The following is a 57,671-nucleotide window of genomic DNA, read 5'->3' as shown; positions in this document are numbered from 1 at the left end:
AGGAGCAGACTCTCCGTATGCAAACATCATTGCAGTTCGTAAAGGTGATGAGAAGAAAAAAGAAATTAAAGAGCTAGTAGAAGTGCTACATTCAAAAGAAATTCAAGATTTTATTAATAAAGAATATAAAGGTGCTGTACTTCCGGTAAGTGAATAATTATAAGGAAAGGACTGGAAAATTACCAGTCCTTTTTTCTTTATATAAATAAGAAGAAAGGTGTATCATAGAAAGATGCAAAGGAAATACTTATATACATTTGTGAAAAAACGGTTACTTTTTTTCGTCGTTTGCGATATCATTTTATTTGATATAAAATTAGAATGAGAATAAAATGAGAATATGAACGTTTTAGGAATTTTTAAAATGTATATATAGGATTAATGGAGGTATTGAGATGGCTGGTTCTACATTAACGGTTAAAGACTTACACGTATCAATTGATGGCAAAGAAATTTTAAAGGGTGTAAACCTTGAAGTAAAAGGTGGAGAAATCCACGCAATTATGGGACCTAACGGAACAGGTAAATCAACTTTATCTTCTGCAATTATGGGTCACCCAAAGTATGAAGTAACAGAAGGTAGCATCATCATCGACGGTGAAGATGTATTAGAAATGGAAGTAGATGAGCGCGCACAAGCGGGTCTATTCCTAGCAATGCAATATCCAAGTGAAATTAGCGGAGTAACAAACGCTGACTTCTTACGTTCTGCAATTAATGCACGTCGTGAAGAAGGCGATGAAATTTCTCTTATGAAATTTATCCGTACATTAGATAAAAACATGGAATTCCTAGAAATGGATCCAGAAATGGCACAACGTTACTTAAACGAAGGTTTCTCTGGTGGAGAGAAAAAACGTAACGAAATTCTTCAATTAATGATGATTGAGCCAAAAATCGCAATCTTAGATGAAATCGACTCAGGTCTTGATATCGATGCATTAAAAGTTGTATCTAAAGGTATTAACGAAATGCGCGGCGAAGAGTTCGGTTGCCTAATGATTACGCATTACCAACGTTTATTAAACTACATCACTCCAGACTTCGTTCACGTTATGATGAACGGTCGTATCGTTAAATCTGGTGGTCCTGAGCTTGCACAACGTCTAGAAGCTGAAGGTTACGACTGGATTAAAAAAGAATTAGGTATTGAAGACGAAACAACAGAGCAAGAAGCGTAAGAGAGGAGCATAAACATGACAATTGGTACATTACCTTTCGATCAAGAAACAATCCGTCAACGCGCAAGCGAAGTAAACGAAGCTGCTTGGTTGACTGAGTTCCGCTTACAAGCTCTTGCACAAGCAACTGAACTTCCAATGCCAACGCCTGATAAAACGAAAATTGAAAAATGGGACTTTATCGGAAAAGGCGACGCTGCTAAGCAAGAGCCTGTAAGTTCTTTAACAGAGCTTCCAGAAGCAGTGAAAAACTTAATCGATGAAAACAACAGCGTATTAGTACAACGCACTGGTACAACAGCGTTCGTTTCTTTAGCAGACGAAGCAAAAGAAAAAGGTGTTATTTTTACAGACATCGTAACAGCTGCAACTGAGCACGCTGAGCTAGTACAAAAGTACTTAATGAAAGATGGCGTGAAGGTAGACGAGCATCGTTTAACTGCACTTCATGCTGCATTAATCAACGGCGGTGCATTCGTATATGTTCCGAAAAACGTTGTTCTTGAAACTCCACTTCAAGCTGTATTCTTAGTAGACGGCGAAGAAGCTAACGTATATAACCATGTATTATTCGTAGCTGATGCGAACAGTACTGCAACTTATGTAGAAAACTATGTTGCAAATGAAAATGCTAAAGGTATTGCAAATATCGTAGCAGAAGTAATCGTGGAACAAGGCGCACAAGTTAAATTTGGTGCGGTTGATCTATTAGCAAAAGACGTAACAACTTACGTTAACCGCCGCGGTGTTGTTGGACGCGACGGCCGCATTGATTGGGCTCTAGGCCTTATGAATGACGGAAACACAATTTCAGAGAACGTTACAAACTTAATGGGCGACGGTTCATATGCTGATACGAAAACAGTAACAATTGGCCGTGGTAACCAAACACAAAACTTTACAACTAAAGTTGTTCACTTCGGTAAACACTCTGAAGGTTGGATTTTAAAACACGGTGTACAAAAAGATAGTGCAACATCTATCTTTAACGGGATTGGTAAGATTGAACACGGTGCATCTAAATCAAACGCACAACAATCTTCTCGCGTTCTTATGTTAGATGAGAAAGCACGCGGTGATGCAAACCCAATTCTTTTAATCGACGAAGATGATGTAATGGCAGGTCACGCAGCTTCAGTAGGCCGCGTAGATCCGTACCAATTATACTACTTGATGAGCCGTGGTATTCCAAAACGCGAAGCAGAACGTTTAGTCATCCATGGATTCTTAGCACCTGTAGTAAATGAGCTTCCAATTGAAGGAGTAAAAGCACAGCTTGTTGAGGTAATTGAAAGGAAAGTTCGCTAATGAATATTCATGAAATACGCAAACAGTTTCCAATTCTTGATCAAAAAGTGAACGGCAAACAACTTGTATATTTCGATAGTGCAGCAACTTCTCAAAAACCAATTCAAGTCATTGAAACGTTAGAACGTTACTATAAAGAATATAATTCTAACGTGCATCGCGGTGTTCATACGCTCGGTACGAAAGCTACCGACGCGTATGAAGGTGCACGCGAGAAAGTTCGCAAGTTTATTAACGCGAAATCAATGGAAGAGATTATTTTCACGCGCGGAACGACAACTGCATTAAATACAGTAGCGGCTAGCTATGGTCTTGAAAATGTAAAAGAAGGCGATGAAATCGTTATTTCTTACATGGAGCACCATAGTAACATCATTCCGTGGCAACAAGTTGCGAAGAAAACTGGTGCAACTTTAAAATACCTTCCGCTTCAACCAGACGGTACAATTTCTTTAGAAGATGTTCGTCAAACAGTTACACCGAATACAAAAATCGTTTCTATTATGCAAGTTTCAAACGTGCTTGGAACGATTAACCCTGTAAAAGAAATCGGAGCGATCGCACACGAAAATGGCGCAATTATGGTCGTTGACGGTGCACAAAGTACACCTCACATGAAAGTAGATGTACAAGATTTAAACTGTGATTTCTACGCATTATCTGCTCATAAGATGTGCGGACCTACAGGCATCGGCGTATTATATGGTAAAAAAGAACTGCTGAACAATATGGAGCCAATTGAATTTGGCGGTGAAATGATTGATTTCGTAGATTTACAAGAATCTACTTGGAAAGAGCTTCCGTGGAAGTTTGAAGCAGGTACACCGATTATCGGTAATGCAATCGGACTTGGTGCGGCAATTGATTTCCTAGAAGAAATCGGTCTTGATAATATTGAAAAGCATGAGCATGAATTAGCGCAATACGCTTTAGAAAGACTATCAGAAGTAGATGGCGTTACAATTTATGGTCCAAAGCATCGCGCTGGTCTTGTTACATTTAATATTGAAGACGTACATCCTCACGATGTAGCGACTGTATTAGATGTAGAAGGCATTGCAGTTCGCGCAGGACATCACTGTGCACAACCGCTTATGAAGTGGCTAAAAGCTTCTTCAACAGCACGTGCGAGCTTCTATTTATATAATACAAAAGAAGAAATTGATACATTTGTTGAATCGCTAATCAAGACAAAGGAGTATTTCACAAATGTCATTTAATAATTTAGATACGTTATATCGTCAAGTTATTATGGATCATTATAAGAATCCTCGTAACCATGGCGTGTTAGAAGATAGTGTTACTGTTAACTTGAACAATCCAACTTGCGGCGATCGTATTCAACTTACGATGAAAGTAGAAGAAGGTATTGTGCAAGAGGCGAAGTTTGAAGGCGAAGGATGTTCAATCTCAATGTCTTCAGCTTCAATGATGACACAAGCAGTAAAAGGTAAGAAAATTGAAGAAGCACTTCAGCTTTCGAAAATTTTCTCTGACATGATGCTAGGAAAAGAGTACGATGACAGCATCGATTTAGGAGATATTGAAGCATTACAAGGCGTATGCAAGTTCCCTGCACGTATTAAATGTGCAACATTAGCGTGGAAAGCGTTAGAAAAGGGCTTAAACGAAGATAAGTAATGTTAAAGGTTCCTAAAAATGAGGTTATCTAAGGAGGGACACACCAACATGGCGAAGCAACTGCCAGATATCGGCGATTATAAATATGGTTTCAAAGACAAAGACGTTTCGATTTTCCGTGCTGGACGCGGTTTAACAAAAGAGATCGTTGAAGAGATTTCACGTATGAAAGAAGAACCACAGTGGATGTTAGACTTCCGTTTAAAATCACTGGATAAGTTCTATGAAATGCCAATGCCACAATGGGGCGGCGACTTAAATGACTTAGATTTCGATGAGATTACGTACTACGTAAAACCATCTGAGAAATCTGAGAAGTCTTGGGATGAAGTACCTGATGAAATTAAAGCAACATTTGATAAATTAGGTATTCCAGAAGCTGAGCAAAAATATTTAGCTGGTGTATCTGCACAGTACGAATCTGAAGTTGTATACCACAACATGAAAGAAGACCTAGAAGCTCTAGGAATCGTCTTCAAAGATACAGATAGCGCATTAAAAGAGAACGAAGATATTTTCCGTGAACATTTCGGAAAAGTAATTCCACCAACAGACAACAAATTCTCTGCATTAAACTCTGCAGTTTGGTCTGGTGGATCATTCATCTACGTTCCAAAAGGTGTTAAAGTTGATACACCACTTCAAGCGTATTTCCGTATTAACTCTGAAAATATGGGACAATTCGAGCGTACGCTTATCATCGTAGACGAAGGCGCACACGTACACTACGTAGAAGGTTGTACAGCACCTGTTTACACGACTAACTCACTTCACAGTGCGGTAGTAGAAATCATCATTAAAAAAGATGCTTATTGCCGTTATACAACAATCCAAAACTGGGCGAACAACGTATACAATCTAGTTACAAAACGTGCGGTTTGTGAAGAAAACGCAACGATGGAATGGATTGACGGTAACATCGGATCTAAATTAACAATGAAATATCCAGCAGTTATCTTAAAAGGCGAAGGCGCTCGTGGTTTAACATTATCTATCGCGATTGCTGGTAAAGGCCAACACCAAGATGCTGGTGCGAAAATGATTCACTTAGCACCAAACACGTCTTCAACAATCGTTTCTAAATCGATTGCGAAGCATGGTGGTAAAGTAACTTACCGTGGTATCGTACACTTCGGACCAAAAGCGAAAAACTCTCGCTCTAACATCGAGTGTGACACGTTAATCATGGATAACCAATCTACATCTGATACAATTCCTTACAACGAAATCAAAAACGATTACGTTTCACTTGAGCACGAAGCGAAAGTATCGAAAGTATCAGAAGAACAATTATTCTACCTAATGAGCCGCGGTATTTCTGAGCAAGAAGCTACAGAAATGATCGTAATGGGCTTCATCGAGCCATTCACTCGCGAACTTCCAATGGAATACGCAGTTGAAATGAACCGCCTAATCAAGTTTGAGATGGAAGGTTCTATCGGTTAATATAAGTATGAAGAAAGCGCCCTGCACAGCAGGGCGCTTTTTTTGTTTTGTTTATCTGAAATTGAGTGTGACCTGGATACCCAGGTAGGTTTCCAGCTAAATATATCAGCGATTTTTCAAATATATCGACCATAACTCCGAATATATCGGCGATTATTTCAATATATCGACGATTCGACAAGGGATATCGACTTATCGACAAATTACGACATAGTAGAGCTGGCATATACCCCCCTCAATATTTAGATGATATCCATAAGGTGGCCGAATGGAAGTAGTTGAGACTAAGATACTGACAAACCCACAGGAGAATCCACAAGGAAATCCACCAAAATACTCGTAAAACCACTTAACAAACTTTCTGACAAATCCCCGTTCTATCAAAGAATTCAACAACTAAAAAAAGAAAATTTCTCATATAAAAAAGGACAATCTTTTGCTTTTTCTCACAATGCGAGTACAATGTAAAATAGCAAGAAAAGACGAAAAGTATTTACAGGATTATTGCGTGCGCATAGCGTAAATGGCAGTAAGGAACTGAGAGGAGGTTTTTTCTCTGAATATAAATAAAGAAACAATCATCCATCTTTATCATACAAACGATATACATAGTCATTTTGAAAATTGGCCGCAAATTTCTCGGTTTGTACAAGAGGAGAAAAAGCGAAGACAGGAAGCGGGAGAGACTGTTTTGACGGTTGATATCGGCGATCATGTGGATCGTTTTCATAGTATTTCGGAAGCGACGAATGGACTTGGCAATACGAAGCTTTTGAATGAGGCGTTATATGATTATGTAACGATCGGAAATAATGAAGGAATTACGTTAGCGAAGGAGCATTTGAATCGTCTATATGATGATGCTGGATTTGAGGTGCTCGTCGCGAATTTATTTGAAAAAGAAGGGGTACGTCCGGAGTGGGCAAAGCCTTATAAATTACATACAACGACAGATGGGATTACGATTGCTTTTATCGGATTAACGGTAGCTTATCCGGAGTTTTATTATATGCTCGATTGGCATATTGAAGATCCGCTTATCCATTTAGAGTCAATTTTAGAAGAAGTGAAAGATGAGGCTCATATTACAGTTGTTCTTTCTCACCTTGGAAAAAGCATGGATGAGTATATGGCGGAGCATTATGATGTAGATGTTATTTTAGGGGCACATACGCATCATTTATTTGAGCGAGGCGTTCTTATGAATAATACGTTACTTTGTTGTTGTGAAAAGTGGGGACGTTACGTTGGGCACGTTCAGCTTACTGTGGATAAAGAGACGAAGAAGCTGTTGAAAAAGGACGGTAGAGCGATTAAGACAGAACGTTTAGGTGCTTACAGCAAACCGTTATCCACAATTGAATTGCTGCAGGAAGAAAGTAAACAGATTATGGCAGAGCCTGTCGTTCATGTAAAGGAATCATTGCCGGTCGATTGGTTTCAGGAAACAGCATTTTCGCACATGTTAGCAAATGCGCTGAAAATGTGGTGCGGTGCAGAGATTGGAATGGTGAACGCGGGTGTACTTCTTGAAGGATTAGAAGAAGGTGTTGTGACGCGCGGAGATATTCACAGAATTTGTCCACATCCAATTAATCCTTGTGCTTTGAAAGTTCCAGGAAAGATATTAAGAGAAGTTATTTTGAAAGCACGTAAACCGAATATGGAGAATCTTGAGGTAAAAGGATTCGGATTTCGGGGAAAAGTGATGGGGAAAATGATTTACGCTGGTGTAGAAGTCATTCCAGATACGATTCCCGGGAATAAAATTTTACTCGAAGATGTATTAATTAACGGGGAATCGCTGGAATTAGATCGTATATATACAGTAGGAACGATTGATATGTTTACATTTGGCTACTTATACCCAGAGCTATCCACACTTTCTGACAAACAATATTATATGCCAGAACTACTTAGAGATGTGTTAACAGATATGTTAATAACTTATACATCTTCCGTTAAACTATAGGCTAGTTAACTTGTAACACTCATTTTTCTCTTGTCATACAGATAAGAAAGAGAGGAGTGTGAACTATGGTTAATGTGGAGCCAATTATAATTGATAATTATACGTTTATTGCAGTTAGCGTGAAACTTCCAAAGACGAATTTGCTAGCTGTAATGAGCGATAAAGGATATATTATGTGTGGTGCATTAGATGTAGGTCTTTTAAATGAGAAATTAGGTGATCGAGGAATTATTGCTGGCCGTGCGGTTGGTGTAAGAACGATTGAACAACTTCTTGAAGCGCCACTAGAATCGGTAACGACTGGAGCTGAAGCATTAGGCATTCCAGCAGGAACGATTGGAAAAGAAGCATTATTAAAAATGAGATAAGCATATATCGTCCCTCCTTCTTGCATAGAAATGATATAAGAAGGAGGTTTTTTTATGAGTATATTTCGCTCGAAAAACTCGCGGTTTCGAAAGGGACCTATTGCCTTTCGGTATATACTGCTTATGTCGTTTATTCTTTTTGTTATATTACTTACGCAAGGGTTGTGGATTGTGAATAATAACATTCAGCCGACCTTAATTAAATATGGGGAAGTAGAGACACATAAAATGGCGACAGCAATTATGACGAAGGCAGTAAAGGATCGAATTAATGAAGGATTCGATGTCGATTCATTAATGAAAGTACAGAATGATAAAAACGGAAAAGTATCCACAATTAATTTAAATACGAAGCAAGTAAATGAAATCGTAACGTCAACGACCACGTACATAGAAAAATATTTGCAACAAGTAGAACAAGGGAAGTTGAAGGAGCTAGGTATTTCTGAAAAAAACGGGGCGACTATGGCAGTTCCTTTTGGGCGTGTAACAGATAATGCACTTCTTGGTAATATAGGACCAGATATTCCAATTAATTTCACGCCAATTGGTCATGTGAATACAGATATTAAACAAAAAATTGAGCCGCATGGGATTAATACTACAGCGATTCAAATTGTTATGGAAATGGAAGTAACATTGCAAGTAATTATTCCATTTCATACGAAAGAGATAACGGTGAAACAAAATGTTCCAATTGCGACGCGTATCGTTCAAGGGGAAGTGCCTACGTATTATGGAAGCGGAAGTGTTGCTGTACCTGATAAAAAGAAAACAGATAGTTAATTGCATATAAAGTGAAACTCGGCTGAGCCGGGCTTTTACTGGATAAAAAATAACCGTAGCAATGCGCTACGGTTATCGTTTTGTATTTGCTCGTTCTTTGCGTTCCCAAAGGCTTAAATGCATGTATGGATCGAAGGCCCATTCTGTATAGCCATTGTCTTTATACATGCCAAAATGTAAGTGGGGTGGAAATTTTCCGGCTGTACCAGGAGGTCCATAACCAGTGCTACCAACAAATCCGATTACTTTTCCTGGTTCAACAATTTGTCCAAGCTGTATTTCTTTTGAAAACCCGCCTAAATGGGCGTAATAATGGTAATTGTTATGAAGGTCACGAATACCAATGCGCCATCCACCAAGGCGGTTCCAACCTTTCGTTTCAATAATGCCATAGCAAGTCGATCTTACTGGCACGCCATATCCGGCGAAAATATCGGTTCCTTCATGAATCCTTCTGCCGCCAAAACTTCTTCCAGCGCCGAAAGTACTACGGTAGCTATGGTCACTACGAATCGGAAGAGGAAAAGCATTTCCTTCTAAATTAATACGTCCATAATGTTTATAAATTTGGGCGTATTCGCTAATTAAATCAACTGTTTTTGCACGTCTATAATATTCCCAAAGCATAATTTTAATACGGTCTTCTGACGTTCCTTGTTTCCTTAAAATAGTCGCTGCGGTATGCAGAAGATCACGGTCGCTATTTGCATTTGCAAATCCATCTTTGTCACCATCTAAACCTATTCCGCCAAATAGAGAAATTGTATGGGGGAGAGTATCGTTACTATTAATAGGCCCAGCCCATATTTCTGGTTTGAAATAAAGGGAAATGATGGCATCTGGTTTTTTCGGAATATCTTTTCTTACGCTCCGTATATTTCTTTCATATTGATCCATTGCAGCTAAGTAATACCATGGAATGCCTGAAGACTGCTCGGTTTCTTTATATAGTGCCATGCGCTTTTCGTATATGCTTTGCTGATTATCTTCACCGTAAGCGATGTTTTGGTGGAGAAGAAAACAAATAGAAAGCAAAAGAGAAATTTTTCGAAGCATGAAATAGACTCCTTTCACAACATCACTCTTTTTAGTGTGGGATATACGGAGTATTTCATTATAGGGAACGATTGGAAAAAATCTTAGAATCTTCATTTGAGCAAATCGCTTTCATACGTTAGAATAGATATGTTACATTGAAAGAAGCGAACACGGTAAACTATTTCATATTGTGCGGAGTTGATAACCATGACAAAACAAACAGAATATAAGCGCAAGCCCGAATGGTTGAAAATTAAGTTAAACACGAATGAAAACTATACAGGCTTAAAGAAAATGATGCGTTCTAAGAATCTTCATACCGTTTGTGAAGAGGCAAAATGTCCGAATATTCATGAATGCTGGGCTGTAAGAAAAACAGCAACATTTATGATTTTAGGTGCGGTTTGTACACGTGCTTGTCGTTTTTGTGCGGTTAAAACAGGCTTACCAACTGAGCTTGATTTACAAGAACCAGAACGCGTAGCAGATTCAGTAGTTCAAATGGGCTTAAAGCACGTTGTTATAACAGCGGTTGCACGTGATGATTTAAAGGACGGGGGAGCAGCTGTTTTTGCTGAAACAGTACGCGCAGTACGTCGTAAAAACCCATTCACGTCTATCGAAGTATTACCATCTGATATGGGTGGAGTAGAAGAAAACTTAAAAATGTTAATGGATGCAAAACCAGATATTCTAAACCATAACATTGAAACAGTACGTCGATTATCTGACCGAGTTCGCGCTAGAGCAAAATATGAACGTTCATTAGAGTTTTTACGTCGAGCGAAAGAAATGCAGCCTGATATTCCAACTAAATCGAGCATTATGGTGGGCTTAGGTGAAACGAGAGAAGATTTAATTGAAGCAATGGATGACTTACGTGCAAACAATGTGGATATTTTAACTCTTGGGCAATACCTACAACCATCTAAGAAGCATTTACCAGTTCTTAAATATTACCCACCAGCAGAATTTGCAGAGCTTAAAGAAATTGCACTTAGCAAAGGATTTAGCCACTGTGAAGCTGGCCCACTTGTGCGTTCTTCTTACCATGCGGACGAGCAAGTACGTTCTGCAAAAGAAAAAACAGCAGAAGCTAAATAATGAAAAAAGAGAGCTAGCGATTAGCTCTCTTTTTGTTTGTACTCTAAAACGGTATTTGTACATGTTAATAAAATCTTTTTTAATTCTTCTGTGGATAATTCAATTGTAAATTCAGGAACACCAGGTGTAATTAAAATTTTATCGTACGTATAAATAGCGTTATCCACAATAATTGTTACATCGTGTGAATATCCGAAAGGAGCTACACATCCCGGCGTACAACCAGTTTTGTCTCGCAGTTCATCAGGAGAACAGAGAGATAAGCGTTCTCCTGTTAGCTCTTTCATCTCTCCCCGGTTGAGCCTTGTGCCCTCTAACGTAAAAAATACGTAATAATCTCCAGACTTTGATTTTAAAAATAAGCTTTTACTTGGAGAGCCTTGTAAGCCAAGTCTCTCACGTACGATCCGATCCGTCTCATAATCGAGTACTGGTTCGTGTTCGAATTTTTCATAAGAAACATTTGTTTTATGTAGTAAAGCAAGTACGTCTTCGTACATATGAAATGATACCCCTTTCTATTGTTAGAACAGTCTCTTCTCGTGGCGTCAACTGAATGTTTTGGAAAGGGATATTACTTGGACGATGCTTCCCATAAGCGTTTTATGATACATTGTTCGTCGATTGTAATTTCGTAAATATCAGGATTGGTTAAAGTTCTCCATTCATTAAAGCCAATCGTATGATCAAAATGCTTTAAAATGAGCGTAAGTAAATTGCCATGTGTAACAAGTAGTGTTGTCGTATGGTTTAATTGTAAAACGTCTTGAATAAGCGAAATGGCACGGTCTGTTGCTTGTTTTGTTGACTCTCCGCCTGAAAAGGCAATATCTATGTTCGTAAAAGTGGATTCTAGTTTTTGCATCCAATCATCCATTGGAACGTTGCTCAATATGCGTTCAGTTAATCGTTCATCTTCTTGGATAGATAAGTTAGCTTGGAGCGCATAGGGCCGAATGGAATCGATAGCTCGGACAAATGGGCTTGAAACAATATGATCGATTTGTAGATGATTTTCTAAGAGGAATGTAGCAAGAGTATTTGCTTGGTCTTTTCCATCGGTCGTTAATTCATCATCACGTTTTTGCCCAGTTGCTGAACAATGTCGTATTACAATAATTTTCTTCATAATTCATCCCCATCTTTCAAGTTGACGCTATATACTTCGACAAATGTGGAAATAATTCCTTTTTCTTGGAAACGGCATATTGATTTAAATATGTGGATAATGAACATTTGAGGTGCAATCATGAATAAAATGATATGTATTGTATTTAGTCTTTGTTTTTTTATACACTTGTCCACAACTTATGCAGAGTCGAATCAAAAACTAAATTATCCAAGCAATCGAAATAAGTCATTTGTGAGTGAGGATGTTTTTTATAAACAGTTAGACAAGAAAATCTATAAAGAATACAATAATGCAGCATATAGTGTTCGGAAAAAAATCTTATTTAAAGAAGTGGCTGATGAAGAATTTTCTTTCCTACAAAAAACAGCCATGGGTTGTCGGAGTAGTGTGATGCTTCAAGATTTTTTTGTTCATCCTGATCGCCAAGTTTATTTTTTCGCTTCCTTTTCTCAAAATGAAGTAGAAGAGTTTCATAAATATATCGTTATAGATGCAGAAACAAAGAGGGAGCTGCAAGAAGGAAAAAGCTATCACCATTGCGACAATCCATAAAAAATACCCCACCAATCGGTGGGGTATTTTTTACTCCGGCACACTCATTAATTTCGCTTTCATCTTGCGAATAAGAACGACAGCCCCAATTGTGAAGAGAAGGGTAATTCCTTCGGCAACAAAGATATTGATTGTTTTTGTTTGGTAAAGTGCCGCGAAAAAGTCTACAAATGCGTGGAATAGTATAGCGTATACTAGGAAGATATATTTCTTCTGTTTGACTGCGTATAAAACAAGCATTGTAAAGGCGATTTGAAGCACGAGTGCCATAATTCTTTCTAAGCTACCAAGGAAGTATAAGTAGGCAGGTTGCTGAATTAACATGTCCTGTAAAATGCTAAGCTCGGGTTTTTGTTCAATCAGTCGAGCGAAGCTACCATCGTTAATAGAATTAGCAAAGATTAATGCTTGTAATGCAGAAAAGCCGCCAATTAAAATAGATTCAATTCCGCCGTGACCTATTCCATAAGCGAAGCCATCTTTATATTCTAGATATTTTTTTAGTAAGAAGAAGAAGGCAACGAAGCGTCCTAATTCTTCAAAAATACCAGCAGTCAATCCGCCATAAATTGCGAAGACAAACGGATTTTCTAAAAATGGAGCGATTGTTGGATTACCGCGCATAAATAGGTGGAATGGTGTTTCAAGAATTTGGGTAAATCCGATAAAGATAAGAACACCAATGCCGACCACTTTCCAATTAATATGATATTTTTTACGGAAATAAACGAGTACGATAATTGGGACCAGAATCGAGACAATGAGTTGAAAGATGATGCTGGCAATTACAGTATTTGAAACCATACTTTCACCGCTTTCTAATATATGTACATATCTATTATGCATGAAATAGGGGAGAGATGAAACTTTTAGAAAGAAAATGAATTTACTTATTGACTCTAACGTTGCGTCATACTTTATCGTATGTACTAAGGGGGGATACAAATGACAATGAGAGTAAAAGAAGTAGCTGATTTAGTTGGAATTAGTGTGCGCACACTGCATCATTACGATGAAATTGGGTTGTTAACCCCAGACGAGACGACAGAGTCTGGATATCGTCTGTATTCCAATGAAAATTTAGAGACGTTGCAGCAAATTTTGTTTTTTAAAGAACTAGGCTTCCCTTTGAAGAAAATTAAAGAAATTATCATGAGTCCATCATTTGATCGCGAAGAGGCACTACAGCTTCATAAGAAAATGCTTCTTGAAAAGCGTGCCAGATTAGATAAGGTGATTGCGACGATTGATAAAACAATTCAGCATACAAAAGGAGAGATTGAAATGACGAATAAAGAGAAATTTGAAGGATTCGATTTCAGCCATAACCCATATGAAGAAGAAGCACGTGAAAGATGGGGAGACGCAGCTGTAGATAAAGCGAATGAATATGCGAAAGGTATGTCAAAAGAGAAGCAAGAAGAGTTTAATGCTATTTACAGAAATTTAGTGGCACTTAGACACGGTGCACCTGATTCCAAAGAGGCGCAAGAAGCTATCAAAGTATGGTACGATTACTTGCAAAACTTTAGTCACTATTCATTAGATGCTTTTAAAGGACTCGGCCAAATGTACGTCGCTGATGAGCGCTTTACGAAAAATATCGATAAGTTTGGCGAAGGTTTAGCGCAGTTTATGTGTGATGCAATGGAAGTTTATGCGGATCGTAATAAAAAATAAAAAGTAAAACAGGTGGAGATTTTCTCCACCTGTTTTACTTTTTAATCATATCATTCAAGGTCTGATCTCCCGTATTGTTCAAATGAGGATTTTTACTCATTTCACGTTTTAGCATATCGAGGCTTTGCGTATATTCTGTATCATTTAATGCGCCAGATTGAAGGCCTTGAATTTGGGAAATCAACTTTTGGTCTGTTGATACATATGCTTTATAATAGCGAGGGACGATGGACAAAGCAGCTCTATATACTTGATCCGCTACAAGTTTTGGATCCGTTGTGTTTGCACGATATACAACAAATACTTCATCATCGGTAACGAGTGTAGCAGCGTTTGTAACGTCAGGAAGTTTGACGGTCATGCTTGTAATCATTTCAGCGACTTTCTCGCGATTAATGGCCCCTACTTGTTTGTTAGATACTTCATGCTTTTGTTTAGAAGAATAACCGACTCTTGTGAGTCTTGTATTTGTATTTTCCGTATGATACATGTCATTTTTATTGGAAACAAGAACACGGCTTCCTTCTTCACGTTCCATTTCGGCTTTATTTGCTGGCTGGCAGCCTGCAAATAAGGAAAGAGTGAGGAGAGAGAGCATAATTTGTTTTTTCACGATGTATCACCTCCTTCTCCATAGCATGCACTAATTTTCAATTTTTTGTATTTGAAATTGTTGGTTGGTATGCTTTGTGATACGATAAAAAGAAGAATGCTTAGAGAGGAAGTTAATGATGGAGCAAAAGCAAGAGCAAGAGATGCATGCTACGGTGAGCATTAATAATGTTCAGTACGAAGTAATTAAAAACTTTCGTGATGGTTTTAGTGAAGAAGCATTTAAAGAGCGTTATGCAGAAATTTTAAATAAATATGATTACATCGTTGGGGACTGGGGTTATGAGCAACTTAGATTGCGCGGTTTCTTTGATGATAGTAATCAACGTTCGACATATGATACGAAAATTAGTACGTTATCAGAGTATTTATACGAGTACTGTAACTTCGGTTGTGCACACTTCGTATTACGAAAAGTGAAGAAATAAAAAAATCCTCTTACAATTGTAAGAGGATTTTTTGCATATACTCGCTTACAAACAAATCGAGATATAATCGCCTTCAGAAAGTATTGTATTTGGCTTCATTTGTTGCCGGGAAACATGATCATACTACAGATGCATTACGTTCCTTTTTGAGACTCCCAGGATTAAAGTCGCAAGCCTGAATCTTTGCGGAATGAAGGATGGGATTCTTGAATGACTAAACGTTCGCAGTCCATTTCTGTTTTGAACAGTCTTCAAGATGAGGGCATCTCATTGCCCCTCCTAAACCAGACCATATAGGTGCTTAGGCTGATTGACTGTTACCATCAATCACAGTTGCGTAGCGAATGTTCATCGCCCCAACGATATCACGATGTGTCTTAAATCCACATCGACACTTGTATTTTCTATCTCGCGCCTTGTTCTTTTCGGCACATTGCGGACAACTTTGACTTGTATAAGATGGATTCACATATTCAACTTGAATACCAGCTAGCATTGCTTTATACGCAATAAATCGTGATAAACGATAGAATGACCAAGTGTGTAGGTTTTTTTCGTTTTTACGGCTTGTTCTTGCCGTCTGTCTTATATTCGTTAGTTTTTCTAATCGAATGACAGAAATATGATTATCAACCGCAAAATTAATAATTTTACGACTTATTTTATGATCTTTGTCCTGCATCCATCTTTGCTCTTTATTATCTAATTGCTGAATGGCATTCAATTTTTTGTCTTTTCCTAACTTCTTACGAACACTACGAAACTGACGCTTCTTATATTTGTTTTGTCTACCATTCCCAAAGAAACGAACCTTATCATCATCTGTGATTGCTACCGCAGGGACCTTGAGGCCTAGGTCTATCCCTAAAATTTTCGTTCCTACTCCTTCATTCGTAGGAAGTGTGACAGATATTTGGGCCATCCACTTATTCGATTTCTTTGTGATACGAAGTGTGCCTAACTTATGTTTTAACAAATTTAAATTGCGATTGTTTTTATCGACTAATAAAGCGCGTACCTTTAAACGAGTTGACTTTCCATTTATCATTAACGGGATAGAAATATGATTGTAATCGAAGGAATAATTTTGATTGTTCCATACGCAAATAGGCTTCTTTAGAATCGGAATAGTTTTATAATTGCTCTTCTTTACTTTTGTAGCAAACAAACTTTTCGCATCTTTAATCGCTTGATTCTTCACCGCGCTTGGGATATTCGCTTTAATATCTTTTGTGCTTTTCTTTGTACTTTTCTTTGCTTCAACCATTTCTGATACAAGTGTATTTATAACTTTGATATATTCATGGCTACTTTTTTCCAATAAACGAATTTGTACTTTTGTTGGAATCAATTTCACTTTCACTGTCAGGGTCTGTGACATATGTTTCATCCCCTTATTTTTGGATTTCCGGCATCGGTTATTCGATAAGTTTTTAGCAACATGTTGAAATGTTCTTCTATCAATTACTTATTTCCGGAAAACTACAACAGGAAAAAGACAGAAGAAACTACTTATACTTTGGCGTTCCTTCTATTTATTTTTAATTATAATACATCAAATTGAATATTAAAAATATTTATAATAGAAAAACACCAGCTAAAAACTGGTGTTTGAGATAAATTATATAAGTTCAAATAAAAATGAGCGTAATTCTTCTGCAATTTCTTCAGTCATAGAAAATGCGTGCTCTAAGTAGCCTGGTTCGTTTAAATCGTCAGCACCGATAATTGCAAATTTATTACTTTGCATATCAAGTACAATTGTTTTACCGTAATGACGATCGGAGTATAAAAGCGCTAAATCATGACGCTCATTTTCTCCCATAAAGCTAACGAAACGAGTTTTTGTAGCGACAGTATCGTCGTACAGAAAGAAACGTTCTTCCATACACATGGCTCCTTTATTAAATATCTAAGTTTAAGTGTGGTTTATGATCTAAATGGTGATGCGTTTTAATGAATCGTACTGTTCTTGTTTTGTAACGCATTACGATAGAGTATGTTTCAGCTAAATCTCCGCCAAGGAATTTAACACCGTCTAATAACTCACCAGCAGATACACCAGTTGCTGAGAAGATTGCATCATCCCCAGATACTAAGTCATCTAACATAAGAAGTTGACGAGGATCTTCTAATCCCATTTCACGACAACGAGCTTCTTCTTCTTCGTTCATTGGAACTAAGCGAGCTTGCATTTCACCTTCAAGACATTTTAATGCTGCTGCAGAAATAACACCTTCTGGAGCTCCGCCAATACCTACGAATAAGTCGATACCCGTTCCAGGTAGTGCTGTTGCGATTGACGCACCAACATCACCGTCACCAAATAATTTTACACGTGCACCTTTAGCACGAACACGATCGATAATATCTTGATGACGTTCACGTTCTTGAACGATAACTGTTAGATCGCGAATCTTTTTATTGTTAGCTTCTGCTACAATTTCAATTGTTTTTTCAATTGGATCATCTAAGCTAATTTTACCAGCTGCTTTTGGACCAACCGCGATTTTTTCCATGTACATATCAGGAGCATGAAGAAGGTTTCCTTTATCTGCGATTGCGATAACTGCCATTGCATTTGCAAGACCTTTTGCAACGATGTTTGTACCTTCTAGTGGGTCAACGGCGATGTCTACTTCTGGACCGTTACCTGTTCCTAGTTCTTCACCAATATACAGCATCGGTGCTTCATCAAGTTCTCCTTCACCAATTACAACTGTACCTGCCATGTTTACTGAATCAAACATATCACGCATTGCTGTAGTTGCTGCATCATCTGCTTCGTTCTTCTTTCCGCGGCCCATCCACTGTGCGGATGCTAATGCTGCTGCTTCTGTTACACGGACAATTTCTAGTGCGAGTTCACGTTCCAAGATTTCATTCCTCCAATTTCAAAAATCATACAAATATAACTATAACAAATAACAGAGAAAAGGTGAATTCGAAAAATTGTCGATTTTTTCAGAAGAAAGCGTTACAATTAAAATGTAAATGCTTTAATTTCCAGGTAGGTGACATTCATGTATTTTGTAGACAGAAAGAAAATAGAACAAATGCTAGTATGTTTAGAACGAGCAACAAGTACATTTCAAGAGAAAAAGATATATGAAACCGAGTTTGAATTTTATGCATTAGAGCGCATAGCCCATCTTATTATTGATACTGTATTAGATGTAGGAAATGCGATGATTGATGGATTTATTATGCGCGATCCAGGAAGTTATGAAGATATTATTGATATTTTAATGGATGAGCGAGTGATAAGTGAAGAAGATGGACAAGGGATGAAAGAAATTATCCTTCTTCGAAAAATGCTTATGCAAGATTATATTCAAATGAATCATGATGAATTATATAAGACGATTCAAAAACATATTGCAGTGGTAGAAAAATACCCAGCAAATATTCGCAGTTATTTAGAAAAGGAATTAGGACCTGTATCTGCATTTGTACCAGAATAATTATGCTTATAAGATCCCCAGAGAATGCCTTTTGGGGATCTTATATTGTATGTGAGAAAGAAAAGGGAGAAGGGTGAAGTATGGGGGAAGCACGTACTACGAAAGACGAGATTGTACAATTGTTGAAAGTAAAGGGAGAGCACACGGTAGCGGAACTAGCTGACGTTTTAGAGATTACAGAAATGGCAATCCGAAGACATTTAAGTAATCTTGAGAAAGACGGACTCATTTATTCTAAGATGGTAAGGCAACATGTCGGAAGACCAACTTATTTGTATGGATTAAGTGAAAAGGGAGAAGATACATTCCCGAAAGAGTATAAGCAATTTGCGATTGATATGCTAGAAGATTTAGCTCGAATGGGCGATGAAAAAATACTTCGTTATGTTTTAAAAGAGAGAACGAAGCGAATGGAAGAACAGTTACAAAAGCGAGTGAGTGATCAAAAGAATTTAGCATATAAAGTGCAAGAGATAGCAGCGATGCAAGAGAAAAATGGTTATATGGTTCAAATTAAGAGAGACGGAGAGAACTCTTTCGTAATTGAAAAACAAAACTGTCCGTTAAAGGAAATTGCAGAGAGATTTCCGCAAGTATGTGAAGATGAAAAAGAGATGTATAAGCGTTTATTTGCAGGGGCAGATGTAAAGACGTTAGCAAACATGTGCGAGGGCGATTGTAGTTGTTCTTACCAAGTAAAAGAGAAAAAATGAACGTTATGGGGCGCTTTAAGGTAAAGCGTTTTTTTCTTTGTAAAAAGCGGGTAATATAAGAATGGTATGATAAGGTGAGAACGTTAGCATAGAAGGAGAGACATAATCGATGTATAAAGGGTACTTAATTGACTTAGACGGTACGATGTATCGCGGAGAAGAACAAATTGAAGAAGCAAGCGACTTCGTAAAAGCATTAGAAGAGCGCGGCATTCCATATTTATTCGTTACGAATAACTCAACTCGTAAACCAGAACAGGTAGCAGAAAAACTTGTTCGTTTCGATATTCCAGCGAAAGCAGAGCAAGTATTCACAACGAGTATGGCGACTGCGAACTTCATTTATGAACGTAAACAAGACGCAACTGTATATATGATTGGTGAAGAAGGCTTACACGATGCACTTGTGGAAAAAGGATTTGAACTTGTGGATGAAAATCCTGATTTCGTTGTTGTTGGTTTAGATCGTGACATCACATATGAAAAATTAGCAAAAGCTTGTCTTGCTGTGCGTAACGGCGCAACGTTTATTTCTACAAATGGAGACATTGCCATTCCGACTGAGCGCGGATTGTTACCAGGTAACGGCTCATTAACATCAGTTGTAGCAGTATCAACAGGTGTGGATCCAATCTTTATCGGAAAACCAGAATCAATCATTATGGAACAAGCTTTAAAAGTGCTTGGCATAGAAAAAAATGAAGCATTAATGGTTGGGGATAACTATGATACAGACATTTTAGCAGGAATAAATGCTGGTATGCATACCCTTCTTGTCCACACTGGAGTCACAACTGTGGAGAAGTTAACAGAATATGAAGTACAACCAACACAAGTTGTGCATAACTTGACGGAGTGGATTGAGAAGATGTAGTGAAGAAAGCTGTTCCAAACTTTGGAACAGCTTTTTTTATTCCTGCTATTTGCAGGCAGCCCGATTGGTGTGGGCTAACATTCAGTTGTGACTAGTGTCGATTTTTGTTGGTAAGTCGATATATTTTAAAAATCGCCGATATAATCTGAGTTGCGCTGATTTAATTTTATTAAAAAGCACGATTCACAACGTCTTTAACCTCTGCAAGATATTGCTTACGCACACTGTCATCCACAGAAGGGACACTTGTATAGAATGTATGCTCAATTGTTTCAATGCCTGTAAATTCAAAAATACCAACATCCACTGTTTTCTTCATTGCATCAAACATGCCGCCTGCTGTGTATGCTTCTTTCGTATTGCCCATTGTAGATAATAATAACCCTTTTTTACCGCTTAATAACTTCTCGATGCCATTTTCACCGTAAGCATAAGCGAAGCCGTGGCTAAATACACGGTCAACGTATCCTTTTAAAATAGCAGGAAGTCCCGCCCACCAAACTGGATAAATAAATGTAATGCTGTCAGCCCAAGAGATATGCTCTTGCTCTTCTTTAATATCTGCTGGTGTGTTTCCTTGAGAAAATGAGATGAAATCGGAAGCGCCTAATACTGGATTGAAGTTTAATTCATATAGATCGCGAACGCGTACTTCATGGCCTTTTTCTTCTAATTTACTTTTTACCGTTTCTAAAATCGCATGGTTGAAGCTTTCTGTATTTGGGTGTGCATAAACGATTACATGTTTCATTGTTCTTCCTCCTATTTGTGGATATGTGAATAGTTATTTGTATATCTGTAACTATTATGGTTACTGCTTTTGTAGAAGTCAAGTAATACATATGTATGTATAAAAAGACGCCCGAAAATCGCCTTTTTATACCCCGCTCATACAAAGTACAAAAAAGACAAATAAAATAATGACAATACCAATGCCGAAGTTAAATACGAGAGTACTATCCATATATGTAGCCTCCTTGCTTGAAAGTAAAAAGCACTCTAGTTAAGAGTGCTTTTTTATTTTGAATCTACTTTATAATTTTTAGAAAGTGATTCATGCGTGTAATGATTTACATTATTTTATGTATTTATACTTTGAAATGAGTAAGTCCTTGTTGGATATAGAAAAAAAGACACTCGTTGGAGTGTCTTTTAAGATGACAAAATGTGCCAATTGCTTGAGGTTGATAAGACGCTAATTTCCGTGTTAACGCCTTTTCTCTAATCAAGAAGTGTAGCAACAGCGATTCAAATAAATTGTACCACTTGTTTAATGGCTGTGCGTATGTAATTCTGCATATTGCAATTAGAGGGAAATTTAATGTGAAAAATGAATGAGTAAATATATAGAATATTTGATAAGGAGTGAGAAGATTGGATATACATGTGTTAACAAAAGAAGAAGCGATGGAGATAAATACGTGGGCGTACGAGGAACCATATAATTTATATAGTTTTTCAGGCGAGAAAGAAGTAATGGAAGAGCTATTAGATGGAATGTATTATGGCTGTTGTGACGGTCAAGGAGAGTTCATCGGTTATTTTTGTTTTGGAGCAAATGCACAAGTACCAGGTGGAAGAGATGCTAATTTATATGGTGGAGAAGATGTGATTGATATCGGACTTGGCATGAAGCCGGCGTTAACTGGGAAAGGAATGGGGAAAGAATTCTTCCAAGCTGGAATAGCGTTCGCCACGAAAGAGTTTAATGCAAAAATGTTTCGATTAAGCGTAGCGACATTTAATACAAGAGCAATTACGTTATATAAAAATATCGGATTTAGACAAGGGACTATTTTTTTGAGTCGCGGAAGAGAATTTATGCTGATGGAATACGAAAGGCCGTCAGCATGAAACTGACGGCCTAGAAAACATTATTATTCTGAGTGCTCAGCTCGGTGCGCTAAACGGCTTGACGCAGCGGCAGCGATTCCGCCGACGATATCATCAAGGAATGTATGCACCTTTCCAGTTGATTTATCATTTAAGTATTCTAAAATACCAGGTTTTAATTTATCAATATATCCAAAGTTCGTGAAACCGATAGAGCCATACACATTCACGATAGAAAGTGCGATAACTTCATCAATTCCGTATAAGCCTTCATCACGTTTTACAATATCTTGTAACGGCTCACTTAGCATTCCCTTTTCAGCAAGGACATCAAGCTCGATACCAGTAATCAGTGCGTTTTGTACTTCACGTTTTGATAGTACACGTTCTACATTGTAACGGCATTCTGACATCTCTAAATTTGGATGATATTTTTTTTGAAGAAAATGAACAAGCTCAGCAATATCGTCAATTGTTACACCGCGCTCTTGTAATAGTTGTAATGCTCTTTCTTGTAGTTGATTTGATTCTTTCATGTTTATCACCTTTTTTTCTTTTTAGTATTTGTATACGTTTCGTTGCTTTATCATGTGCATAGGAATGAAAGGCGAGCACAAGCTCATATATATAAAGAAAAACCATAGGTGGCGACTGCGATGATTCATCATATTTATGAGCATTATCACATGCATGTTAAAGAATTAATCCCCCTTGGCCCCTATAAAAGCTTTTGGATTCGCAACAAAATTTATGTACTTGTTCCAATTGGAGACATGGAGGAAGAAGTACTTGTAGAGATGAAAAAGCTCAGTGACTATATGAACCAGCAAGGGGATATAACTGTAGCGACTTTCGTTCCGACTATACACGGCTACTATGTAAGTGAGATAGAAGAACAAAATTACTGCTTATTAAAAGGTATGCGTGCATTAGAACGACATGCTACATCATTAGGAAGTGAGCTTTCTATATTCCATAAACGAGGTGCTTTTTTTCCAGAAGAGATCGAGCAATTAAGCCGCATTGGTGAATGGAAAGCGTTATGGGAAAAAAGGCTCGATCAATTAGAAAAGTTTTGGCAATCACAAGTGATGAACCACCCTACAGACGTATTCGATCAATTGTTTATTGAATCCTTCCCGTATTACTTAGGAGTTGCAGAAAATGCAATTCAATATGTTGTCGATACAGAGATGGATGATACGCCCCAACTGACTGATGCAGCAACAATTTGCCAAGAACGATTTACACCTTTATTATGGCATCAAACGAAGCGTCTCAAACTCCCTTTTGATTGGGTGTATGATCACCCAACTCGAGATATAGCAGAATGGATTCGCTATATGATGATTGAAAAAAAGAAAGACTGGGATCAAACAATCGTTCAATTTGTTACAGATTATGAACGGAATTACTCGCTGTCCTCATTTGGTTGGCGCTTATTATTTGCAAGGCTCCTGTTCCCGCTTCACTATTTTGAAACGGTCGAACGATATTACCAAACTGGAAACGAAGAACAAAAAAGCATATATAGAGATCGCTTAGAAGCCATTTTACACGATGTGAACCGCTCAGAGCAATTTATGAAGCACTTTTATGGCTCACTTCGTTTACCAGTAGATAAGCTTGGGATTAGAAAATTAGATTGGTTATCTTAAAAATATAAAAAAGAGACCGAGTGAGGTCTCTTTTTTATATACCACAATTTTATGTAATACATTATGCCCCTACCTGCTGATCTGTACATATATTTAAAACGAATTGATGCTTTTCGAGCTTTTCATTTACTTTATCCAATAATTCTTGCTGGATTTCTTTAAATAAAAATTGGTAGCTCGCATTCCATGTTGGTATAACAGATGAAAGGTCTAATAAATACTCTTTTTTCTTTTCTAGTTCTTGAATTGTTAAAAAAGTGTTCCCCATTCTTGGCATGTGTCGTCCCCCTATGTTTTTTTCTATATATGTGTGAACGATTCTATATTATTAATTATCGCATTTTTTTGAGAAGGATTTCCAATTTTGTTTTATGATGTTAACGGATAAATGTAATTTGAATAAAAAAAGGAGACCAAATTTGGTCTCCTTTTAGAAGGCGATTCTGAACGAGCCGCTTCCGCTTTTAGTTATCCAGCTCCAGCGGCTAAAATGTTCGGTGGCTTCGCTTCTTCCGCCGAGGCCAAAAGCGCCTCTATGTCAGAAGCTCCATCCTCCTCACATTTTGAACGAGCCGCTTCTGCTTTTAGTTATCCAGCTCCAGCGGCTAAAACAGTCGGCCATTTCGCACCTTCCTGCGAGGCCAAAAGCGCCTCTTCGTCAGGAGCTCCAATGACCTCCTGTTCTGAACGAGCCGCTTCTGCTTTTAATTAAAATACTTGTTCTACTTCAATAACGCCTGGTACTTCTTCAAGTAATGCGCGTTCGATACCAGCTTTTAGTGTGATTGTAGAACTTGGGCAGCTTCCGCATGCACCCATAAGGCGTAATTTTACGATACCTTCTTCAATGTCTACTAATTCAACGTCTCCGCCATCGCGAAGTAAGAATGGACGTAATTTATCTAATACTTCTAGTACTTGTTCTTGCATATGTGGGTTTTCCATTTTTATCGACTCCTTTCATCAGTTTTATTATAATCAAGATAGAGGGGAAAATCTATTTTTTCTGTTCTTGTTTTAATGTTGAAATTTTTTATCATGTTTACAACGTGTTTTTTCAGTATAGGGGTATGGAATAAGTTTGTAAAATGATGTGCTTATGTAATAAGACATCTGAATATACTGTTGAAACAAGAAGTGGGGGAGAAGAAATGGTTAATGTGCAAGTGTATGGGACGAAAGTAATTTGTGCGAGCTGCGTTGGAATGCCATCTTCAACAGAAACGTTTGAGTGGTTACAAGCGGCGATTGGTCGTAAATATGAAGGACAAGAAAATAAATTTAATTTCGAGTATATTGATTTTCAAGAAGAACAAGAAGATGAAGATAAGAGAGCATTCGCTGAGCGCGTAGTGGAGGAAGATCTATTTTATCCGGTCGTTCTTGTAAATGGAGAAATTGTTGGAGAAGGAAATCCTCGTTTGAAGGATGTTTACGAAGAAATCGAGAAATATTTATAAAGCAGGAAGCCTTTGCGAATTTGCAAAGGCTCTTTTTTATTGGAGGGATAGATGTGAAAAATGGAGTGAAGCATGCGTTACCAACGGAAGTACGACAGTTAATGGAGCAGTACACAGTAGAATTAAAAGAAATTTTTTTAGATGAAAAAATAGTCGGCGTATATATTTACGGGTCCATCGCACTAGGCGCATTTCATAAGGAAACGAGCGATGTTGATTTTGTTACAGTGATAAATGATTCCGTGAATGAAGCTGAAAAACAGCAGCTTGTGGAACTACATAAGAAACTTAGTGATAATACGCTAGGTAAAAGAATGGACGGTATGTATATTCCGCTTGCTGATTTAGGGAAATACAATGATGAAATAAACGAGTATGTGTATTGTGCAGATAGTAAAGCTAATGTTGGTCATTGGGACATTAATGCGGTCACATGGTGGACGTTGAAAAATCAAGGCATTACAGTTACCGGAAAAGAAGCAGAGGATCTTCCGTTGCAAATACAATGGAGTGATGTAGTAAATACGATGAAATATAACGTAGAACAGTACTGGAGTGAAAAGGCGAAGAAGCCATATTTATTTTTTATAGAAGAGTGGGTAGAATCAGCTGTCGTTACGATGGGACGTATTTTATATACACTACATTATAAAACAATCGTTTCAAAAGATAGAGGATTGCAATACTTGTCAGAACGTTCAGCGGAAGAATGGGAGCTTTTATTAAAAGAAGTAGAGCGAATACGGCACAATCCAAAAGAAAAGCGAATGCTCTCAAGGTGGAGAAGGGCAGATATGACGAAGAGGTACTTACTGCATTTAATTGAAACATGTAAAGAGAAATGGTAGGGAAAAAACCGATGATACAGTAAATTGTATCGTCGGTTTTTGTGTTGGAAATGGTATATAATGGTTTAAAAGGTTTAATTATACTGGAGGGGATAGGATGAATATAGAATTAGCTACATATGAAGAAAAGAATGAACAAATGAGTATGCGCCATGGAATTGGTTTTTTGAACCTTTTATATGATTCTTCCTTATACCCATGGTATGTAGATCATCTTATTCCACCTTTCACGTTTTGTATGATTATCGTAATGTATGCACCGGCAAGAAATTGCTGCTTACATTTAATAAAATCATTACAATTCAATAATCTTAAACATTATGTAACGATAGTAATAACAACGATTGTAATGCTTATGTATCTTGCGGTATTAAATGTAGTTTTACCACATGGGCTTGGTGTGGATGAATCTAATATAGTAATAGAACCTACTACAAGTGAAATCATTCTATACGTAGTTGTGCTCACAACTTTTGCGCCTATTTGGGAGGAAATTGTATTTCGAGGTATGTTTTTTATGAAATTATCTCAGCGCTTCTCTACACTTAGTAGTGCTGCTATAAGTGCTTTCATATTTACTTTAGGGCACCCCCTTACAGTAGGTAGTATTTTATATATTTTTGGTATGGGTATATGTTTAGCATACACATATAAGAGAACGAAGAATTTACTCGTTCCAATTGGGATTCATTTATTAAATAATTCGTTTTATTTAGTAGTAAATTTTCAACTATAAAAAGACGTTTTTTAAAAAGGAAGTCTTTTTTATTTTGTAGTAGATAGAAAAGTATTTACAAGCATTGTGTAGAGGAAAGATAATAGAAAAAAATATGCGCATGGGGGAAGATGATGAGTAAATATAAATTACATATAGATAAAGAACAACTATGGAAAGGCTGCGTTTTAAATTCGATTGCCCATGCAATTAATGTAGCGCATTGTCCAGATTTCTCACATGAAAGTTCATGGGATGGATTTAACTATAGTATGCAAGATAGCCAAGGGGGACAAGGGACAATTACGTTTCATCCGAATTACACGATTGTATGTCTTCAAGATGTGAATAGCGAGAGAATTGATGAGTGGATTGATGCGAAAAATTATTTTGAAGGGGCACCTTCGGAAGTAATAGACATTGCGAAAGAAGAAGCTCTTCAATACGTATTAGAAGAAGTAGAAGGCGAAACAGTGCCTTTCATTACAGCAGCATTTTGGATTGAGGAGAGCGGTGCATATTCAATTGATTCATTTGAAGAGATAGAAGAGCATGGCGGATCCTTATTAGAAATCCCGCTACTTAATCTGCACTCAGCAATGGAAAGATTAGAAGAAGAATATGAGCTGACAGAAGAGCAAATAGAGTTTTTACAACTCGTGTATGAGAGAAAAATCAAAAATCCAAATGAGGAAATTATGTTGTCTAAAGAAGAAGTAGCGATGATTGGAACGGAAGATAGCGAAGGATTGGAAGTTAGTAAGGAGTCATTTGCAGAAATGAATATTACTTGGGAGTTGTAGGGGGGGATAAAATATTTCTGATTTAAAAAGTTACAAGAGGAATATAAAGTACTAGTAGAAAGCACAATGTGAAATTACATTGTGCTTTCTACTAGTTTTTTCATATACATATCAACTTCGTGAAAGAATATGGGCTCTTTTTCCTTGGTATTCAGATGCACGGCGCAATGTAAATATTGCTGTAAATAGCGATTAGCTTGTTCGTACTGTTTTAATTTGTAGAAAGAAAAACAGGTAAGAAGTAGAGATGCTTTTTCTTCTAATATTGGAACGACAGCTAGTACCGGAGTAATGGAATGTATATTTATTTCCACTAAATTTTCATAAGATGCCCACGTTTGAAACCAGTCGAAAATAGTAGAAAGGTAATTCAGAATGTTGATAGTTTCATGTGAAACATTATGCAATAGCTGGTTCTGTTTGATATGTATAGGCTCTATTCTCGTTTGTAGAATGCAATCGAATATTGAAATGTTTTCTTTTATTTGTAATTGGTTCGTAATAAGCTGCGGGAGACCGATAGGGTGGACTCCTATATTTATATAAAAATCATCTCCAAACTGGCTTTTTTGTATGTTAATGAGCTTATAAAATCCGTTTTCAGCTTTGAAAAATGTATGTCTTTTTTTCTTAAAGCCGATTGGTTTTAAAGTGGCGTGTAAATTTGTAATAAAATCTTGCTCCTTTTTAGAGCCAGGCTTATTCTTCGTCATATTCATAAGTAGTTAAGTTTTGTAAGAAACTTTCAAAGTTAGGTGCTAATTCAATAATTTCCTCAAACTCATTATCGATAAATATAACTGGAGGATTTTCAGCTACATTTCGATAGTCTAATGCAATCCATGTATGTCCATCACCAGATAAAAGTACGATATTCTCAGGCATTTCCCATTCTCGAATTAAATAGCGGCTCTCTAAAATACTAGATTCATTTTCATCAAAAGAAATACCATATAAACCAGATACATTAACGTGATCGTCTGCCCAAGAATTTGGCTTTGAAGTAGGGTGAACATCGAGACGAAGAGTTCCCCCATTTTGTTCTTTTAGAAGGTTTATATATGATTCTGGAAGCTTTACGTTCAGTACTTCTTCTGCTTTTTTGATTAGTTCATCGTTAATGGGTGCTAGTTTTAAATAGTCATCGTCTGCCCAAATTGTACTCTTCATATTCGGTCACCCCAAATAATAGTTTTAAGAATCTTATGTCATATATTATAGTTAGTTTAGATAACACGCAATAGAGGGAGGGACGGAGTATGGATGTGTATGAATACCTTGATCACGTAAATTCTAAAGAAGATTTATTAAAATTTCTTGTATACCTCCAAAAGGATTTTAAAGTGAATAAAGATGAATGGGAGAATGTAGAGGTAGAGACTTATTTAGAGGCATTAAATGGTTGGTTAGGTGATTATGAAGGTGTTTATATAAATCAAGGGGAGAAGCTTCCAGAAAATATTCCATGGAAGTTTATTGCTCAAATGTTACTTGCGGCAGCTCATTATGAGTAAAATTAGATTTTTAAAAGATAGAATGGAGAAGATATCATGATTAACCATAATAAAATTAAACAACTTTTAGCACATGTAGATCGTGCTGAGGATAATGAAATTGAGCTAGAGTATGAATCTGAACCTATGACGATAGAATTGTTTAATAGTGAAGAAATAGAAGAAGGGCAACTTGGTTATAGTTTTGATGAAGAAGGGCAAAGCTTAGCAGGGAATGAAGAAGGAGATTGGAAAGATGGATGGATTGTAATAGGGATAGATTCCTATCTTGGAGATCCGATTTTTGTAGATAGTAATGATGAGAACTGTCCAGTTTATACAGCTATGAACGGTGAGGGAGAATGGGAGCCGGAATGTATAGCGGAACGTATAGAAGATATTATTGAGAAAGTGAAGGGGAATGTGTGAGAAATAAAATAGTATTTCAATATGATTAAGAGGGAGGAAATGTAGTGAATATATAAAATAATTAACTTAGTGTATTAAAGGTATGATACACGATTATTTTAATATATTTAAAAGTAAAATGAAATAAGAAACGGATAATTGTCGGAATATATTCGATTTCCGTTCACTTTTATGAAATATGTGTACTTTTTGTTAGATTCCTTCATTTTGTACATATACAATAAATGTATATAGAAATAAGAAAAGGATGATGTACGTGAAGGACACTGTTTTACAAGAAACAATTTCTCAGCAAGAATTACATAAAGTTGTTCAAAAAAATACAGCTTATTATGATTTTAAGTGGGGTAAAGTAGAAAATCCTGCGCAAGGGAATACATGGAATTGGGTAGCCTTTTTCTTCCCAACCTTTTGGTTAGCTTATCGTAAAATGTATAAGTTATTTATTATATTTGCGTTATTGGTTATACCTAGTATAGTTATACCCCCTTTTATAGATATTCCAGATGGGATTTATGTAACATTTAGTTTAGCTCTTCAATTAGGAATGATGATATTTACTGGATGGCAAGGAAACCGTTTATATTATAAGCATGCTGTTCGTGTTTTTCGTAAGGGAGAAGATGCGTCTGATCATGAGAAGGCGTATTTCTTACAATCAAAGGGCGGCGTTAGTGTAGCTGGTATGATTGGTTTACAGATTATAGTCGGGATTGTGTTTGGTTTAGCTGCGTTCGGGCTGTCCTTTTTACCAACTGAGCCGAATATTAAAAACGTTGTTCGTTCAAGTGATGAAGGGGTTACTTTAGAAATTATGACAGATAACCCAACTTGGAAGTTTGTGAAGAAAGAAAAAGAGTATGACGTAGTAGAGTTTACTGGTTATGATTATACAGAGAAGAAAAACGTGAAAATAAAATTTGCTGTTTATTTCGATGAAGATTATTTCGAGTGGCAAGAGGTATACGAGAATAATAAGAAGTTAAGTGAAGAAGAGTTAGAAGAGTATCAATTTTATATTGAAGAAAATAGTTGGAGTTTCTAGAGCGAAACTCGTTCATTTTGGAAAGAAGGACCTTGTGAAGGTTCTTCTTTTTTTATTGGAAACACCATACAAATTGAAATTTTGTAAAATACAATAAAAAATGAGAATTTGAGGTAGGCTTGTCAATAACGTGAGACTATGGCACTATAAAGAAATGCTATACAAATTTTATTTATCGAGATGTAAACATCAATTTTGATTTTTACGTATAAATAATGAACGGAGGAAATGAATTTATGGCTACTTTACCAAATTGTCCAAAATGTAATTCAGAATATACGTATGAGGATGGCGTTCTTTTCGTATGTCCTGAGTGTGCTCATGAGTGGGGCCAAGAAGCAGAAGCTGAAAATAATGATGGTGCAAAAGTTGTAAAAGATGCGAACGGAAACGTTCTTCAAGACGGCGATGCTGTTACTGTTATTAAAGATTTAAAAGTAAAAGGAACTTCTTCAGTTGTGAAGATCGGTACGAAAGTAAAGAGTATCCGTCTAGTTGATGGCGATCACGATATTGATTGCAAAATCGACGGTTTCGGAGCTATGAAGTTAAAATCACAATTCGTTAAGAAGGCGTAATAAAAAAGAGGAGGCGGGTAGCCTCCTCTTTTTTATTGTCATTTTTTTTTCGGTAAGTCGATATGATTTCATTTACGATGAACAGAGCATGATTTACCGAGCAAGAAGTATCATTTACCGCGCACTATAGTCAACCTCTTTCAACTGACATCGCTTATTAAAGAACGTTTTATATCCAAGCTGTAAAAAGATAATGACAGCAAAGGCAGTACTTCCAGAAATACCGAGTATGATGGCAATTTGATATTGAATAGCTGTGAACGGTGATACACCAGATAAGATTTGTCCTGTCATCATGCCTGGTAGGCTTATAATCCCCATTCCGACCATAGAATTGATTGTAGGTAAAATGGCAGAGTCAAAAGCGTCGCGTATGAGCGGAGCAGCAGCTTCTTTCGGTGTTGCGCCCAGCATAAGTGCACCTTCAATTTGACCTCTTTGCGATTTCATATTGTTTAAGAACGTATTTGCACCAAGAGAAACACCAGTCATGGCATTCCCAACTAACATTCCTGTAATAGGGACGATATATTGCGGGGCATACCAAGGGTCATGACCGATAATAACAAAGATAAATAGTAGAAGTGGCCCAATTGATCCGGCGACCATGGAAAGGGCGGCTACTCGTTTTAATTCTTTAGACATTGGGATGCTAACTCGTTTATAAATATTAAAAATTGCAAAGGTAGTAATAGAAGTAATGAGAGCAATTGTATAAAATGGATTACTATTTTCAAATACGTATGTAAGGACATATGCAACAAGTACGAGTTGGATGGTCATACGGAATGTTGCGAGCGCGATTTGTTTTTCGCGAGGTATCCCTTTTAATTTCACAATCCCGATTAAAATAAGAATGAAAATATAGGCAGCCGCAAGTTGCCAAATTTGGAGTTCAATAACGCCCTTCAACAGAGAGCACTTCCTTTCTAGTTGCACCGTTTGCCTTACTAATTTCAATAATGTCGTCTGCAATTTCTTCTGGAAGTTGTTGCGAGTGTGTGATGAAGATAACTGTTTTTTTCTTTTTTCGTGCTAGTTCAGTAAATTGTTTCATTACGCGTCGTTCTGTATCACTGTCTAATGCTGAAGTAGGTTCATCTAATAAATAGACAGGTGGATCCATAAGTACAATACGAGCAAAGGCAAGCCTTTGTTTTTCACCGCCGGATAATGAGGAAGCACTATCTTCTAATTGCTTGTCTAAACTAATGGTTTTTAGTGCACTCCGCAGGGCATCATCATTTGGAAATGGTTTTTCAGAAAGACGAAGTCCCATTAATAGGTTGTCTTTAACGGTTCCATCAAAAATAGGTGGAGTTTGCCCAAGCATAACTACGTCACGACGTAATTGAATAGGCGGATAATTAGAAATTAACTTTCCGTTATATTCAATTGTACCGGATGTTGGAGATTGTAAATCGTTTAACATCCGAAGCAATGTACTTTTTCCGCTTCCGCTTTCACCGATAATGCAAGTAATCTTTTCTTTTTGAATCCGTAAATAAGGAATGTGTAGTATATCTTTATATATAACGTCTTTTAATATAAACATAAATCGCTCCTTTCTGATTCTAGTTATATCGTATCAAAAAAGAGGGGGAAATGGTTATAACGAACAACGTTTTTTCTTCATCTTGAGTTTTATTAATAAGTTAAGTAAACGATCTAATTCTTGGCTGAAAGAAATCACTTTATCATGAGTGAATCCGTATTGTTCAACGAGATAGATTAACTCTTTCTTTTTCGCTTCTATTCGATTGTTTAGTTTCGATAAGTTCATAAGTTGAATGTAATGCCTCCTACAAAAGTATTTATCACATAAAAAATAAGACCGAATGAATTCGGTCTTAAAGGAAATAATAAGACAACTTACAAATAGCATACACTTTTTATCAATAGTTTTTAATATGAAAATGAAAAATAAATCATTATACATATTGAAAAAGATGTGTCTGATAATTTTTAAAAACTGATGCAAAGAGGCTGCCTACATCGTAGACAGCCTGTAAAGTATTAACCTTTATGATATTTGTACATCCAAAGAAGACCAGATTTTAATAATCTCGGTACACGTCCCATTAATGGTTGGTTTGCTAGTAAACCAAAGCCGTGCTTCTTACCAAGAGATCCTAGAACACCTTTTAATTTAATAACAGGTAGTTCATCCGGGAGTGGTTCATTATTCCAACGTTTTAATAATATTTGGACAATTTGTTCTCCTTGACCTTCAGCCAGTTGGGCAGATGGTGCATGTGGAAGTGCTGCGCAATCTCCTACAACGTAAACATGATCGTTATTTGGAATATTATGATATTTAGTTAAGACAACCCGTCCGCTACCATCTTGTTCAACTGGAAGGTTTCGAACAACTTCATTCGCTTGAATACCAGCTGTCCAGACGATTGCATCACATTCAAGTGGTTCATCGTGGTTGTACACAATATTTGGTTCTACTTTTGTAATGTTAGAGTTTCGTATAATGTTAACTTTATGCTTTACAAACCATTCTTCTACGTATCTACTTAATTTCTCTGGATATGGGAATAAAATTCTATCTTTTCGATCAAATAAGTAGATTTTTAAATCAGAACGGCTTTCCCGAAGTTCACTTGCTACTTCAACACCACTTAAGCCAGCACCAACGACAGCTACTGTTGCATTTGGTTCTAGACTATTTAATTGTTCATATGTCTTACGTGTTTGTTCAATTGATTGTAGACTATGTGTATATTCCCTAGCCCCAGGAACGTTATGATATTTATCTTCACAGCCAAGTCCGATAATTAAATCATCATATTGGATCGCTTCGCCGCCATCGAGATGAACAGCTTTTTCTTCGAGGTCAATATTTGTTACTGTGCCGTATTGAATATTGAGGCGTGGGTGTTCAGGAAACGGTATACGAATATGCGTTTCTGAAATAGTACCCGCAACTAATGCATAATATTCAGTTTTGAAGCAATGGTATGGTACTTTGTCGATTAATGTCACTTGTACATCAGCTGGAAGTTGGTTGCTTGGAAGTAGCCTTTGCAGAATTCTCATTCCACCGTAGCCGCCACCTAGTATTACGAGGTGTTTCATGATGGATTACCCCTTTTCTGTTGAAATATCCCCTAATCATAAAATTTTATATTAATAAAATATTTTGACTTTACTCAATCAAATTATATCGAATTTGTGAACAAATAACAATGCATGAATGAATACTCTGTTGTACAATAAGAAGAAAAGTAAAGTAAACTGTTTTTCCTTTGTAGTTACTATTTCATTAGAAGTAGCATGTTATATAGAAGAAGTCATCTACTTTGAAGTGAAGTAATGAAGTAACTAAATAGTTTAGACTGTGTAACGAAAACAACAAGAAACAGCTTAGTTTTCTTCTTATAGATAAAGTCAGAAGGTAATTTGTTTTGTAGTACAGGGGGGAGAATTTTGATTAAACCATTAATTGAATTTTGTGTAGGTAACCTTGCAAGTGGTTCGCAAGCAGCTCTAGAAAAATTAGAAAAAGATCCGAATTTAGATGTAATGGAGTATGGTTGTTTAGGATATTGTGGTATTTGTTTTGAGGGACCGTTTGCACTTGTAAATGGTGAAGTTGTACAAGGTGCAACAGTAGAAGAGCTTGTTAATAATGTATATGAGTATTTGGATGAAAATCCAATGTTTTAAGGTGTTGCGAATCAGCAGCACCTTTTTCATTAGATAAAACTTTATTTCGTGGGGAAGGCTAATACTGATTATTAGCCTTCCCCCAATCGAAAATAGTGGGATAAATAAAAAAAGGCCCTTTTTAGAAGGGCTTTTTTCTTACACAAATTGTGTAAGAGTGGCTCATCGCCAAACGTTGTCAAATATGAGAAACGGGGGACATTCATATTGTGTTCTAAAAGCATGCATTTTATACTTAACATAACAAATTATTTTTGGAGTGAATATAAATGAGCCAATTTTCTTTTACAAAAATGCATGGTCTTGGCAATAGTTATATATATGTAAATATGTTTGAAGAGCAAATTCCTGAAGAAGATTTAGCCCTTGTGGCGGAAAAGGTTTCAAATATTAATACTGGTATTGGAGCAGATGGGATGATTTTAATTTGCCCTTCAGACGTAGCTCCGGTGAAAATGCGTATGTTTAATAATGATGGTTCTGAAGGAAAGAGCTGTGGTAACGGTTTACGCTGCGTAGCGAAATATGCGTATGAGCATAAACTAGTAGAAGAAACAGTTTTCACAATTGAAACGTTAGCTGGCATTGTAACGGCGGAAGTAACGGTAGAAGAAGGGAAAGTTACATTAGCGAAAATCGATATGGGGGCACCGCGTCTAACACGTGCAGAAATACCGATGCTTGGTGAAGATGAAACACCATTTATTCGTGAAAACTTCTTATATAATAATCATCGTTATGCATTTACAGCTGTTTCAATGGGAAATCCGCATGCGATTATTTTTGTTGATGATGTAGAAAAAGCACCTCTTACAACACTTGGACCCGTCCTTGAGACACATGAAATGTTTCCAGAGCGAGTAAATGTTGAGTTTATCGAAATTTTGAATGATGAAGAGATGAACTTCCGCGTTTGGGAACGTGGATCTGGTGTAACGCAAGCTTGCGGAACAGGGGCGTGTGCTGCAGTTGTAGCTGCTATTTTGAATGGAAAGATGGAACGTGGTAAGGAAATTACAGTTCATTTAGCTGGCGGCGATTTAATGATTGCGTGGACTGAAGAAGGAAGCGTGTTGATGAAAGGACCTGCGGAAGTAATTTGTCGCGGAGTGTATGAGTACAAGATAGAAGCGTAAAGATGTATAATGGACTAAGAACAGAAAGGAAGGTGTATTTCATGATTGAAGTAACAGAACAAGCAGCTTTTCAAATTAAAGATATGTTAAAAGATGCTGAAGATGGAGAGAAGTACGTGCGCCTTGCTGTCCACGGCGGCGGATGTAGCGGTCTTTCTTACGGCTTAGGATTTGAAGTAGAACCAAAAGAAGACGACACAGTTCTTGAGTTTTTCGGTGTTGAATTTGTTATCGATACAGAAAGTGCTCCAATTGTTAAAGGAGTAAAAATTGACTATAAACAATCTATGCTTGGCGGTGGATTCACAATCGACAATCCAAACGCAATCGCATCATGCGGATGTGGATCATCTTTCCGTACAGCATCGAATGCTGGTAAGCCAGAAGAGTGCTAAGTTTTTAGCAGAAATAGAGAAAGACCTTTTTAGCGATAGAATAAAATCGTTAGAAAGGTCTTTTCTTTTTGTGTTAAAACAGAAAATGCATGTAAAGTTACTTTGGATTTTAATTTAAATGTTATTATATATAGTATATATAATTTATACTGTGAATTCGAGATTCATATTATTCGTTTTAAGATAAGATTATGTAGATAAAATGTAAATAATTAGAAAAAATATACTATTTATTAGTTATATTTAATGTTAATATTTGTAACGAAGATGATTGGGAATTATGTTCGAACTAGTTGTAAATGCATCGGTTATTACTAATAGGTAGATTTATGCAGCACGGTTGGTTCAACTAATAATCAGTGAGGATGAAGAACCCCCCCACTGATTAAAGTTTCACTTTATACAAAAAAGGTGCATAAGGGAGAAGGTTATAGCCAATTGTATAGAACTGAATAGTTCCGTATTAATTAAAATACGTTGATTACTAGATATTAAAAATACCGGGGGGATTAGAGTGAAGTCATTTAAGAAAGTACTTATAGTAGGGATGGCGTTGATTACAGTATCGATTTTGGGAGCTTGTTCTAGCGATACAGACGTATTAACAAAAGTAGGAGCAAAGCAACCAGCGAAGGCGGAAGGTGAAGTACTAAAAGATCAGAAGAAAACACCTATGACTACGAGCAAACGTGAAAGTATTAAAAATGAGGATGCACCATCATCACAAAAGCGTTATATTTCTCATGATGAATCTCAAAAGATTGAGGAAGGTATGACGTATACGGATATTCTTAATACGATTGACTATGGTGGTGAGAACATAAAACATTATAATAACCATGAAAAACGCGTATTTTATACTGAAAAAGATACGGATGGTACATATGAAATTATGGTTGAATTAAATACATATGGTTATGTTGTAAATATTGAACGTACTGCTATAAAGAATAAAGATACAGATACAGATAAAGAGAATCAGGTATTTACGAAACGTAGTGAAGAGCCTGTAAAGGAATATGAAGAAAAAAACGATCGTGTACCGTGGTATAAAGATGTAAATAACAATTCGGTAGCAGTAAGTTACAATCACTATTTGAAAATCAAAAAAGGTATGGCCGCGAATCAAGTAAAAGCTGCAATTGGACAGCCACATGTGATTGAGAAATATAAATCATATTCAGTATATGACTATACTGGTTATGGTGGAGAAGGATCATTACGTGTAATTTTTGAACCGAATGGAACTGTTACGGATGTAGTGGAAAACGGTTTACCACGATAATAAATTAGTTACGGGAAGAATTGTAGTAAAGTTGTCTTTGATTTTATAAAGTTTTTGGGAGCATCTCTGAATATAGGTGAAAAAATAATTCTCTTAGCCATGTTAACTACATATTAGTATTTACCGAAGGTTCTTCCAAATTCAATAGCGTTATTGTGGATGTTGTTGTCGTATTATTTTTGTTGATATATACCGCAGTAGGGCAGCAATTGTAACTGGACGTAAAAGGACGCGGAGGAGTAGCAGCTTCCTTTTGAAAGAAGGAGGAAAATATGATGGAGGATATTCTTGAATTTATAGGGAGATACGTGATTAAACCTATTATTAGTTTAATAAGATATTTTGTAATAGAGATTATAATTGAGGGCATAATAGAAGGCGTAATAAACGGTATAAGGAAATTACGTGATAAGTGGCGAAATTGGCGTGAAAGACGTTATTGGCGGTAGTGTAGCTGATGAGCGTGCGAAACAAAAACGTTATACAGAAGCTTAATGGAATGACAATTTCTAAAGTGAAGAAATAATTATTATCTTACAAAAGTGTAATGTTCATGTCATGTTTTTGAATTTCTTCTTTAAAGTTTAGGCTTTAAGATAAGAATATAAGAAAAAACACATGAGGTGAAGGAAATGAAAAGATATATTGCACTTTTTAGTATTTTAGTTGTATTTGCAAGCCTATTAGTTGGCTGTGATTTAAATCGTATGGGTAAAGACGAGTATTACGTTCAAATTACAGTAGATGGAAAAGAATATAATGGTAAAGCTGATAACGGTGAGCCGTATAAAGATTACGAATATAAGCTGACTGGCTTTGATAAAGATGGTAAAGAGAAAGAATTAGAATTCACAGCTCAAAAAAACTTATGTAAAGATGCATTCTTACGCGTATACCACTCAGATAAAAAAGGTGTAACAGCTTGGGAAGAAGTGAAAAAAGACGAGCTTCCAGCGAAAGTGAAAGAAAAACTAAGTGTGAAATAAGACAGATAAAAAGGAATTGACGAACAGGGTCAATTCCTTTTTTTGTTTTCAAATTCTTCTTCTGAAATGACTGTAAATCCGTGTCTTTTAAATAAAGCAGTTGTCACTCCGAAACCAGTTTGCTTATTACCGTTAAATTCTCCAGTATAAATCGTAGAACTACCACAAGATGGACTGCGTTCTTTTAAAATAATATATTCTGGGTGTAAATTTTTGATTTGTTCTAATGCTTTATAAGCACCGTTTACGAAAGCTGCTGTGACATCTTCACCATCTTTTGTCATTACCTTTGCTTTTCCGTCTAAAACGTCATCGCCATTCCCGCCAATAATTTCGGCTGAGGGACGAGGTGTTGGTAATCCCCCTAATACTTCAGGACAAATGAGGACTGTATCTTCTTGTTGCAGAAGCTCCTCTATTTTTGAAAAGAGATTGTCATTTCCATCATACCGGCAAGCAATCCCACCTAAACAAGCGCTAATTACGATCATATTTTCATCTCCAATAAAAAATATTTAATGTCACGCCAATTTCTCTTCCTGCCTCTTATTTATAAGTGAGGTGATAAAAATGGGAAGTTTATATAACTTAATGAAACCATACAGTGAATTTCGAAGTAAAGAAGAGTTTAATACATATCAAAAGCAAGTTTTGAAATATTATCGATTTCAATTAAATAAAACGGATGCTACCATCATTCATTTTTTAGGAAAATATGCGGTAAATGAGAAACAAAAAACAGTAGGGGTCGCTTGTCCATTAATGGAGACGATTGCGACGAATGTTGGAAAGAGTATTCGTACAGTACGCCGGTCAATTGCAAAGTTAGAGGAACTAGGAATTATAAAGCGTGTTGCAACAAAAGAGAGACATAAGCGCGGCGGGTATAGTGCGAACCTATATGTATTTCTTACATCTGCGATTGACCGCATGGATGACCGTATGAAAATGTCCGCTTGTAAAAGTGAGGATAATGCAACTGGCTGTAGTAAAAATGAGCAAAAAAGCGCTGGGGAAACAATTCTTTCTAAAAACATTCCACAAATAAAAGAGAAAAGAAAAGGAACGTACGAGCTTGATGAGACGTATTGCCGTCATGATATACCGAAGCCTTTTATATACGCACTGGTGCCGATGACGAGTAATCCGAAGAAAATTAATATATTTTGGAGTAAGGTCGAGCTTGCATATAAAAAGAGCGGGTTACTAGAACAAGGTGTTTTACTGGAGCAAATATTAGCTGATGAAGAAGTGTACGGAAATTTCATTTGGCGAGTAAAGAGTGTTGTGAGAGCTTATAAATACGGAGAAATCCGTAAAAATGTGAAGGCTCTTTTATATAGTACAGTGCGGGATCTATTTTTAGAGGTTGGATTAGAATGGGGAGCAGCATTAAGGAGAAGTAAGGGAATATCACTATTTGATCCATTCAAAAAAGAGCCATGTGTATAATACATGACTCTAATTAGCTAATCGAACTTCCTTACAACTGGAACACGAATCGCTACAAATAGTACGAAGACAATAACAGCTATTGCACCACTTTTCATAACGGTTACGATTGGAATTCCTATTGCAAGTGCAATGGATGTGAATGCATAAGAGAGCGGGATAAAGCCCATTGATGATAGCATAAGTAAACTCATTACGCGTCCCATCATTTCTTCTTTTACTGTCGATTGAATCATCGCCATAAGCGGAACGATAGCCATTGCGATTGTAATACCGTAAAACATGCCGGCTAATAGTGCTTGCCAAAGTACGGTACTAAAGTTGATGGCTAAGAAGAAGACACCAGACAATAGCATCATGATAATACAAAATAGACCGCGTCTACGATTAATATTTCTTAAACCGACAATGACAGCACCGATTGCCATTCCGCCGCCTACAGATGCTTCTAAGTAACTAAACTGGAGCGAATCACCATGCAGCACATTTTTAACAAAAAGCGGGAAACCAACTTGCATCGGGCCGATTAAAAATAAGTTTAAAAAAGCGCTACAAATAAGGAAAGTTGAAAGGAATGGCGATTCCTTTACATATAAGATTCCTTCTTTAATGGAAGTGAACATACCTTTATCTGTATCTTTTTGTTCTGGCATCGTAAATTTTATTTTTTGAACGAGTATGGCCGCGACAATCAGTAATAAAATCGTAATAGAAAATATTGTCTCGTAATTCGTAAATTTAATGAGAATTCCGCCAAGTACAGGGCCTAAGATGACCGATGCTTGGTTCGTCATTTGTGTAAGTGAATTCGCTTGTGTTAACCGGCTTTTTTCTACCAATTCCGGTAAGATAGATCCATCTGCTGACCAGAAGAAAGCATCAGCAAGTCCAAAGAATAAAGCGAATAAAGCAAATGTATATAGCGTTACATCACCGACAATGAACCATGTGAGAATGGTTGCGACAAGAATCGCTCGAATGATATTGGAGTAAAACATAATATTTTTTTTCGGGAATTTATCAGCTACAGCGCCGCCGACAATCATAAAAATAAGCCTTGGAACACTAAGGGCTACGAAAACAACACCGAGTGAAGCTTCAAGGTTTAATGTTTTTGCTATGTACCACGTTTGTGAAAAAGTAAAAAAGGCTAAAGCAAAGCTTGAAAAAAGAGTAGCTGCCCAAAGAAAAAGGAAATTCGTATTTTTTAATAACGGTTTTCCGCTTCCTTCTAAAGCAGATTTATTTTGTTGTAGTTCCTCCATATTGCTTCCTTTCTATGTGACAAATTTAAACTAAAAAACCAGTAAACGCCCAATTGGTAAGGGCTAATACTCAATGGGAGATACCCACAGCTGAGTATAGTTTCACTTTATACAGTTTCTAATATTTCTATACTGCACTTTCTCATTGTAGACAATAATAATGGATTTGCCCAGTAGCTATTTAACGACAAAAAAAGATGCCGAATGGGCATCTTTTTTTAGGCTAACGCAATATAAATATCCAGTTGTGCCTGATTTGGGTCTAATGCTCTTTCGTCGTAAAGCTCAAAGTCTGTTGTGAAGGCACGTTTATTTTCTTTCGACCATTGCCAAATATATTCCCAAGCTTCACAAACGACTTCAGCAACTGGTCCCTTTCTTGTTGTAAATACCGCATATGTAGCGGTAGGTATTGTTAAAGTTGTCATATTTTCAGGAACGTCTTTTAGTGAAGAAACTGGCATACCGATTGTAAATGTATATGTACCAGTTTCATCTGACTCGTAGTTTGAGTAGAAAGCAAATGTTTCTTTCGTTTGTTGATTTGGGATGTGATGCATCAGTTGTTCTTGAAAGTAGCGGTTCCAAAGTTGTGGAATGTTTCCGTCAGTAGATGCCTCTTTTTCATTAGTCGTCGTAACCGAAACGCCGATTGCGTGGAAAGCTTCTTTTTTTACGATAATGGGTTCGTGTAGCATAAAAAATTCCTCCTATTAAATAAGAACGTTCGTTCTTGTTTAATATAACATATTTTTACATGTAACGGTTGTTATTTTTAGAAAATTTCAATCATAAAAAACAAACTGAAAATAACTAAAAAATGGTAAAATTTCTATTGTATGTATAAATAGGATAATGAGTATGTTAAAATTTTTAAGTATCCTTTAACTGTTATATAAACCTATACAGCACGGTGTTTTTACTATATTAAAAATATGGTAAAGGTTTGTATAAGTGTCCGATATATATGCTATTTTTGATAAATTAAAATAGTAATATTCTATGAGATTTATATTGTTGACATTGGGATTTCAACGATACATTTTCGTAGGTCGGATTGTTGCGAGTGGATATATATTGCTATGTATTCGGCTACTAAATGAAAGGATTACTGAAATTAAGTAGACGGATAGCAAGTATATAGAAAGGAGAAAGGTAGAAAATATGAAACAAGTATTGAAGTGTTTTAATGTCGTAACAATGATCACACTTCTTCTATCCATCATATTGCCTTCGCCCAGTGCTTTTGCTACAGAGATAAATAAAAAAAGCTGGGATGAGTTACAAGGAAATGATGTGAAAATTAAGGCAGAGCAAGTGAATGCTGAAATGTATAAGGGAGAAGTAGCGGAGAGGGAGCACGTATTTCAATATAAGATTGAAAATACGGGAGATACACCAATCCGAGAATTAGTAATTAATCAAAATAATGACAATGGAATTGAGTTTCTTTCGCAATCTGTGAAAGTAAACGGAGAGAAGTTACTTGAAAATAAGGTAGCGGATTTCTATGTAGAGGAAAAAGATAATGGAGGAAAGGTTCTTTCTTCTACTCTTAAAATTCAAGATTTAAAATCACATGAAAAAATGAATGTATTAATAAAAGCTCGTCGTGCGCAACATTTTAATAAAGAGTATAAGCAAAAAATTAGTGTGCAAAAGGATCAACTACAAATAGGAAACATGTCTGTAGATGTTGAAGGGCTTCCTTCTGAAGAGAAGTTAGAAGCTAATACCGATGATGAGGCTGACAGTAGTAAGAAAGCTATCGGATCAACAACTGATTCAAAAACTAAAGAAGTGGATGGAAAATTAAAAGTATCTGTAGAAGATAAAAATACATCTACACAAAAAACAGAAATAGAGAAGGTAAAACAACCTGAAGCTGAAAAGCAACTAGAAAAAGAGGAAAAGCAATCACCTCTAACAATAAAGCAGAGTGATGCAGAAGTACAAGCTGCATCAGAAAATGCTTCGAAGGTTCAAATCCAAACAGGAGATAAACAAGGATTTGGAGACCCGCTGTATTCTACAATTGCTCCTGGTAATTTAGTACAGACTGGTAATGTGACCCTTGGTTTGACAACTGATCATTATGGCAGACAAAGTATGGGTTATAAAACGAATAAAATGACTGTGGACGTTGATAACGATGATAGTACTTTTAATTCGTCAACAGGTGCATTTCCTAACATTCCTGCTGGAAGTAAAGTGAAAAAGGCGTATTTGTTTTGGACAGCTGCAATGGGAACTGTAACTAGTACAAATGTTAATCAAAGAGTTAGTGATAATGATGTACGACAACCAGTCAAAATGAAAATGGGAAATAAAGAATATGCAGAGGTACGTGCTGATAGCATACGAAAAGCTGATTATCTACCCTATATTTCTAATTACTCAGGTAGTGGTGCTGGTTATGTTGCGTATGCAGATGTAACAAATGTAATTGCACAGCAAGGTATTTCTCAAACGTTGACAGTTGCGAATGTGCCACAAATTAAAGATGTAACAGGTGGCGGCTATTACTGGGGTAACTGGAACCTTATATTAGTTTATGAAAACTATAAAGAAACAGTAAAAGATATGAAAATTTGGGAAGGGTTAGTTTCTCAAAAAAGTACAGCTTGGACGGATATTAGTGTTAATAAAATAAACACACCAAAAGAAGGTGCTTTTAAAGCAAAATTTAGTTATTTTTCATCGCAAGGTGATCCAGCTGATAATGATGGATATGCCTATGATTATGGAGAATATGATTTTGGGTTAGGGTATCAAAAGTTTAAAAATATTAAAGGTAAAGATAATGATGTTAATGACTCATCTATGACAGAAGTACAAGTAGATGGCACTAACGAGTTTGTTACAAAAAAATATCCAGGATATAAACCAGCTTGGACAAATTCATTCAGTACTGACATTCATACGTATCATCTTGAAGGACCGACTCAAGTAAAGAATGGTTTGAAAGAAGGGAAAATGCGTTTTAGAGCATATGGTGGTACTGGTGATATTTACGTATTAAATAACGCCACATTTGTTACAGAACATAATGCTCCAAACTTACAAGTTGATAAAAAGGCATTAGATAGTACCGGTAAAGAAGTTAAGGAAATTAAAGCCGGTGAAGAGTTTACGTATCAAATTGAAGTGAAAAATGATACGAAAAATAATCAAGCGCCGGTATCGAATGTAAAAGGTTTTGATAAATTAGATGATCGTTTAGAGTATGTTCCGGGATCTATACAATATATTTCTGGAAGTAATAAAGGAAATAAAACAGATGATGCAAGCGATGATGAAGCGGAGTTTGTAAATAATCAAATTGATTTCCGTGTTGGTGAAGGTGCTAATGCTAAAGACGGCGGTGTTTTAAAGCCGGGGGAAAGTGCCGTTATTACATTCAAAGTAAAAGTGAAACATTCTGTACAATCAGATACAACAGTAAAAAATATCGTTGTTGTAAAGGGACAAGATAGTGCCGAGATAAAGTATGAAACTGAGGACGATGCAGATATTACGGTTACGACTCCAAAAGAGATCCCTGGAGAAATAGAAGCTAAAAAAATAGCATCTAATAAAACACCGAAGTTAGGTGATGAAGTAGAGTATCGTATTACCTTTAAAAATACGGTAAAAGATGGACGTCTAGATGTATTGACGATTGAAGACGAATTACCAAGTAGTCTTGAATACGTAAAAGATAGTTTGAAAGCAGAAGGTGCAAAACCAGAGCCAGTAGAGCTGAAGTTTGAAAATGGCAAAGTAATGGCAAAGTATCCAGAAATTATGGATATGGAAGAAAGAAGTATCGTCTTTAAAACAAAAGTAAAAGAAACTGCAAAAATTGGTGAAGAAATTGTTAATAAAGCAACCGTTAGTGATAAAACAAATCCACCAAAGAATCTAGAAGAGAAGATTACACCACAGCATAAGGCTGGTAAAATTGTCGCAAAGAAAAAAGCGACAAATAAGAAGCCGAAGCTAGGAGAAGAATTTGAATATCAAATTAGCTTTAAAAATACGGTGGAAAACGGAAAACTAGATGCAGTTACAATAGAAGATGAAATTCCAGCTAACTTAGAATTTGTTCAAGGCAGTGAGAGAGCTGAAGGTACTGAACCAAATCCAGTAGAGTTAAAAGTAGAAAATGGTAAGGTAATCGCAAAATATCCAGAGATTACGGATACAAAAGAGCGAAGCATTGCCTTTAAAGTGAAAGTAAAAGAAGAGGCAAAAGCGGGAGAAACGATCGTTAATAAAGCGGTTGTGAGTGAGCCAAATGGACAGTCTGAGCATCCAGAAGAAAAGATTACGCCGGATTATAAATACGGTAAAGTGGATGTAGAAAAAAACGTAACGAATCAAACACCAAAACTAGGAGAAGAAGTGGAATACCGAATTACATTTTATAATACGGTAGAAAACGGAAAACTAGAAACGGTGCTAGTAGAAGATACACTACCTAAAGATGTTGAATACGTGAAAGATAGTTTGAAAGCAGAAGGTGCAAAACCAGAGCCAGTAGAACTAAAAGTGGAAGACGGCAAAGTAATGGCCAAGTATCCAGAAATTACGGATACAGAAAAAAGAAGTATTGTCTTTAAAGTGAAAGTAAAAGATTCGGCAAAAGTAGGGGAGGCAATTGTAAATAAAGCAATTGCAAAAGATCCGAAAAATGAGCCTGTTGAATCGAAGGTTGTTATTACACCGCAAAGTAAAAAAGGTGAAATTGCTGCTACAAAGGTAGTTAATAATAAGAAACCGAAGCTAGGCGAAGAAATCGAGTACCGCATTAGTTTTCATAATACGGTTGAGAACGGAAAACTAGAAGAGGTGCGAGTGGAAGATACAATTCCAAAAGGTCTTGAATATGTAGAAAATAGCATCAAGGCTGAAGGAGAAGCACCTGGACCAGTAGAATTAGCTGTTGAAAATGGGATAGTCAAAGCTAAGTATATCGATATTATGGATATGAAAGAAAGAAGTATCGTCTTTAAAGTAAAGGTAAAGGAAGAAGTAAGAGTAGATAAAGAGATTGTCAATAAAGCAATTGTTGATGATACGAAAAATCCACCGATTGAGCCGGAGGAAAGAATTACTCCGCAACATAAGGATGGAATAATTGATTCGAAGAAGACAGTAGATAATCCATCACCAAAACTAGGAGAAGAAGTAGAATACCGAATTAGCTTTAAGAATACGGTAGAAAACGGAAAACTAGAAAAGGTAATAATAGAGGATACAATTCCTAACGGTTTAGAGTATGTAAAAGGCAGTGAAAAGGCTGAAGGTGATAAACCAGCTCCATTAAAGTTAAGTGTGAAAGATGGAAAAGTTATTGCTGAATACGAAAATATTACGGATACGAAAGAAAGAAGTATTGTCTTTAAGGTAAAGGTGAAGGAAGAAGCGGAAGTGGGTAAGGAAATCATCAATAAGGCAATTGTTGATGATATGAAACATCCGAAAGAACCAGAAGCAAAAATTACACCATTACACAAAGATGGAAAAATTAAAGCGAAGAAAAGCGTAAATAATGAAACACCTAAGTTAGGAGAAGAAGTAGAATACCGAATTAGTATGAAAAATACGGTAAAGAACGGAAAGCTAACAGACGTGACAATAGAGGATACTTTACCAGAAGGTTTAGAGTATGTAGAAAATAGTTTGAAAGCAGAAGGTGCCGGAACAGATTCAGTAGAGCTGAAATTTGAAAATGGTAAGGTAATAGCAAAATATCCAGAAATTATGGATACAGAAGAAAGAAGTATCATTTTTAAAGTGAAAGTAAAAGAAGAAGTAAAAGTCGGTAAAAAAATCATTAATAAAGCAACTATTGATGATTCGCAAAACAAGCCAGTTAATCCGACAGCGGAAATTATTCCTCAGTATCAAGATGGAAAACTTGAAGCGAAAAAGACGGTAAATAATGAAACGCCGAAGTTAGGAGAAGAAGTGGAATACCGAATTAGCTTTAAAAATACGGTAGAACATGGAAAGCTAACAGAGGTAAAAATAGAAGATGATTTACCAAATGGATTAGAGTATGTGAAAGATAGTTTAAAAGCAGAAGGTTCTAAGCCAGATCCAGTGGAATTGAAATTTGAAAACGGTAAGGTAATGGCAAAGTATCCTGAGATTACAGATACAAAAGAGAGAAGTATTACCTTTAAAGTGAAAGTAAAAGGTAAAGTGAGCGATTCAATTGTTAATGAAGCGATTGTGAGCGATACGAAAAATCCGCCAGAAACACCGACAGCAGAAATTATTCCACAACATAAAGACGGAAAAATCAAAGCGAAGAAGACGGTAAATAATGAAACGCCGAAGTTAGGAGAAGAAGTAGAATACCGAATTAGCTTTAAAAATACGGTAGAAGACGGAAAACTAGCAGAGGTGAAAATAGAAGATACTTTACCAGAAGGTTTAGAGTATGTAGAAAATAGTGTAAAAGCAGAAGGTTCTAAGCCAGATCCAGTAGAATTGAAAGTGGAAAATGGTAAGGTAATGGCGAAGTATTCAGAGATTACGGATATAGAAGAAAGAAGTATCACTTTTAAAGTGAAAGTAAAAGATGAAGTGAAAGTCGGTAAAAAAATCGTCAATAAAGCAATTATTGATGATACGAAAAATCCGCCAGAAACACCGACGGCAGAAATTACTCCGCAGCATAAAGACGGAAAAGTGGAAGCGAAGAAAACGGTAAATAATGAAACGCCGAAGTTAGGAGAAGAAGTGGAATACCGAATTAGCTTTAAAAATACGGTAGAAAACGGAAAGCTAGCAGAGGTGAAAATAGAAGACGATTTACCAAATGGATTAGAGTATGTGAAAGATAGTGTAAAAGCAGAAGGTTCTAAGCCAGATCCGGTAGAACTGAAAGTGAAAGATGGAAAAGTAATCGCAAAATATCCAGAAATTACGGATACAGAAGAAAGAAGTATCGTCTTTAAAGCGAAAGTAAAAGAAGAATTTAAAGTTGGTGAAGGTATTGTCAATAAAGTAGTTGTTGATGATACAAAAGATCCAACAACTTCAGAAGTAACAATTACGCCAGAATATAAAGACGGTAAGCTTAAAGCAGAGAAATTTGTAAACAATAAAAAACCGAAATTAGGAGAAGAAATAGAATACCGAATTAGTTTTAAAAATACGGTAGAAAACGGAAAACTAGTAGAGGTTAAAGTAGAAGATGAAATTCCAGCTGGATTAGAGTATGTAGAGAACAGTTTACAAGCAGAAGGATCTAAGCCTAGTCCGGTAGAATTGAAATTTGAAAACGGTAAGGTAATGGCAAAGTATCTAGAAATTACGGATACAAAAGAAAGAAGTATTATCTTTAAAGTGAAAGTAAAAGAAGAGGCAGAAATAGGCAAGGAGATTGTTAATAAAGCAATCGTAGTAGATACAAAAAATGAGCCAGAAGAGCCTTATGTGGAAATTACTCCGCAATATAAAGATGGTAAAATTGCTGCGCAGAAAGTGGCCAATAATCATAAACCGAAACTAGGAGAAGAAGTAGAATACCGAATTAGTTTTAAAAATACGGTAGAAAACGGAAAACTAGCAGAGGTAAATATAAAGGATGCATTACCAAATGGTTTAGAGTATGTGGAAGGCAGTATCACGGCAGAAGGGTCTAAACCGAAACCAGCAGAGCTACATGTGAAAAATAATAAGATAATGGCAAAATATCCAGCTATTACAGATACAGAGGAAAGAACCATTGTCTTTAAAGCGAAGGTAAAAGAAAGCGCAAAAGTGGGAGAAGAAATCGTAAATGAGGCAATTGTAGATGATACAAAGAATCTGCCAGAAGAGCCTTATGTACCGATTACACCACAATATAAAGATGGGAAAATTGAGACAAGAAAAGAAGTAAGTAACCATGAACCGAAGTTAGGTGAGGAAATCGAATATCGAATTATTTTTAATAATACGGTGAAAGATGGAAAGCTAGCAGAGGTGAAGATAGAAGATGAAATTCCAGCTGGATTAGAGTATGTAGAGAACAGTTTACAAGCAGAGGGATCTAAGCCTAGTCCGGTAGAATTGAAATTTGAAAACGGCAAGGTAATGGCAAAGTATCTAGAAATTGCGGATACAAAAGAAAGAAGTATTGTCTTTAAAGTAAAGGTGAAAGACTCGGTTACAATAGGGAAGGACATTACAAATAAAGCGATTATTCATGTGGATGATCCGAACCATCCTATAATTGAACCAACCGCAAAAATTACACCGCAACATAAAGACGGTAAAATTGCTGCTCATAAAAAGGTGAATAATCATAAACCGAAGCTAGGGGAAGAAATCGAATACCGCATTTCATTTAATAATACGGTGAAAGATGGAAAACTGGCAGAGGTTAAAATTGAGGATGAAATTCCGTCTGGTTTAGAGTATGTGAAAGATAGTCTAAAAGCAGACGGTGATAAGCCAGCCCCAGTAGAGTTGAAAGAAGAAGCTGGTAAGGTTAGTGCGAAGTATGAAAATATCACTGACATGAAAGAAAGAAGCATTATCTTTAAAGTGAAGGTGAAAGATTCCGTTGAAGTGGACAAAGCAATTGTAAATAAAGCAATTGTTGATGATACAAAAAATCCACCAGAGCGACCGGAAGTAGATATTACACCGCAGCATAAAGCTGGTAAATTTAAAGCTAATAAAAAGGTAAGTAAAAAAGATCCAAAGCTAGGAGAAGAAGTAGAGTACCGAATTAGTTTTAAAAATACGGTAGAAAATGGAAAGCTAGCAGAAGTGAAAATTGAGGATCAACTACCAAATGGATTAGAGTATGTGAAGGATAGTTTAAAAGCAGAAGGTAATGAGCCAGCGCCAGTAGAGTTAAAAGAAGAAGCTGGGAAAATTATCGCGAAGTATGAGAATATCACTGATACAGCTGAGCGTAGTATTATCTTTAAAGTGAAAGTAACGGAAGTAGCAAAAGTCGGTAAGAAACTCGTGAATACGGCAGTTGTGGATGATGATAATCCGAAGAATCCTCCGCAAAAACCAGAAGCGATTATTACACCGGAGTATAAGAATGGAAAAATAAAAGCTGAGAAAACAGTAAATAACCCAGCTCCAAAATTAGGAGAAGAAGTAGAGTATCGAATTACGTTCCGTAACGTAGTTGAGCACGGAAAATTAGCGAAGGTGAAAATTAAGGATGAATTACCAAACAGTTTAGAGTTTGTAGAAGGTAGCGAAAGAGCTGAGGGGGATAATCCAAAACCGTTGCATGTAAAAGTGAAAAACGGCATAGTACTCGCAGAATATCCAGAAATTACGGATACGAAAGAAAGAAGTATCGTCTTTAAAGCGAAAGTGAAAGAAAAGGCTAAAATTGGCGAAGCGATTGTGAATACGGCGGTTGTGGAAGATACTATAAATCCACCAGAGAAACCGAATGTCGCGATACAGCCTCAACATAAAGAGGGTGTATTACAAGCTGAAAAGACAGTGAGTAACCATGAACCGAAGTTAGGAGAAGAAGTAGAATATCGAATTAGTTTTGAAAATACGGTAGAAAACGGCAAACTAACTGAGGTAAAAGTAGAGGACGAAATTCCAGCTGGTTTAGAATACGTACAGGATAGTATAAAGTCTGATGGGCCGGAACCAAATCCAGTAGAACTTAAAGTTGAGAATGGAAAAGTAACAGCAAAGTATCCAGAAATTACGGATACGAAAAAAAGAAGTATCATCTTTAAAGCGAAAGTAAAAGAAACGGTACAAGTAGGAAAAGAAATTATAAACAAGGCGGTTGTGGATGATAATAATCCAACCAATCCACCAGTTGATCCACTTATACCGATTACACCGCAATATAAAGATGGGAAACTAGAGGCAAGGAAAGAAGTAAGCAATCATGAACCAAAGCTAGGGGAAGAAATCGAATATCGAATTACTTTTAACGGCACGGTAGATGGCGGGAAGTTAGTTGATGTAAAGATTGAAGATAAAATTCCGTCTGGTTTAGAGTATGTGAAAGATAGTCTGGAGGCCGTAGGTGATAAGCCTGTACCAACAGAACTTAAAGTCGAGAATGGAAAAGTAACAGCGAAGTATCCAGAAATTATGGATACGAAAGAAAGAAGTGTCATCTTTAAAGTAAAGGTAAAAGAAACAGCAAAAGTTGGAGGAGAAATAACAAATAAAGCGATCATTCAAGTAGATGATCCAAATCATCCAGTTATGGAACCGACAGCGACAATAAAGCCAGAATATAAAGATGGTAAGTTAAAAGCAGCGAAGACAGTAAGTAATAAAGAACCGAAGCTAGGAGAAGAAATCGAATATCGAATTAGCTTTGAAAATACAGTAGAAAATGGAAAAATAGCTGAGGTAAAGGTAGAAGATGAAATTCCAGCCGGTTTAGAGTATGTGCAAGATAGCATTAGATTTGAAGGGGCTGAACCAAATCCAGTAGAGTTAAAAATGGAATTTGGAAAAGTAATAGCGAAGTATCTAGAAATTACAGATACGAAAGAACGTAGTATTATTTTTAAAGTGAAGGTAAAAGCAGCACCAAGTAAAGGGATAACAAATAGAGCGGTAGTGGACGATAAAATAAATCCACCACTTGAGCCTACAGTTACAATTTTACCGAAAACAAAAGAAGATTTTAAGATACCAGAAGAACCGAAGGAACCAGAAGTGAAGCCGGAAGAGCCGAAAGAACCGAAGGAACCAGAAGTGAAGCCGGAAGAGCCGAAGGAACCAGAAGTGAAACCGGAAGAGCCGAAAGAACCGAAGGAACCAGAAGTGAAACCGGAAGAGCCGAAAGAACCGAAGGAACCAGAAGTGAAACCGGAAGAACCAAAGGAACCAGAAGTGAAGCCGGAAGAGCCGAAAGAACCGAAGGAACCAGAAGTGAAACCGGAAGAACCAAAGGAACCAGAAGTGAAGCCGGAAGAGCCGAAAGAACCGAAGGAACCAGAAGTGAAACCGGAAGAGCCGAAAGAACCGAAGGAACCAGAAGTGAAACCGGAAGAGCCGAAAGAACCGAAGGAACCAGAAGTGAAGCCGGAAGAGCCGAAAGAGCCAGAAGTGAAGCCGGAAGAGCCGAAAGAACCGAAGGAACCAGAAATGAAACCGGAAGAGCCGAAAGAGCCAGAAGTGAAGCCGGAAGAGCCGAAGGAACCAGAAGTGAAACCGGAAGAGCCGAAAGAGCCGAAGGAACCAGAAGTGAAACCGGAAGAGCCGAAAGAACCGAAGGAACCAGAAATGAAGCCGAAAGATCTGGAGAAACCAGAAGTAAAACCGGAGAAACCGGAAGTAAGACTGGAAAAGTTAATTAAAGAACCGCAAGTAAAAGTAGAAAAAGAATTACCGAAAACAGGGGCAGCACATTCATGGATGATGTCAGTTAGTGCGGGAATTTCATTCTTAGTTGGCGGAGTATTATTCGTATTAGGTAGAAGAAGAAAACAATAATTTTTTAGACGAAAAGCACACTGAGTTCGATAGTTTATCGGACTCAGTGTGCTTTCATGTTATATAAAAGGAAAGCTCCTTCCACGTATGGAAGGAGCTTTATTTTTGCATATTAAAACATACTTGAGCTATGCATCGGTTGAAGTTTTGCATTTGGATCGAAGTAAGCTTTTGCATTGTTTACTGCTGTCGGTGCTTCGCCAAATCCACAAGCGATAAGTTTTACTTTTCCTTCATATGTACAAATGTCACCAGCAGCGTAAATGCCAGGAATATTTGTTTCCATTTTTGAATTCACAAGGATGCTGTTTTTTTGTATATCTAAGCCCCAGTTTTTAATTGGGCCAAGAGAAGAAACGAAGCCGTAGTTTACAATTACATCATCAACATCGATGATAACTTTTTCTTCAGTTTTTACGTGCTGAAGAACGACTTGTTCAATTTTGTCATCACCAATAAGTTCTACTGGAACGTACGGTGTACTTACTTCTGCACGAGAATTTATTAAGCTTTCTACGCTATGTTCATGCGCACGGAATTTATCACGACGATGAACGATTGTAACTTTTTCAGCGATCGGTTCTAACATCATTGTCCAGTCTACTGCTGAGTCGCCACCGCCAAATACTACGACGCGCTTACCAGCAAATTTATTCATATCATCAACGAAATAATGTAAGTTTTTCTTTTCGTATTTCGCTGTACCTTCTAATTCTAAGCGGCGTGGTTGGAAAGCACCATTGCCAGCAGTAATAATAACTGATTTAGAATAGTGAGTTTGCTTATTCGTAACAAGTTTAAATATACCGTCAGCTTGTTTCTCAAGCGTATCGACAGCTTCTTCTAAACAAACAGTTGGGTCAAATTTCTTCATTTGCTCTTTTAAGTTATCAACTAATTCTTGTGCGCGCACTTTTGGAAATCCAGCCACATCATAAATGTATTTTTCAGGGTAGAGTGCGGATAATTGTCCGCCAAGTTGAGGTAAGCTTTCAATAATTTTTACACTTGCTTGTCTCATACCGCCATAAAATGCTGTGAACAGTCCCGTTGGACCACCACCAATAATTGTTATGTCGTAAACTTTTTGATTTTCTGCCACTTTCATTCCCCCTATAGATGGAATTTTGATATTGATTTCATATATTGTTCATATGTACACGAAAATCCTGCAAATGATGACACTTTCAAATAAATGATAGCATATTTGAGTTCATAATACTTCTGAAAACGACTGAATTGTGTGTAAGTTTTCGTATAGGTTCTTTTTTGTTGTATAAAATATACAGAAAGGAAAATACATGAAAAAAAGGCTAAAAAACCCTTGAAAACGCTATGTTATTTTAAAATATTGATAATTCTCCAGACGCTTGAATTCTGGAATAAAACCGACTAATATAGGGAAGTATTATGTTAAATTTCTATGACAAAATTCGTACGATTTTTTGACTGCGTTTTGTTATGATATAGAATGTGATAAATTCCACATTCTTGACAAATAGAGTTTTTAGTACTTGGTATTATTTTTTATTACTATTATATAAAGAAAAGGGTTGTGATTTGGTGAAGACTCCAAAAATCGTAGTTTTAGGTGCAGGTTATGGCGGGATGATTACGACTGTTCGTCTGCAAAAAGCATTATCTGTAAATGAAGCTGAAATTACGCTAGTAAACAACAACAGCTATCACTACCAAGCGACTTGGTTACATGAGAGCGCAGCTGGTACATTAGAAGATGAAAAAATCTGTCTAGATATTCAAGACGTTATTGATACAAATAAAGTGAACTTTGTGCAAGATACAGTAGTAGAAATTAAAGCTGCTGAAAAACGCATTATCTTAAAAGACGGCGAGTTAGAGTATGACTACTTAGTAATCGGTCTTGGTTTCGAATCAGAAACATTCGGAATTACAGGATTAAAAGAGCATGCATTCTCAATCGCTAACATTAATGCAACTCGTGAAATTCGTGAGCATATGGAAGCTAGTTTCTCTAAATATGCAACTGAACAACGCGATGAGTTAGTAACAATCGTTGTTGGTGGTGCTGGATTTACTGGTATCGAGTACGTAGGTGAGCTTGCAAACCGTGTTCCTGAACTTTGCAAAGAGTATAATGTACCACGTGAAAAAGCACGTATCATCTGTGTAGAAGCTGCTCCAACAGCACTTCCAGGTTTTGATCCAGCGTTAGTAGAATACGCTGTAAAACAACTTGAGAAAAAAGGTGTAGAATTCCGCATCGGTACAGCAATTAAAGAAGCAACTGAAGAAGGTATTATCGTTGCGAATGGCGATGACACTGAATTAATTAAGTCTGAAACAGTAGTTTGGGCTGCAGGTGTTCGTGGTAATGGTATTGTGGAAGAGTCTGGCTTTGAAGCAATGCGCGGACGTGTAAAAGTTGATGAGTACATGCACGCTCCAGGATACGAAGATGTATTCATGGTTGGTGACGCAGCGTTAATCATTAATGAAGAAATTAACCGTCCTTACCCACCAACAGCACAAATTGCAATTCAACAAGGTTACAATATTGCACACAACTTAACTGTATTAGTTCGTGGCAAGGGCGAAATGAAGAAATTCGCATTCGATAATAAAGGATCTGTATGTTCTTTAGGTCATGACGATGCAATGGGCGTTGTTATGGGTAAAAAGTTAACAGGTTGGAAAGCTTCCTTCATGAAGAAAGTAATCGATAACCGTTACCTATTCTTATTAGGTGGACCTTTATTAGTTCTTAAAAAAGGTAAATTAAAGTTCTTTTAATATATAGTAGAAAAAGCAGAAACGGCTAAGAGCTGTTTCTGCTTTTTTCATATTAAAAATATAGTATAATATATAAAAAGAAAGAATATTCTGTCCGTTCTGATGGAGGAGGTTATTACATCATGGAGAAACGAGGGAAGGTATGGCTAGCTGTTAGTGGTTTAGTAGCTACAAAAGATGGTAGGTGGCTATTTGTTAAGAAGAAATACAGTGGATTAAAAGGGAAATGGTCTTTACCGGCTGGTTTTGTAAATGAAGGTGAGACGGTTGATGAAGCTGTGAAACGCGAAGTGTTAGAAGAGACAGGCATTGTCGCTCATGTGAAGGGGATTATTGGTGTTCGATCGGGTGTTATTCGTAATGAGATTAGTGATAATATGATTATTTTCCTTTTGGAACCTGAAGGAGAAAATATTATTGTACAGGAGAAAGAATTGTCTGAAGTGGCGTTCTTACATCCGGATAAGATTGTAGACGATCCGAATACGTCTGTGCTTATTAAATATTTGTTAGAAGGAAGATCAGAACTACATCTTGAAGTGGACAAAACATTAAATCCAGGCGAACCATTTGGTTATACAGCTTATCACGTATTTACGGCACGTGCGAAGGAGAGGGGAAAAGAGTGAGTATACCGGTACTACTTATTTCAATGATGTTATTCTTTATTTTGTTCTTTGGAATTGGATTTTTACTCAACATGATTTTGCGAGCTACTTGGGTAATGGTTATTGTGTATCCAATTGTTTGTATGCTTATTATTAATAAAGCGAGTATGTGGGATTATTTTTCAAAACCGAAAGAAACATTTTCTTCATTTGGGACAAGTGTATCGCACTTAGGACAAGCAGACGTATTTATTCTATCTACTGGATTAGTAGGGGCTGCTTTAGCAGGAGTCGTAATCAAGAAACTTCGGAAAAGCGGATATCAAATGTTTTAATCTCCAATTAAGTTGGAGATTATTTTTTTGCATATTCCTTCATCGTATAGGGAATGATTAACGATGAAGGAGTGTGGAATATAAAAATGTTAAAACGATATTGTATTCGCATTATGATGACTTGTTTACTTGCAATTGCATTATGCGTAACATGGAATGCTTTCACAGGAGTTTCTTTATTAGAGATTGTAAAGAAATATGAGGGAATGAGTGCAAAAGAAGTACATGCAGCAGAAGTTAAGAGAAATGTTGCTCCGAGTAAAGAAGTGATAAATGCTTTAGAGCAGGCAAACGACTGGTCTAAATATCGTTCAATTGAAATGACTGCAACAGGTTATACATCGGGGATTGAGTCAACTGGTAAGAGGCCGGGGCATCCAGAGTATGGTATTACATATTCAGGTGTTAAAGTGAAAAGGGATTTATATTCCACAATCGCTGCGGACTTACGCGTATTTCCGATTGGAACGATTCTATTCGTACCAGGTTATGGATATGGTGTAGTAGCTGATAAGGGCGGTGCAATAAAAGGAAACCGTCTTGATCTATATTATGATACGGTGAAAGATGTTTATAGCCAATGGGGTAAGAAAAAAGTAAATGTGTACGTAGTAAAAGTAGGAAATGGTAAGTTTACAGAAGAAGAGTTAACGATGTTAAATCAAGACGAAACGATGCAAGTGTTTCGTGGTCAATATTTGAAATAGAATATATAGTTGATAGGGCTTCCTTCTGTATTTTTTAGAAACATTAATATAGAGGAGAGCCCTTTATTATTGGTATTTAATAACTGATTTTCAATGTTTAATTTATGTGTTATAATTTTTCCTGTATTAGAAGGAAATTACAATTGAATAAGGAGGGAAGGAAGAGAGTGAAAAAAATAGAAGCTCTCTTATTATTATGAGAGAAGGAACTTTATCTCAACAAAATATAGTTGTATTGTTTTTTAAACAGTTACGCCCGAAACAATGGACTAAAAACTTGCTTGTATTTGCAGCGTTAGTCTTTTCGATAAAACAAGTATCTTTAACTATGGTGGCACAAGCTGCAATTTGTTTTGCGCTATTTTGTGCAATATCTGGCTGTGTCTATATTTTAAATGATTTTATGGATATTGAGGCAGATCGACAACACCCTGTTAAGCGATATCGACCGA

General features: G+C 36.6%; 59 protein-coding genes and 3 pseudogenes (1 of these 62 running past the window's edge). 40 read left to right on the top strand and 22 right to left on the bottom strand.

All coding sequences use genetic code 11. From position 1 onward, the window contains the following. From metQ to yunB, 9 genes are all read left to right on the top strand, one after another. On the top strand, window positions 1–157 hold the final stretch of the coding sequence (gene metQ / locus F3I02_RS27520; RefSeq protein WP_000722399.1) for a methionine ABC transporter substrate-binding lipoprotein MetQ. 650 nt of this gene lie to the left of the window's left edge; the window shows 157 of its 807 coding nt (coding positions 651–807); the start codon falls outside the window, past its left edge; it ends in the stop codon at window positions 155–157. A gap of 238 nt (window positions 158–395) precedes the next feature. Continuing rightward, complete coding sequence (gene sufC, locus F3I02_RS27515) at window positions 396–1,181, top strand: Fe-S cluster assembly ATPase SufC (protein WP_000929160.1); 786 nt, start codon at window positions 396–398, stop codon at window positions 1,179–1,181. A gap of 15 nt (window positions 1,182–1,196) precedes the next feature. Next, a complete protein-coding gene (gene sufD, locus F3I02_RS27510; RefSeq protein ID WP_000152185.1) occupies window positions 1,197–2,489 on the top strand; it encodes a Fe-S cluster assembly protein SufD in 1,293 nt (430 codons plus the stop codon). After that, on the top strand, window positions 2,489–3,709 hold the full coding sequence (gene sufS, locus F3I02_RS27505) for a cysteine desulfurase SufS (protein WP_001020767.1): 1,221 nt from the start codon (window positions 2,489–2,491) through the stop codon (window positions 3,707–3,709). The genes sufD and sufS overlap by 1 nt, the downstream gene beginning before the upstream one ends. Further along, on the top strand, window positions 3,699–4,130 hold the full coding sequence (gene sufU, locus F3I02_RS27500; RefSeq protein WP_000009523.1) for a Fe-S cluster assembly sulfur transfer protein SufU: 432 nt from the start codon (window positions 3,699–3,701) through the stop codon (window positions 4,128–4,130). Before sufS ends, sufU begins: the two co-directional genes overlap by 11 nt. 48 nt (window positions 4,131–4,178) lie before the next feature. After that, entirely contained in the window at window positions 4,179–5,576 is a 1,398-nt protein-coding gene (gene sufB / locus F3I02_RS27495; RefSeq protein WP_001118827.1) for a Fe-S cluster assembly protein SufB, read from the top strand. A 556-nt stretch (window positions 5,577–6,132) separates the two neighbouring features. Beyond that, window positions 6,133–7,548 carry a bifunctional metallophosphatase/5'-nucleotidase gene (locus F3I02_RS27490; protein ID WP_269061767.1) on the top strand — a complete coding sequence of 472 codons (1,416 nt, stop codon included), beginning with the start codon at window positions 6,133–6,135 and terminating at the stop codon, window positions 7,546–7,548. Between the two features lie 65 nt (window positions 7,549–7,613). Then, window positions 7,614–7,916 carry a YunC family protein gene (locus F3I02_RS27485; RefSeq protein ID WP_000248466.1) on the top strand — a complete coding sequence of 101 codons (303 nt, stop codon included), beginning with the start codon at window positions 7,614–7,616 and terminating at the stop codon, window positions 7,914–7,916. A 54-nt stretch (window positions 7,917–7,970) separates the two neighbouring features. Further along, on the top strand, window positions 7,971–8,702 hold the full coding sequence (gene yunB / locus F3I02_RS27480; RefSeq protein WP_196478634.1) for a sporulation protein YunB: 732 nt from the start codon (window positions 7,971–7,973) through the stop codon (window positions 8,700–8,702). Window positions 8,703–8,774: 72 nt separating this feature from the next. On the opposite strand, the gene F3I02_RS27475 is transcribed toward yunB, so the two are convergent. Then, window positions 8,775–9,758: a M23 family metallopeptidase gene (locus F3I02_RS27475; RefSeq protein ID WP_000944665.1), complete on the bottom strand. Its 984-nt coding sequence runs from the start codon at window positions 9,756–9,758 to the stop codon at window positions 8,775–8,777. Between the two features lie 189 nt (window positions 9,759–9,947). Here F3I02_RS27475 and lipA point away from each other — a divergent pair, with 189 nt between their 5' ends. Then, window positions 9,948–10,844, top strand: a complete 897-nt coding sequence (lipA, locus tag F3I02_RS27470) for a lipoyl synthase (protein WP_000166372.1) — start codon at window positions 9,948–9,950, stop codon at window positions 10,842–10,844. A 20-nt stretch (window positions 10,845–10,864) separates the two neighbouring features. On the opposite strand, the gene F3I02_RS27465 is transcribed toward lipA, so the two are convergent. Next, window positions 10,865–11,344, bottom strand: coding sequence for a YbaK/EbsC family protein (locus tag F3I02_RS27465; protein ID WP_000272740.1), 480 nt, complete (start codon window positions 11,342–11,344; stop codon window positions 10,865–10,867). Between the two features lie 74 nt (window positions 11,345–11,418). Continuing rightward, the gene (locus F3I02_RS27460) at window positions 11,419–11,973 is read right to left on the bottom strand and encodes a histidine phosphatase family protein (RefSeq protein WP_196478633.1); all 555 of its coding nucleotides are present in this window, start codon (window positions 11,971–11,973) and stop codon (window positions 11,419–11,421) included. A 120-nt stretch (window positions 11,974–12,093) separates the two neighbouring features. Here F3I02_RS27460 and F3I02_RS27455 point away from each other — a divergent pair, with 120 nt between their 5' ends. Then, on the top strand, window positions 12,094–12,528 hold the full coding sequence (locus tag F3I02_RS27455) for a hypothetical protein (protein ID WP_196478632.1): 435 nt from the start codon (window positions 12,094–12,096) through the stop codon (window positions 12,526–12,528). Between the two features lie 30 nt (window positions 12,529–12,558). Here the strand turns inward: F3I02_RS27455 and F3I02_RS27450 are convergent, their stop codons facing one another. Next, entirely contained in the window at window positions 12,559–13,374 is an 816-nt protein-coding gene (locus tag F3I02_RS27450) for a YhfC family intramembrane metalloprotease (RefSeq protein ID WP_196478631.1), read from the bottom strand. A 99-nt stretch (window positions 13,375–13,473) separates the two neighbouring features. On the opposite strand from F3I02_RS27450, the gene F3I02_RS27445 reads away from it, so the two are divergent. Next, window positions 13,474–14,208 (top strand): MerR family transcriptional regulator, encoded by a 735-nt coding sequence (locus F3I02_RS27445; protein ID WP_196478630.1) that lies wholly within the window; start codon window positions 13,474–13,476, stop codon window positions 14,206–14,208. 34 nt (window positions 14,209–14,242) lie between these two features. Here the strand turns inward: F3I02_RS27445 and F3I02_RS27440 are convergent, their stop codons facing one another. Next, entirely contained in the window at window positions 14,243–14,821 is a 579-nt protein-coding gene (locus tag F3I02_RS27440; protein WP_000744207.1) for a YhcN/YlaJ family sporulation lipoprotein, read from the bottom strand. 115 nt (window positions 14,822–14,936) lie between these two features. Here F3I02_RS27440 and F3I02_RS27435 point away from each other — a divergent pair, with 115 nt between their 5' ends. Continuing rightward, window positions 14,937–15,248 carry a YutD family protein gene (locus tag F3I02_RS27435; protein ID WP_002003766.1) on the top strand — a complete coding sequence of 104 codons (312 nt, stop codon included), beginning with the start codon at window positions 14,937–14,939 and terminating at the stop codon, window positions 15,246–15,248. Window positions 15,249–15,549: 301 nt separating this feature from the next. Here F3I02_RS27435 and F3I02_RS27430 read toward each other — a convergent pair whose 3' ends face one another. From F3I02_RS27430 to glpX, 3 genes are all read right to left on the bottom strand, one after another. Continuing rightward, window positions 15,550–16,629 carry an RNA-guided endonuclease InsQ/TnpB family protein gene (locus F3I02_RS27430; protein WP_131251564.1) on the bottom strand — a complete coding sequence of 360 codons (1,080 nt, stop codon included), beginning with the start codon at window positions 16,627–16,629 and terminating at the stop codon, window positions 15,550–15,552. 240 nt (window positions 16,630–16,869) lie between these two features. After that, window positions 16,870–17,136 (bottom strand): DUF3055 domain-containing protein, encoded by a 267-nt coding sequence (locus F3I02_RS27425; protein WP_000392611.1) that lies wholly within the window; start codon window positions 17,134–17,136, stop codon window positions 16,870–16,872. A 16-nt stretch (window positions 17,137–17,152) separates the two neighbouring features. Continuing rightward, window positions 17,153–18,124: a class II fructose-bisphosphatase gene (gene glpX / locus F3I02_RS27420; protein ID WP_000439090.1), complete on the bottom strand. Its 972-nt coding sequence runs from the start codon at window positions 18,122–18,124 to the stop codon at window positions 17,153–17,155. A gap of 147 nt (window positions 18,125–18,271) precedes the next feature. Here glpX and F3I02_RS27415 point away from each other — a divergent pair, with 147 nt between their 5' ends. From F3I02_RS27415 to F3I02_RS27405, 3 genes are all read left to right on the top strand, one after another. Beyond that, window positions 18,272–18,712: a DUF86 domain-containing protein gene (locus F3I02_RS27415; RefSeq protein ID WP_000274009.1), complete on the top strand. Its 441-nt coding sequence runs from the start codon at window positions 18,272–18,274 to the stop codon at window positions 18,710–18,712. Between the two features lie 80 nt (window positions 18,713–18,792). After that, window positions 18,793–19,425 carry a helix-turn-helix transcriptional regulator gene (locus F3I02_RS27410; protein WP_000503343.1) on the top strand — a complete coding sequence of 211 codons (633 nt, stop codon included), beginning with the start codon at window positions 18,793–18,795 and terminating at the stop codon, window positions 19,423–19,425. A gap of 109 nt (window positions 19,426–19,534) precedes the next feature. After that, a complete protein-coding gene (locus F3I02_RS27405; protein ID WP_046945274.1) occupies window positions 19,535–20,299 on the top strand; it encodes a TIGR01457 family HAD-type hydrolase in 765 nt (254 codons plus the stop codon). 169 nt (window positions 20,300–20,468) lie between these two features. On the opposite strand, the gene F3I02_RS27400 is transcribed toward F3I02_RS27405, so the two are convergent. Beyond that, window positions 20,469–21,050, bottom strand: coding sequence for an NAD(P)H-dependent oxidoreductase (locus F3I02_RS27400; protein ID WP_196478629.1), 582 nt, complete (start codon window positions 21,048–21,050; stop codon window positions 20,469–20,471). A 623-nt stretch (window positions 21,051–21,673) separates the two neighbouring features. On the opposite strand from F3I02_RS27400, the gene F3I02_RS27395 reads away from it, so the two are divergent. Beyond that, entirely contained in the window at window positions 21,674–22,153 is a 480-nt protein-coding gene (locus F3I02_RS27395; RefSeq protein WP_000351219.1) for a GNAT family N-acetyltransferase, read from the top strand. Window positions 22,154–22,176: 23 nt separating this feature from the next. Here the strand turns inward: F3I02_RS27395 and F3I02_RS27390 are convergent, their stop codons facing one another. Beyond that, window positions 22,177–22,668 carry a phosphatidylglycerophosphatase A family protein gene (locus F3I02_RS27390; protein WP_000665103.1) on the bottom strand — a complete coding sequence of 164 codons (492 nt, stop codon included), beginning with the start codon at window positions 22,666–22,668 and terminating at the stop codon, window positions 22,177–22,179. A 120-nt stretch (window positions 22,669–22,788) separates the two neighbouring features. On the opposite strand from F3I02_RS27390, the gene yutH reads away from it, so the two are divergent. Then, window positions 22,789–23,790, top strand: a complete 1,002-nt coding sequence (yutH, locus tag F3I02_RS27385; protein ID WP_000581259.1) for a spore coat putative kinase YutH — start codon at window positions 22,789–22,791, stop codon at window positions 23,788–23,790. A gap of 61 nt (window positions 23,791–23,851) precedes the next feature. Here the strand turns inward: yutH and F3I02_RS27380 are convergent, their stop codons facing one another. Both F3I02_RS27380 and F3I02_RS27375 read right to left on the bottom strand, forming a co-directional pair. After that, the gene (locus F3I02_RS27380) at window positions 23,852–24,067 is read right to left on the bottom strand and encodes a hypothetical protein (protein ID WP_001137786.1); all 216 of its coding nucleotides are present in this window, start codon (window positions 24,065–24,067) and stop codon (window positions 23,852–23,854) included. A 431-nt stretch (window positions 24,068–24,498) separates the two neighbouring features. Beyond that, window positions 24,499–24,735 carry a NifU family protein gene (locus F3I02_RS27375; RefSeq protein WP_000431159.1) on the bottom strand — a complete coding sequence of 79 codons (237 nt, stop codon included), beginning with the start codon at window positions 24,733–24,735 and terminating at the stop codon, window positions 24,499–24,501. 206 nt (window positions 24,736–24,941) lie between these two features. On the opposite strand from F3I02_RS27375, the gene F3I02_RS27370 reads away from it, so the two are divergent. The 4 genes from F3I02_RS27370 to F3I02_RS27355 all read left to right on the top strand — a co-directional run bounded on the left by F3I02_RS27370 (window position 24,942) and on the right by F3I02_RS27355 (window position 27,616). Continuing rightward, window positions 24,942–25,250 (top strand): YuzD family protein, encoded by a 309-nt coding sequence (locus F3I02_RS27370; protein WP_000248593.1) that lies wholly within the window; start codon window positions 24,942–24,944, stop codon window positions 25,248–25,250. Window positions 25,251–25,303: 53 nt separating this feature from the next. Further along, window positions 25,304–26,098: a nucleotidyltransferase domain-containing protein gene (locus F3I02_RS27365; protein ID WP_196478628.1), complete on the top strand. Its 795-nt coding sequence runs from the start codon at window positions 25,304–25,306 to the stop codon at window positions 26,096–26,098. 97 nt (window positions 26,099–26,195) lie between these two features. After that, a complete protein-coding gene (locus F3I02_RS27360) occupies window positions 26,196–26,834 on the top strand; it encodes a CPBP family intramembrane glutamic endopeptidase (RefSeq protein WP_196478627.1) in 639 nt (212 codons plus the stop codon). A 113-nt stretch (window positions 26,835–26,947) separates the two neighbouring features. Next, a complete protein-coding gene (locus F3I02_RS27355; protein WP_196478626.1) occupies window positions 26,948–27,616 on the top strand; it encodes a hypothetical protein in 669 nt (222 codons plus the stop codon). Between the two features lie 74 nt (window positions 27,617–27,690). Here the strand turns inward: F3I02_RS27355 and F3I02_RS27350 are convergent, their stop codons facing one another. Next, entirely contained in the window at window positions 27,691–28,329 is a 639-nt protein-coding gene (locus F3I02_RS27350; RefSeq protein WP_002181021.1) for a DUF4304 domain-containing protein, read from the bottom strand. Beyond that, on the bottom strand, window positions 28,316–28,786 hold the full coding sequence (locus F3I02_RS27345) for an SMI1/KNR4 family protein (protein WP_000843108.1): 471 nt from the start codon (window positions 28,784–28,786) through the stop codon (window positions 28,316–28,318). The genes F3I02_RS27350 and F3I02_RS27345 overlap by 14 nt, the downstream gene beginning before the upstream one ends. 89 nt (window positions 28,787–28,875) lie before the next feature. On the opposite strand from F3I02_RS27345, the gene F3I02_RS27340 reads away from it, so the two are divergent. From F3I02_RS27340 to phnA, 4 genes are all read left to right on the top strand, one after another. Further along, complete coding sequence (locus F3I02_RS27340; protein ID WP_000383679.1) at window positions 28,876–29,130, top strand: DUF7660 family protein; 255 nt, start codon at window positions 28,876–28,878, stop codon at window positions 29,128–29,130. A 36-nt stretch (window positions 29,131–29,166) separates the two neighbouring features. After that, on the top strand, window positions 29,167–29,538 hold the full coding sequence (locus F3I02_RS27335) for a hypothetical protein (RefSeq protein ID WP_000607081.1): 372 nt from the start codon (window positions 29,167–29,169) through the stop codon (window positions 29,536–29,538). Between the two features lie 247 nt (window positions 29,539–29,785). Then, window positions 29,786–30,583: a DUF2628 domain-containing protein gene (locus F3I02_RS27330; RefSeq protein ID WP_196478625.1), complete on the top strand. Its 798-nt coding sequence runs from the start codon at window positions 29,786–29,788 to the stop codon at window positions 30,581–30,583. A 236-nt stretch (window positions 30,584–30,819) separates the two neighbouring features. Beyond that, window positions 30,820–31,161: an alkylphosphonate utilization operon protein PhnA gene (phnA, locus tag F3I02_RS27325; RefSeq protein WP_000212737.1), complete on the top strand. Its 342-nt coding sequence runs from the start codon at window positions 30,820–30,822 to the stop codon at window positions 31,159–31,161. Between the two features lie 114 nt (window positions 31,162–31,275). Here phnA and F3I02_RS27320 read toward each other — a convergent pair whose 3' ends face one another. The 4 genes from F3I02_RS27320 to F3I02_RS27305 form a co-directional block, all read right to left on the bottom strand. Next, window positions 31,276–32,073 (bottom strand): ABC transporter permease, encoded by a 798-nt coding sequence (locus F3I02_RS27320; RefSeq protein ID WP_000679238.1) that lies wholly within the window; start codon window positions 32,071–32,073, stop codon window positions 31,276–31,278. Beyond that, the gene (locus tag F3I02_RS27315; RefSeq protein ID WP_000470269.1) at window positions 32,057–32,716 is read right to left on the bottom strand and encodes an ABC transporter ATP-binding protein; all 660 of its coding nucleotides are present in this window, start codon (window positions 32,714–32,716) and stop codon (window positions 32,057–32,059) included. Before F3I02_RS27315 ends, F3I02_RS27320 begins: the two co-directional genes overlap by 17 nt. Before the next feature lie 54 nt (window positions 32,717–32,770). Then, window positions 32,771–32,944 (bottom strand): aspartyl-phosphate phosphatase Spo0E family protein, encoded by a 174-nt coding sequence (locus F3I02_RS27310; protein ID WP_001054086.1) that lies wholly within the window; start codon window positions 32,942–32,944, stop codon window positions 32,771–32,773. A gap of 233 nt (window positions 32,945–33,177) precedes the next feature. Next, on the bottom strand, window positions 33,178–34,248 hold the full coding sequence (locus tag F3I02_RS27305) for an NAD(P)/FAD-dependent oxidoreductase (RefSeq protein WP_196478624.1): 1,071 nt from the start codon (window positions 34,246–34,248) through the stop codon (window positions 33,178–33,180). Between the two features lie 351 nt (window positions 34,249–34,599). Between F3I02_RS27305 and F3I02_RS27300 the strand changes: the two genes are divergently transcribed. The 7 genes and pseudogenes from F3I02_RS27300 to F3I02_RS27280 all read left to right on the top strand — a co-directional run bounded on the left by F3I02_RS27300 (window position 34,600) and on the right by F3I02_RS27280 (window position 38,641). Beyond that, window positions 34,600–34,839, top strand: coding sequence for a YuzB family protein (locus F3I02_RS27300; RefSeq protein ID WP_000595026.1), 240 nt, complete (start codon window positions 34,600–34,602; stop codon window positions 34,837–34,839). Between the two features lie 269 nt (window positions 34,840–35,108). Next, window positions 35,109–35,975 (top strand): diaminopimelate epimerase, encoded by an 867-nt coding sequence (gene dapF, locus F3I02_RS27295; RefSeq protein ID WP_000077402.1) that lies wholly within the window; start codon window positions 35,109–35,111, stop codon window positions 35,973–35,975. A gap of 41 nt (window positions 35,976–36,016) precedes the next feature. Next, a complete protein-coding gene (locus F3I02_RS27290; RefSeq protein WP_000573825.1) occupies window positions 36,017–36,370 on the top strand; it encodes a HesB/IscA family protein in 354 nt (117 codons plus the stop codon). A gap of 514 nt (window positions 36,371–36,884) precedes the next feature. Further along, window positions 36,885–37,655 carry a hypothetical protein gene (locus F3I02_RS27285; protein WP_151521597.1) on the top strand — a complete coding sequence of 257 codons (771 nt, stop codon included), beginning with the start codon at window positions 36,885–36,887 and terminating at the stop codon, window positions 37,653–37,655. Between the two features lie 99 nt (window positions 37,656–37,754). Continuing rightward, a pseudogene (locus tag F3I02_RS34740) lies at window positions 37,755–37,947 on the top strand (hypothetical protein). Between the two features lie 128 nt (window positions 37,948–38,075). Further along, window positions 38,076–38,144, top strand: a pseudogene (locus F3I02_RS34735) (methyltransferase); the annotation flags it as partial. Between the two features lie 143 nt (window positions 38,145–38,287). Further along, window positions 38,288–38,641, top strand: a complete 354-nt coding sequence (locus F3I02_RS27280; protein WP_196478623.1) for a YxeA family protein — start codon at window positions 38,288–38,290, stop codon at window positions 38,639–38,641. A 29-nt stretch (window positions 38,642–38,670) separates the two neighbouring features. Here the strand turns inward: F3I02_RS27280 and F3I02_RS27275 are convergent, their stop codons facing one another. Beyond that, window positions 38,671–39,132: a 2-thiouracil desulfurase family protein gene (locus F3I02_RS27275; protein ID WP_000635464.1), complete on the bottom strand. Its 462-nt coding sequence runs from the start codon at window positions 39,130–39,132 to the stop codon at window positions 38,671–38,673. A gap of 79 nt (window positions 39,133–39,211) precedes the next feature. On the opposite strand from F3I02_RS27275, the gene F3I02_RS27270 reads away from it, so the two are divergent. Beyond that, the gene (locus F3I02_RS27270; protein ID WP_151521595.1) at window positions 39,212–40,093 is read left to right on the top strand and encodes a helix-turn-helix domain-containing protein; all 882 of its coding nucleotides are present in this window, start codon (window positions 39,212–39,214) and stop codon (window positions 40,091–40,093) included. Between the two features lie 17 nt (window positions 40,094–40,110). On the opposite strand, the gene F3I02_RS27265 is transcribed toward F3I02_RS27270, so the two are convergent. After that, the gene (locus F3I02_RS27265) at window positions 40,111–41,358 is read right to left on the bottom strand and encodes an MFS transporter (RefSeq protein WP_196478622.1); all 1,248 of its coding nucleotides are present in this window, start codon (window positions 41,356–41,358) and stop codon (window positions 40,111–40,113) included. A gap of 218 nt (window positions 41,359–41,576) precedes the next feature. Then, a complete protein-coding gene (locus F3I02_RS27260) occupies window positions 41,577–42,056 on the bottom strand; it encodes a GyrI-like domain-containing protein (protein WP_196478621.1) in 480 nt (159 codons plus the stop codon). 466 nt (window positions 42,057–42,522) lie between these two features. Here F3I02_RS27260 and F3I02_RS27255 point away from each other — a divergent pair, with 466 nt between their 5' ends. Then, entirely contained in the window at window positions 42,523–52,797 is a 10,275-nt protein-coding gene (locus F3I02_RS27255) for an isopeptide-forming domain-containing fimbrial protein (RefSeq protein ID WP_196478620.1), read from the top strand. 112 nt (window positions 52,798–52,909) lie between these two features. Here the strand turns inward: F3I02_RS27255 and F3I02_RS27250 are convergent, their stop codons facing one another. Continuing rightward, a complete protein-coding gene (locus tag F3I02_RS27250) occupies window positions 52,910–53,899 on the bottom strand; it encodes an NAD(P)/FAD-dependent oxidoreductase (RefSeq protein WP_000829786.1) in 990 nt (329 codons plus the stop codon). 461 nt (window positions 53,900–54,360) lie between these two features. On the opposite strand from F3I02_RS27250, the gene F3I02_RS27245 reads away from it, so the two are divergent. The 5 genes and pseudogenes from F3I02_RS27245 to F3I02_RS27225 all read left to right on the top strand — a co-directional run. After that, the gene (locus F3I02_RS27245) at window positions 54,361–55,569 is read left to right on the top strand and encodes an NAD(P)/FAD-dependent oxidoreductase (protein WP_000856596.1); all 1,209 of its coding nucleotides are present in this window, start codon (window positions 54,361–54,363) and stop codon (window positions 55,567–55,569) included. A gap of 122 nt (window positions 55,570–55,691) precedes the next feature. Continuing rightward, a complete protein-coding gene (locus F3I02_RS27240) occupies window positions 55,692–56,198 on the top strand; it encodes an NUDIX hydrolase (protein ID WP_000415321.1) in 507 nt (168 codons plus the stop codon). Further along, complete coding sequence (locus tag F3I02_RS27235) at window positions 56,195–56,512, top strand: YuiB family protein (RefSeq protein WP_000027016.1); 318 nt, start codon at window positions 56,195–56,197, stop codon at window positions 56,510–56,512. Before F3I02_RS27240 ends, F3I02_RS27235 begins: the two co-directional genes overlap by 4 nt. Before the next feature lie 86 nt (window positions 56,513–56,598). After that, on the top strand, window positions 56,599–57,219 hold the full coding sequence (locus F3I02_RS27230; RefSeq protein ID WP_009327527.1) for a 3D domain-containing protein: 621 nt from the start codon (window positions 56,599–56,601) through the stop codon (window positions 57,217–57,219). Window positions 57,220–57,415: 196 nt separating this feature from the next. Beyond that, window positions 57,416–57,671, top strand: a pseudogene (locus F3I02_RS27225) (decaprenyl-phosphate phosphoribosyltransferase); the annotation flags it as partial.

The organism is Bacillus sp. SRB3LM, from assembly GCF_015712745.1.
Classification (GTDB): domain Bacteria; phylum Bacillota; class Bacilli; order Bacillales; family Bacillaceae_G; genus Bacillus_A; species Bacillus_A thuringiensis_K.
The sequence above is the reverse complement of the archived record's forward strand: the minus strand, read 5'-3'. Positions and strand labels throughout refer to the sequence as shown.

Excerpts from the sequence above, each read along its gene's own strand:
- F3I02_RS27230 (WP_009327527.1), top strand. The coding sequence starts at position 56,599 with ATGTTAAAACGATATTGTATTCGCATTATGATGACTTGTTTACTTGCA.
- F3I02_RS27465 (WP_000272740.1), bottom strand. The coding sequence starts at position 11,344 with ATGTACGAAGACGTACTTGCTTTACTACATAAAACAAATGTTTCTTAT.
- F3I02_RS27415 (WP_000274009.1), top strand. The coding sequence starts at position 18,272 with ATGTATTTTGTAGACAGAAAGAAAATAGAACAAATGCTAGTATGTTTA.
- F3I02_RS27350 (WP_002181021.1), bottom strand. The coding sequence starts at position 28,329 with ATGACGAAGAATAAGCCTGGCTCTAAAAAGGAGCAAGATTTTATTACA.
- F3I02_RS27355 (WP_196478626.1), top strand. The coding sequence starts at position 26,948 with ATGAGTAAATATAAATTACATATAGATAAAGAACAACTATGGAAAGGC.
- F3I02_RS27270 (WP_151521595.1), top strand. The coding sequence starts at position 39,212 with ATGGGAAGTTTATATAACTTAATGAAACCATACAGTGAATTTCGAAGT.
- F3I02_RS27375 (WP_000431159.1), bottom strand. The coding sequence starts at position 24,735 with ATGGAAAACCCACATATGCAAGAACAAGTACTAGAAGTATTAGATAAA.
- F3I02_RS27430 (WP_131251564.1), bottom strand. The coding sequence starts at position 16,629 with ATGTCACAGACCCTGACAGTGAAAGTGAAATTGATTCCAACAAAAGTA.
- sufU (WP_000009523.1), top strand. The coding sequence starts at position 3,699 with ATGTCATTTAATAATTTAGATACGTTATATCGTCAAGTTATTATGGAT.
- F3I02_RS27405 (WP_046945274.1), top strand. The coding sequence starts at position 19,535 with ATGTATAAAGGGTACTTAATTGACTTAGACGGTACGATGTATCGCGGA.
- F3I02_RS27345 (WP_000843108.1), bottom strand. The coding sequence starts at position 28,786 with ATGAAGAGTACAATTTGGGCAGACGATGACTATTTAAAACTAGCACCC.
- F3I02_RS27290 (WP_000573825.1), top strand. The coding sequence starts at position 36,017 with ATGATTGAAGTAACAGAACAAGCAGCTTTTCAAATTAAAGATATGTTA.
- sufD (WP_000152185.1), top strand. The coding sequence starts at position 1,197 with ATGACAATTGGTACATTACCTTTCGATCAAGAAACAATCCGTCAACGC.
- phnA (WP_000212737.1), top strand. The coding sequence starts at position 30,820 with ATGGCTACTTTACCAAATTGTCCAAAATGTAATTCAGAATATACGTAT.
- F3I02_RS27305 (WP_196478624.1), bottom strand. The coding sequence starts at position 34,248 with ATGAAACACCTCGTAATACTAGGTGGCGGCTACGGTGGAATGAGAATT.
- F3I02_RS27310 (WP_001054086.1), bottom strand. The coding sequence starts at position 32,944 with ATGAACTTATCGAAACTAAACAATCGAATAGAAGCGAAAAAGAAAGAG.
- F3I02_RS27485 (WP_000248466.1), top strand. The coding sequence starts at position 7,614 with ATGGTTAATGTGGAGCCAATTATAATTGATAATTATACGTTTATTGCA.
- F3I02_RS27280 (WP_196478623.1), top strand. The coding sequence starts at position 38,288 with ATGAAAAGATATATTGCACTTTTTAGTATTTTAGTTGTATTTGCAAGC.
- F3I02_RS27335 (WP_000607081.1), top strand. The coding sequence starts at position 29,167 with ATGATTAACCATAATAAAATTAAACAACTTTTAGCACATGTAGATCGT.
- dapF (WP_000077402.1), top strand. The coding sequence starts at position 35,109 with ATGAGCCAATTTTCTTTTACAAAAATGCATGGTCTTGGCAATAGTTAT.
- F3I02_RS27260 (WP_196478621.1), bottom strand. The coding sequence starts at position 42,056 with ATGCTACACGAACCCATTATCGTAAAAAAAGAAGCTTTCCACGCAATC.
- F3I02_RS27390 (WP_000665103.1), bottom strand. The coding sequence starts at position 22,668 with ATGAAAGAATCAAATCAACTACAAGAAAGAGCATTACAACTATTACAA.
- F3I02_RS27240 (WP_000415321.1), top strand. The coding sequence starts at position 55,692 with ATGGAGAAACGAGGGAAGGTATGGCTAGCTGTTAGTGGTTTAGTAGCT.
- F3I02_RS27435 (WP_002003766.1), top strand. The coding sequence starts at position 14,937 with ATGATGGAGCAAAAGCAAGAGCAAGAGATGCATGCTACGGTGAGCATT.
- F3I02_RS27315 (WP_000470269.1), bottom strand. The coding sequence starts at position 32,716 with ATGTTTATATTAAAAGACGTTATATATAAAGATATACTACACATTCCT.
- F3I02_RS27275 (WP_000635464.1), bottom strand. The coding sequence starts at position 39,132 with ATGATCGTAATTAGCGCTTGTTTAGGTGGGATTGCTTGCCGGTATGAT.
- yutH (WP_000581259.1), top strand. The coding sequence starts at position 22,789 with ATGATTCATCATATTTATGAGCATTATCACATGCATGTTAAAGAATTA.
- F3I02_RS27425 (WP_000392611.1), bottom strand. The coding sequence starts at position 17,136 with ATGGAAGAACGTTTCTTTCTGTACGACGATACTGTCGCTACAAAAACT.
- F3I02_RS27455 (WP_196478632.1), top strand. The coding sequence starts at position 12,094 with ATGAATAAAATGATATGTATTGTATTTAGTCTTTGTTTTTTTATACAC.
- F3I02_RS27340 (WP_000383679.1), top strand. The coding sequence starts at position 28,876 with ATGGATGTGTATGAATACCTTGATCACGTAAATTCTAAAGAAGATTTA.
- yunB (WP_196478634.1), top strand. The coding sequence starts at position 7,971 with ATGAGTATATTTCGCTCGAAAAACTCGCGGTTTCGAAAGGGACCTATT.
- F3I02_RS27360 (WP_196478627.1), top strand. The coding sequence starts at position 26,196 with ATGAATATAGAATTAGCTACATATGAAGAAAAGAATGAACAAATGAGT.
- F3I02_RS27265 (WP_196478622.1), bottom strand. The coding sequence starts at position 41,358 with ATGGAGGAACTACAACAAAATAAATCTGCTTTAGAAGGAAGCGGAAAA.
- F3I02_RS27450 (WP_196478631.1), bottom strand. The coding sequence starts at position 13,374 with ATGCATAATAGATATGTACATATATTAGAAAGCGGTGAAAGTATGGTT.
- sufC (WP_000929160.1), top strand. The coding sequence starts at position 396 with ATGGCTGGTTCTACATTAACGGTTAAAGACTTACACGTATCAATTGAT.
- sufB (WP_001118827.1), top strand. The coding sequence starts at position 4,179 with ATGGCGAAGCAACTGCCAGATATCGGCGATTATAAATATGGTTTCAAA.
- F3I02_RS27255 (WP_196478620.1), top strand. The coding sequence starts at position 42,523 with ATGAAACAAGTATTGAAGTGTTTTAATGTCGTAACAATGATCACACTT.
- sufS (WP_001020767.1), top strand. The coding sequence starts at position 2,489 with ATGAATATTCATGAAATACGCAAACAGTTTCCAATTCTTGATCAAAAA.
- F3I02_RS27445 (WP_196478630.1), top strand. The coding sequence starts at position 13,474 with ATGACAATGAGAGTAAAAGAAGTAGCTGATTTAGTTGGAATTAGTGTG.
- F3I02_RS27380 (WP_001137786.1), bottom strand. The coding sequence starts at position 24,067 with ATGCCAAGAATGGGGAACACTTTTTTAACAATTCAAGAACTAGAAAAG.
- lipA (WP_000166372.1), top strand. The coding sequence starts at position 9,948 with ATGACAAAACAAACAGAATATAAGCGCAAGCCCGAATGGTTGAAAATT.
- F3I02_RS27410 (WP_000503343.1), top strand. The coding sequence starts at position 18,793 with ATGGGGGAAGCACGTACTACGAAAGACGAGATTGTACAATTGTTGAAA.
- F3I02_RS27370 (WP_000248593.1), top strand. The coding sequence starts at position 24,942 with ATGGTTAATGTGCAAGTGTATGGGACGAAAGTAATTTGTGCGAGCTGC.
- F3I02_RS27330 (WP_196478625.1), top strand. The coding sequence starts at position 29,786 with ATGATGTACGTGAAGGACACTGTTTTACAAGAAACAATTTCTCAGCAA.
- F3I02_RS27475 (WP_000944665.1), bottom strand. The coding sequence starts at position 9,758 with ATGCTTCGAAAAATTTCTCTTTTGCTTTCTATTTGTTTTCTTCTCCAC.
- F3I02_RS27460 (WP_196478633.1), bottom strand. The coding sequence starts at position 11,973 with ATGAAGAAAATTATTGTAATACGACATTGTTCAGCAACTGGGCAAAAA.
- F3I02_RS27400 (WP_196478629.1), bottom strand. The coding sequence starts at position 21,050 with ATGAAACATGTAATCGTTTATGCACACCCAAATACAGAAAGCTTCAAC.